The sequence below is a fragment of the Mycobacterium sp. SMC-18 genome (genome assembly GCF_045310895.1).
Classification (GTDB): domain Bacteria; phylum Actinomycetota; class Actinomycetes; order Mycobacteriales; family Mycobacteriaceae; genus Mycobacterium.
This window is the reverse complement of sequence record NZ_JBJIAL010000033.1, coordinates 1-57,120: the sequence shown is the minus strand read 5'-3', so window position 1 is coordinate 57,120 and position 57,120 is coordinate 1. Positions and strand designations below refer to the sequence as shown.

Below are 57,120 nucleotides of genomic sequence, written 5' to 3'. Positions count from 1 at the left end.
GGAACCAGGACCCTTACGAAGACTCTCGTTTGACCATATCGAGCACCGCCAGGTGGGAGAACACCATGCTGGTGCCGATCGGGTTGCCACCGCCCGGGTAGGCGTAGCCGCTCGGCGCGGCCATGGTGTTGCCCGCCGCGTACAGCCCGGGAATCAGGTTGCCGGCGGTGTCGAGCACCTGACCGGTGGTGTCGGTGCGCAGGCCGCCCTTGGTGCCCAGGTCGGAGATGCCGAACTTGGCAGCGTGGAACGGCGCCTTGTCGATCCGGACCATCGGGCAGGCGCCGCCAGAGAAGGCACGGTCGTAGGCCTCGTCGCCGCGGCTGAAGTCGGGGTCGGAGCCCGCGTCGGCGTATTCGTTGAACTGTTTGACGGTCGCGGCGAGCTGCTCGGCCGGGACACCGATCTTGACGGCCAGCTCGTCCAGGGTGTCCGCGGTGTGCCACAGCCCGGCATCGACGTACTTCTCGGTCTCGACCATCGACACGTTGGTCGCCTTGATCGGCGGCACCCCACCATCGGTGTCGTCGTAGATCATCCAGAACGGCAACGTCATCTCGCCCTTGGCCAGCCGGTCCACGACGACGCGGCCGATGCGGTCGTACGCCGCGGATTCGTTGACGAACCGCTTGCCGTCCTGGTCGACGAAAATGCCGCCGGTGAACCACAGCGCGAACGCGCTGCGACCGTCCGGATGGGTCAGGCCGGGTGACCACCACGCCTGCTCCATCAGATCGGTGTCGGCGCCCACGGCGATGCCCGCCTCATGCGCCTGACCCAGATTTCCCCAGGGCCCCATGGTGTCTCGCGCCTCGCCGGGCACGCCGTACTTGTGCCGCAGCTCGTCGTTGCCCTCGAAGCCGCCGGCCGCGAGCAGCACGCCCTTGCGTGCCCTGATCGCCTTGCGGACCCCGTCGGTCTCGACAACAGCTCCGACGACGGCGCCGTCCTCGGTGACCAGCTCGACCAGTGCGGTGTTGAGTTGTGTTGTCGCCGAAGGGTATTGCTTCAGCGCCACCAGGAAGCGGGCGATCAGCGCCCGGCCGCCGATGAAGTAGTCGTCGGGCTGCGGGACGCCGAGCCGGTCGTTGTCGAGCGGGCCGCGCACCAATTCCTTGAATTCAGGCGCCTTTTCGATCTTCAGCGGACGGGCCGCGACGTGCCGCTGACCGTCCAGCCGGGCCTTGGGCATCTTCCCGAAGTAGTCGGGCCAGGGCAGCATGTCGAACTTGATGTTGGGATCGGCTTCCAGGTACTCCATCAGCGGCGCGCCGCCGCGGACGTAGGTGTCCTGCAGCTCGCGCGGCGTCCGGTCGCCGACGACGGCGTGGTAGTACTCGAGCGCATCCTCGATGGTGTCGTCGGTGCCGGCCCGCTGCAGCACGGGGTTGCACGGGAACCACACGCCACCGCCACCGGAGTAGGCAGTGGTGCCGCCGAACTTGTCGGTGGCCTCGACCAGCAGCACCTCGAGTCCCTCACGCGCGGCGGTGTAGGCGCCGGTGACGCCACCGCCACCAGAGCCCGCCACCAGCACGTCAACCGTCGAGTCCCAGTCCGTCATGCCCAAACTCCCTATAGGTATCGCTGCCGTCCGTACTGCGTGAACTCATCGTCCAACGCGCGCTTGGCATCGTCCGACATCAGGCCGTAAACCGGTACGCCCCGACCCACCCAGCGGTACACCAGTTCGTCGGTGTGCCACTTGTCCGCCTGCAGTTCGCGCTTGAGCACCTTGTTGGAGCCGGTGACCGGCAACGAATCCGAGATCCGCAGGAACCGCGGCATGCCCTTCTTGCCGAGGTCGTCCTGGTCGTTCAGGTACTGCACGAACTTGTCGACGCCGAACAGGATGGGGTCAGCGACCTCGATCGCGGCCATCACCTGATCGCCCGAGCGGGGGTCCGGCACCGCGTATACCCCGGCGGCGATCACCTCGGGATGGCGCCGCAGCACACGCTCGATCGACAGGGCCGACGTGTTCTCGCCGTCGACCCGAATCCAGTCCCCGCGCCGGCCGGCGAAGTAGATGAAGCCGTTCTCGTCGAGGTAACCCAGGTCGCCGGTCCAGTACCAGCCGTTTCGGATGCGGTCGGCGTCGGCGGAGTCGTTCTTGTAGTAGCCCTCGAACTTCTTGGTGCCGAGCTTGTCGACGATCTCGCCGACGGCGTCGTCGGGGTTGAGGATGCGGCCGTGCCGGTCCAAAACCGCCGGGACACACTCGATCATCGTTTCGGGGTTGACGATCGCGACACCCGGATGGGCGGGACGGCCGAGTGCCCCCTCGGGCTGGTTCGGGTCGAGTACGACGGCGCCGCCGCCCTCGCTGGAGCCGTACCCCTCGTACAGCTCCGCGCCGAACCGGCGCTTGAAGTAGGCCTGGTCCTCCGGTGAGGCCTCGGTGCCGAACCCGCGGTTGAGCGGGTTGTCGGCGTCGTCGGGCAATTCGGGGGTGGCCAGCAGATAGCCGAGTGCCTTGCCGACGTAGGTGAAGAACGTCGCACCGAAATACCGCACGTCGGGCAGGAAGCCGGACGCCGAGAAGCTCGGGGTCAGGCAGACGGTCGCGCCGACAGCCAGCGCCGGCGCCCACAGCGCCATGATGGCGTTGCCGTGGAACAGCGGCATACAGCAGTAGTCGACGTCGTCGCGGACGTGGTTGAACTTGTCGACGGCCGAGTAGGCGATCCACGCCAGGCGGCCCTGGCTGCACTTGACGGCCTTCGACGCGCCCGTCGTGCCGGAGGTGAACAGCAGCAGCATCAGCGTTTCGGCGCCGACGCCGTCTGCCACAGCGATTTGTGCACGATTTTCCGCGCCGGCCGCGGATTTTCGTGCACAAATCGCTTCTTGGTAGGTGGGGTCGTCGACGACGAGGATGCGGTCGGGCGTCAGCCCGAGGTCGAGGCCCGTAAGCCGTTCCCGCCCAGCCGAATCCGTGACGATCAGCTGACAGTCCGCATGGCGGACCTCGCCGGCCAGTTCCGTGTTGCCGCGCGTCGGGTTGATGCCGACGATCGTGGCCCCGGACAGCGCGGCGCCGCCCAACCAGAAGATGAAGTCGGGCACGTTGTCCAGCAGGACGCCGATGTGAAACGGCCCGTCAGCCCGCAGTTCGGCGGCGTACGCGCCGCGGGCAGCGGACTCGCGGACCACCTCGTCCCAGGTCCAGTCCTGGTCCCGGGTCCGCAGCCCCAGCCGCTCATCGCCGAGGCGGTCGAGCAGCAGGGCTGCGATGTCCTCGCGGCGTTCAGGCATTGGCGGCGGCGGCCTTCTGGTCGATGTACGCCTGCGGCAGGTCTGCCACACCGAGCTTGGTGACGCTGACCGGGCCGGTCTGATACGCGTCCTCGCCGATGATCAGGCCGTCGGCGTCGATCGGCCAGTTGATCAGCTGACGGAACACCAGCAGGTAGTCGCCGTTCGGGTCGTCGACGTCCACACCGATGGCCTGCGCGGACGCGCCCGGGTAGATCATCTTCATCCAGCCTTCGGTCATCACCAGATCATCGTCGACGGCGAGGCGATCGACCTCGAAGACGAGATGATTCGCGCCGCTGGCCACGAACGCCTCGTAATAGGCGCGCACGCCTTCGGTGGTCTTCGGGCCCATGTCGGTGTTGGCGTACCAGAAGTGGTAATCCGGGTTCGGGGACAACGTGGCCATCAGACGATCCATGTCCGGCACGGCCTCCGCCTTCATGTGTTCGAGCACGATGCCCAGCACCTGGCGGTGGCGCTCGTTCGTGGTGCGCGACAGGCGTTCCTCCACCAGTTCCCAGGTCTTGGTGGGGTCGATGACGGCCATGTGGGTACTCCTCGGGTCTGTGACTGAGCGTGGGCTGTTCACGCTTGTGTGGCCATCATCACGAACCCGGACGCGCGCGGTCATCCGACATACGTCGCGTCTTACCGGGATATTTCCCGACGATCGTCGGATACGGCTAATCAGTGCCGGCCGTTGCTGAGGGCGATAACATGCGGATCTCCCGCGCGACAGGAGGTGCCCGGCCATGGCGCACGCGTTCCGCGATCCGCTCGAAGCGACCCAAGATCTGCGGCGGTCTCCCGTTCACCGACACCTGCAGCTCAGCGTGGTCTGGCAGGAGCAGGGTGTCGCGATCCTGTCGATGCCGCTCGCGCCGGACCTCGAAGGGATCACGCCCGGCGGCATCCACGGCGGGATGCTGGCGACGCTCGCAGACGCCGCGTCCGGCTTTTGCCTCGAAGGACTCTTCGACCTCGGATCAGAAATCCCCGTCACCACCGACATGCATGTCCGGTACTACCGGCAGCCGCACGGCGGCCCGCTGGTCGCCGAAGCCCAGGTGGTGAATGTCGGACGCCGGCTGCTGAGCTGCGAATGCTCGATTGTCGACGCCGCGGAGCGGGTGTTGGCCCGGTCCACTGCCACGTTCATGATCGTTCCGCTTGCGGGCTGACCGGGCTCAGTCCGTCAGCTCCGCCGACGACAGCGCGATCCGGCGGATCATCAGCACGAGGGTCGCCGAGAACCGGTCCAGCGGATCGTCCATATCCCAGCCCAACTGGGATTCGATGTGCGCGAGCCGCGCGGCCACGGTGCTGTGGTGCACGTGCAGCTCCTCGGCCGTCCGCCGCAGCGAACCGAACACGCAGAACGCCTCGGCCGTCTCGACCTGCAGCCGGCCGGTGGGTGTCGCCGCGATCTCGTTGATGCGGGCCAGCGCGTGACTGCCGCGCGTGGCCTCGGGCGGCAGCTCGGCCAGCAGCTCGAGCGCGCTCAACCGCTCGTAGGCGACGGCACGCCGCCCGAAACCGGTCGACGACGCGAAGCGCAGCGCCCGCAGCGCCTGGGACCACGAGGTCGGCGCCGCGAACACGCCGCCAGCCGCCCCGAGACCGACCCACGGCCCCCGGTCGGCGCCGACCGGTAACGGCGCCGGGAATGCCGTGACGATCGCCTGGTCCAGTTCGTCGGACAGCGCACGCGTGTCGGTCCGGCCCTGGCACACCACCGCCGTCGCGGTGCCCAGGTCCGCGGTCCGCACCGACACCGCGGTCAGGGCCGACGTGATGACTCGCAGGGCTTCCGGCGACGACTGTGCCGACACCGCCAGCACCCTGACCTCGCGGGACTCGTCGAGCCCCAGCAGCCTGATCGCCCGCGCCCGGTCCTCCGGGCGCTCCCGGCTCGACAGCACCACCTCGACCAGCGCCGGGTCACCGAAGCTCGGCGGCACCCGGGCGCCGATGTCACCCAGCGTGTGCCGCACCCGGTCGAGCAGGACGCCGTCCAACGGGTGGGCCGGGGCGTCGCGCTCCAGCCAGACCTCTGGTGCCGAGCCGTCCCACCGCACGTGGACGGGACACCCGGCGACGACCTGCGCCGCCTCCAGCACCCCGTCGACACCCGAGGCATCGAGGTCGTCGAAAAACCGGACCAGCCGCAGCACCGACTCCGGGTCACTGCCCAGATCGGACAACCGCAACGCGCTCACGCCGCCATTCTGACAATGCTCAGAACTGCAGGACGCTGAACCGCCAGTCCAGTACCTGCCGGTCGGGTCCGTCGGCGTCGACCGCGAACACCACGGACCGCAGATCGAGTGTCCCGCCGCGGCCCGGCGTCTCGTGCGCGGCCTCGACGTGCAACTCGCTGTAGAGAGTGTCGCCCTCGTGCACGGGGCCGGTGTGGTCGCAGGACTCCCAGCCCAGGACGGTGACGATGTTCGGCAGGAGCCGGGTGGCCTGGGCAAGCGCCAGGCCGATGGTGTGCCCGCCGTACACCAGCCGAGTGCCGGCCACGCGCGAATCATGATGCGTGGCAGCGACGTTGAGGGTCAGGCGGGCCAGTTCCGGGGCGCTGCTGACGACGTCGGCCGTGCTGGTGAACACCTGGCCGGCGAGCTCCGGATCGAAATTCTCGCCGGGCGCCCCCGAGCGCCACGCGTCGGCATTCCACTCCGAAGTCGGGTCCGGGAGCCCGGGCGTGGCACTGCCGATGGTGCTGAGGTCGTCGGCGTGGCCGGTGTCGTCGGCGTCGTCGCGCAGGGGCAGCATGGCGCACCGGTGGAAGTCGAGCACCGTGCGGCCGTCCTGGTCGATGGTGATCATGCGCAGCGCCGCCAGCCCCGTACGCGGCCGGCCCGGCTTGACTGAATTCTGTTTGAGCCCAACGACTTCGGTGCGGGTGGTGATGGTGTCGCCGATGTGCGGGAAGCGGTGGAACCGCAGCCCGCGGTAGAACAGATTCGCCTTGACTCGTCGGGTCACCAGCGTCGACTGACCGATCGCGATGTCGCACACCAGCGCGGGGTGCGCCAGCGCCCGCGGTGATCCGGTGACCGCGGCGGCCAGAGCGGCGTCCAACGGCAGCCGCATCCGGTCACCGACGATGGCCTGGTGTACCGCCGCCGCACCGTCGGTGAGCGTCATGCCGGGCGCCCAGTCGAAGACCTGACCTATGCTGAGGTCCTCGAAAAACGGTCCGCCAGTGGGCACGTCACACAGAGTACTTCTCGATCAGCGATTGCTTGTACAGCTTGCCCGTGTCGGTCCGCGGTAATTGCGCTTCGAAGGAGATGGACCGCGGGCACTTGTAGTGCGTCAGCCGGTCCCGCAACCAGGTCAGCAGCTCCGCACCGAACTCCTCGGTGCCGTCGGCCGGATCCACGGTCTGCACAACCGCTTTCACGCTCTGGCCCATCTCGGCATCCGGAATACCGAACACCGCGGCGTCCATCACCTTGGGATGCGTGACGAGGACGTTCTCCGCTTCCTGCGGATAGATGTTCACACCGCCACTGATGATCATGTGATGCCGGCGGTCGGTGAGGTAGAGGTAGCCGTCCTCGTCGAGGTAGCCGATGTCGCCGACGGTCGCCCAGCCGTGCGCATCCCTTGAAGCCGCGGTCTTTTCGGCGTCGTCCAGGTACTCGAAGGTGTTCCCGCCCTCGAAATAGATCTCGCCCGGTACGCCCTGCGGCTGCTCGTTGCCGTCCTCGTCGAGGATGTGCAGGACGCCCAGCATGGGCTTGCCGACCGACCCGGGGTGGATCAGCCAGTCCTCGGCCGTGATCAGCGTGGAGCCGATGGCCTCGGACGACGCGTAGTACTCGTCGACGATCGGGCCCCACCAGTCGATCATCTGCTTCTTGATCTCCACCGGGCACGGGGCAGCGGCGTGCATGACGCGCTTGAGCGACGACAGGTCGTACGAATCCCGCACGGACTGCGGCAGTTTCAGCATCCGGGTGAACATCACGGGCACGAACTGGCCGTGCGTGATGCCGTAGCGCGCGATGGCGTCCAGACAGCCCTCGGCGTCGAACTTCTCCATCACGACCGTGGTGACGCCCTCGGCCTGAATCTGCATCGACCACACCGAGGGCGCGGTGTGGTACAGCGGCGCCGGGCTCAGGTAGACGGCATCCTTGGGGAGCCAGAAGCTCATCAGCATCTTCATGAGCCCGGGCACCTCGGCCGGCGGCAGATGCGTCAGCTCGCGCTTGATGCCCTTCGGGCGCCCCGTCGTGCCCGACGAGTACTGCAGCAGGTCGCCTTCGATCTCGTCGTCGATCGGCGTATCGGGATAGGCCGCAACGCATTCCGGGTAGCGATCCCAGCCTGGCAGCTCACCGTCGGCGATCATGAGCAGCTTGGGCAGCCCACCCTTCAGGTGCTCGGCCAAGCCGGCACACGTGTCACTGAGGGCCGCGGAACCGATCACCGCGGCGGCGCCACTGTTCTCGATGATGTAGGCGGCTTCAGCGGGTGTCAGGTGAATGTTGATCGGCACGTAGTACAGGCCACTGCGCCGCGCGCCCCACATCGCCGCATGCATGTGCTCGTTGTTTTCCATCAGGATGGCAACGACGTCACCCTCGGCGAGCCCGTTGGCCCGGAAGTGATGCGCCAGCCGGTTGGCTCGGGCCTCCAACTCGTCGAACGTCACCACCGTGCCGGACGGGTGCAAGATCACGGCCGGTTTCCCGCTGCCCACGTGCTGGCGAATCTGCATGACGGCACTCTACGACAGGTGACTTGACACCTGTCAAGAAGGTGGGTGTGCCGAATTCTGCGGCGTCGACAACCACCTGACGGCGGTCGGCAACGCTCGGCAGACGGCCGATATTCTGCCATCCCTGCAATTTTGGCAAACTCTCAGCTAATCGCCAGAAGTAGATTGAATCGACATATTTTGCAGATCTATGCGACTATCTGTCGATGTCGTGAGCATGCGACTGTAGTTTTGGCAAAGTTTTGATGACGCCGACCGGAGGTCGCGATGGCCACATTCGATTACCTCGTGGTGGGCGCCGGGACGGCGGGGTGCGTGCTGGCCAATCGCCTGTCCGCCGATCCCCGCAACCGGGTACTCCTCATCGAGGCCGGCGGCCGTGCGCGTAGCCCCTACCTTCGCGTCCCCAAACTCGGCAGCCGCTTGTTCGGCGACCCGCGGTACATCTGGCAGCACCAGACCATTCCCCTCGGACCGCACGGCACCACCGAACTGTGGCCACGCGGCAAGGTCCTCGGCGGGTCCAGCTCGGTCAACGGCATGGTCTACAACCGCGGCCAGAAAGCCGACTTCGACGAGCTCGAACAGCTGGGCAATCCCGGCTGGGGCTGGGACCACATCCTCGCCGCGTACCGAAGCTTCGAACACAACACCATCGGTCAGTCGTCCACGCGCGGGTTCGGCGGCGAACTGGCGATCAGCGTCGTCCGCGACCCCGACCCGCTCGCGCTGACGACGATCGCCGCCGGTACCCGCCTGGGCCTGCGGCCCCTCTGCGACCTGAACGAAACAGACGAGCCGCGCATCGGGCTTTCGCCCGCAACCATTTACAACGGCAGACGGGTCAGCGCCGCCACCGCATTCCTGGACCCGGTGCGCGCCCGCCCCAACCTGCAGGTGCTCACCGGCGCCACGGCAGAGCGACTGGAGTTCACCCGGGGCCGCGCCACGGGGGTGAGGCTCCGGATGGACGGACTCACGACGGTGGTGCGGGCGAATCGCGAAGTGATCCTCACGCTGGGCGCGCTCGGATCACCAAAACTGTTGCAGCTCTCCGGAATCGGGCCCAGCGAAGTACTCGCGGCCGCCGGCGTGCCGCGCTACCTGGAACGCTCGAACGTCGGGCGGCGCATGCGCGACCACCGGACCCTGGTGAACACCTACCGGCTCAATCGGAACATCGGGCACAACCGCCACCTGTCGACGACGTGCGGCAAGGTCCGGTCCACCGTCAGATACGCCGCCACCGGCCGGGGACCACTGGCCGCACCGACCGGCGACGTGCTCGCGTTCTTCAAGACCGCCCCCGACCAGCCCCGCGTCGACGGTCAGATGCTCGTGACCGCGCTGACACTGGCCGGCGCCGGCGGCACCGTCGAGCGTCTGCCCGGCGTGTCCTGTATGGGTGAGATTCTGCGCCCGACGTCGGAGGGCAGCGTCTGGATCAGCTCACCCGACCCCGGCGACCCTTTGATGATCGACCCCAACTATCTGGCCACCGCCCACGACCGGACCGCCGCCATCGGGGTCCTGCGCGCCATGCGCGAGGTGTTCCAGCAGTCGCCCATTGCCGACCTCATCGCCACGGAGCTGACGCCCGGCCCCGACACCCAATCCGACGATGAACTCCTGCACGCCGCGATGACGCAGGGGCTGACGGGTTTCCACGCGATCGGCACCTGCGGCATGGGACCGGACGACGACGACATCGTCGATGACCAGTTGCGGGTCCGCGGCATCGACGGCCTACGGGTCGGCGACCTGTCGATCATGCCGATCATGTTGTCCGGCAACACAAATGCGCCTGCCATGGCGATGGCCGCGCGCGCCGCGGACCTCATCCTGGACTCGCCGGTTCGCGCCGCTCGTCACCGCGGTCAGCGACCGACGATCGACAACTCCCGGCCGTCGAACCGCACCCCGTCGACGTCGTTGTCGCCGGCGCTGAACGGCGCCCGCAGCGTCGCGACGATGTGACGACGGTTGATGATCAGGCCCACCACCGTCAGCGCGCCGTAGACGCCGCACAGCACCAGGCGGCCGGTGGTCGAGGTGATCGGGAACTGCACCACGAACAGCGCCAGCAGCAGCCACGCCGTCGCCCGGTGGAACCGCAGCGACAGGATCAGCGCGACGCCCATCATGGTCTGGGTGGCCGTCAGCAGCACCTCCTCGACCTGCCGGCCGTCGAGAACCAGCTCGGTGCCGCCACCGCCGGCGAGGTAGGCGATGGGCAGCGAGCCCATCAGCAGCGTCCACTGATTGACCTTGGATGAGATGAGGGTCGCGATGGCCGCGGTGCTCTTCCCTCGCGCGGCGAAGATGGTCGCGATGATGAACTCCGGGGCCTCCGAGGCCAGCGGCGCGAGCCACTGCACCAGCAGGAAGCGGTCGACACCCAGCTCGGTGCCCGCGTCGACCAGGCTGTTCGCGAACGGCTCCGCACACATCAGGATGACCGCACCCGATACCGCGAACAACGTCACGACGGTGATGCGGCGAGCCCGGTCGGGCAGCGCGCCGATGGCCGCGGCAGTACCGACGAGCTCGGGCTCCTCCGGCTCCCCGCGCGTCAGTTTGTAGAGGTAGAAGCCGAACCAGGCCAGCAGTGCCACGCCGAGCACCAGGTGGATGCGGCCGGTCGTCGGGATGATGAACGCGACGAGTCCGGCGATGAGCAGGAAGCCCAGCTCGACGCGGTTGCCGGGTTCCAGCGACAACATCGGTTTGCTGCTCTTGCCGGCCGACATCCGCTGCGCGACGTACAGACCGACGATCACCACGACCGGCCAGCCGATACCCATGAGCAGCCGGTTGGAGCCGGTCATGTTGGCGGCGGCGTATTGCACGTACTCGGCGTTGTGGCCGGCGACGTAGGCGTAGTAGAGGTCGACGGCGTATTCGGGCAGCACCGCGATCAGGGCCAGAACGGCGATGGCGAGGCCACCGGACACGTCGACCTGCGCTGCTTCGGCCGCCCAGGCCAGCACGAAGCTGGCGGCGACGACAGCCGCGCCGAATGCCAACAGCGAGACGACGGGGTTCGGGTGGACGCCCGCGAGACGCAGCGCCACCGCCGGGAGAACGAACGCAGCGGCCAGCAGCAGGGATCGCGCAAGCGGCCGACGCGTGGTCGGGCCGGCGGATCGGGTGCTGGTCACGCCGCTGACGCTAGCCGCCCAAAACCGTTCCAGCAACTTAGCGTTGCTACGAATTGGTTCGGCTTGTGACGCTGAATTTGCTGGTCAGCGTGCTGGACGTTTTGAGTTCGGTTACCCTAACTCGATTGTGTGGCTAATCAAGATCATTTGTGGCGGGAAGCCGTCGAGTCCTCAACGAGCCATTCACGGCGCCGAACCTGACAGTCATCGACCCAGCCTGGACCCCTGGTTGCCTTCAGGACCGGCGTCAGTGCCGGGTCCCGAGGCAAAGTACGTGGCTTCAATCATGACCGCCATTGCCGGTGTCGATTGAACTAAGGGACCGCTAGCGCCCGGAGAAAGTACTTGGCTTCAATCACCGGCAGTTCTGCAGGCCATGATTGACGCTAGGTACTTCGCTGCTGCGCCCCGGACCGGATTCGACCTCGCGGACGAGCGGGAAAGCCGTCGCGTCGCAGGCAGATATTCGCCTGTTACGCCGCGAGTGTGCACGTAGCGCGTCTCCGCCACCCGATCCGCGATCTGGACGCACATTCGCGGTGGATCGCCCCAAAACCCACGACCCCCGATCTCCTGGGAGACCGGGGGTCGTGTGTTTGTGCGAGGGAGCTCTTAGGCCTCTTCAGCCAAGCGGTGCTTGAGGGCGTCGAACTCGTCCTTGATGCCGGTCGGCAGCTTCTCGCCGACGAACTCGAACCACTCTTCGATCAGCGGCAGCTCGTTCTGCCACTCGTCGACACGCACGGCCAGCGCCTCGTCGACGTCGGCAGCCGACACGTCCAGACCCTCCAGGTCCAGGTCAGCGGCGGTCGGCACGATGCCGATCGGGGTGCTCTTGCCCTCGGCCTGGTGCTCGATGCGCTCGATGGCCCACTTCAGCACGCGGCTGTTCTCACCGAAGCCCGGCCACAGGAAGCGGCCGTCGTCGCCGCGGCGGAACCAGTTGACGAAGAAGATCTTCGGCATCTTGGACTCGTCGGCGTTCTTGCCGATGTTGATCCAGTGCTGGAAGTAGTCACCGACGTGGTAGCCGAGGAACGGCAGCATGGCCATCGGGTCGCGGCGCACGGTGCCGACCTTGCCCTCGGCGGCGGCGGTCTGCTCGGAGCCCAGGGTGGCGCCGATGAAGACGCCGTGCTGCCAGTCGCGGGCCTGCGTGATCAGCGGCACCGTCGTCTTGCGGCGGCCGCCGAACAGGATCGCCGAGATCGGCACACCCTGCGGGTCGTCCCACTCGGGGGCGACCGACGGGCACTGCGAGATCGGGGTGCAGTAGCGCGAGTTCGGGTGCGCCGCCTTGGTCTCCGTTTCCCGCAGGATCCAGTCCTGGCCCTTCCAGTCGATGAGGTGCTCCGGCTCGCCCTCGAGGCCTTCCCACCAGACGTCACCGTCGTCGGTCTTGGCGACGTTGGTGAAGACGGTGTTGCCGGCGGCGATGGTCTTCATGGCGTTCGGGTTCGACGACCAGTTGGTGCCCGGCGCGACGCCGAAGAAGCCGAACTCGGGGTTGACGGCGTACAGCCGGCCGTCCTTGCCGAAACGCATCCAGGCGATGTCGTCGCCGACGGTCTCGGCGCGCCAGCCCGGAATGGTGGGCTGCAACATCGCGAGGTTGGTCTTGCCGCAGGCCGACGGGAACGCCGCGGCAATGTAGTACGCCTTGTTCTCCGGCGAGATGAGCTTGAGGATCAGCATGTGCTCGGCGAGCCAACCCTCGTCGTGCGCCATGGCCGAGGCGATACGCAGCGAGTAGCACTTCTTGCCCAGCAGCGCGTTGCCGCCATAGCCCGAGCCGTAGCTCCAGATCTCGCGGGTCTCGGGGAAGTGGGTGATGTACTTGGTGTCATTGCACGGCCACGGCACGTCCTTCTGGCCGGGCTCCAGCGGTGCACCGAGCGAGTGCAGCGCCTTGACGAAGAAGCCGTCGTCGCCGAGCTTGGCCAGCGCCTTGGCACCCATGCGCGTCATGGTGCGCATCGAGACGACGACGTACTCCGAGTCGGTGATCTCGACGCCGAGCTTGGGATCCTCGGCGTCCAGCGGGCCCATGCAGAAGGGCACGACCCACATGGTGCGGCCGCGCATGCAGCCGCGGTAGAGGTCGGTCATGATGCCGCGCATCTCGGCGGGATCCATCCAGTTGTTGGTGGGCCCGGCGTCCTCTTCGCGCTGCGAGCAGATGAAGGTCCGCGACTCGACGCGAGCAACGTCCGACGGATCCGACAGTGCGAGATAGGAATTCGGCTGCTTCTCCGGGTTCAGCTTCTGGAAGGTGCCGGCCTCGACGAGCTGAGCGGCGAGACGGTCGTACTCCTCGGCCGAGCCGTCGGCGAACATCACCCGGTCGGGCTGAGTCAGCTCCGCAACTTCACGAACCCAGGCGAGTAGCCCGGCGTGATTGGTCGGTGCGGCGTCGAGACCGGGAATGGTCGCTGAGGTCATCAAATTCTCCTGCTCGCAAATCGCAGCTATACCTCTTTAGAGGTTAACGTGAGTGACATACAAGTGGACAATCGGGCTGCTGTCCGATCTCTCACAAGAACGATTCAGAAAGCCCAATCACGGGTCCCGAACCCGCAGGTAACGCGTTTGAGGGCGCCAACTGCCGGTTACCCGTCAGTAGCGCGAGCGCTTCGGTGGGCACAATTCGTAAAGCGGTCAATTTTTCGTTTTGTGATGTGCGGACGCCATCACCGCCTGCGCCTCCAGTAACCGGTACGCCAGTTCCTCTTCACTCGCCTGCCGTGCCGCCGCGACGGCCGTCCCGACCCACCGGTCCAGCACCGCCCGCCGATGCAGCCGGGCGCGGCCCGCGATGACCGCCGCCGTCAGCGCGAGACCGAGCACCAGCCCCACGCCGCCGCCGATGCCGTCGGGCACGCCGGCCAGCCCAGTCATCACCCTGGCCAGCCCCAATGCCGCGCCCAGGCCGAAACCCGCGCCCAGCACGAGGCCCAACCACACCTCGTCCGGGCGCTGGGCCAGCACCGGCCCCGGGATGCCGGGTGCCGGCCACCGGCCGTCGGCCTTGGGAGCGCCGAGCGCGAACGTGGTCTCGTCGCGAATCCGCGCAGCTTGCTCCACCAGCCGCTCGCGGACGCGGGCTTCGAAATTCCCGGTCGCGAGCCGCCGGGACGGCACCCGAGTGAGCAGTTCGGCGTGCAGGTCGCCGTACTGCCGGCGGGACTCGCGAAGCAGCTCCAGCCGGATGCGCTGAAGTTCCAGTCGAGACGTCACGCGTCGCACTCCCGCACGTGCGAGTAGCCGCAATGACCCGCGCGTGAGGTCCGCGGCGCAGCGTCGGTGCAGGTCGGTGGTGGTGCGACGGCCGTGACGGCGCCAGTGCAGCGCCCGCCGCAGCTGGGCGTCGGGGTCCATGGCGGCCTCGACAACCAGGCCGTCGGCTGTCAGCGCTGCCGTCGCCGCGGCCGTACGCAGGGCCGCCATCGCATCGGAGGCCAACCACCGGTGCACCCGATCGTCATCCAATTCGTTTGCCGTCCAGGCGATTTCACTCAGCACTGCACATATCGACCGGTACCGGCCGGCGGCGTCGTCCGGTTCGGGGCCCGCGACAACATGCGCCAGGCCCGGCACGTCGTTCGTCAACCGCTGCAGCTCCGCGGTGAACCGCTGCCAAAGATCCCCTGACACCACCTACCCCCGGATGCCATCGTCGCACCTCGGCGCGGGTCCGGCCGACGCCGTTTTCCAGGCAACTGTTGGGTATCAATCTGCACCACGATGCGGGCTCTCACAGCCGGATGAGAGACGATGGACGAATGTATGCCCAGCGCGAGGACGACGCTGCCTCGTCGGCCGGCGCCTCGGCGGCCGAAAACGAGCCGGCCACCGAAACCACCGCCGCACCCACCCACCAGCATCGCCGCGTGACCAGCTTCCGGTCCCGCCGGTCGACCCTGTCCACCGGACAGCAGAGCACGTGGGACCGGCGCTGGCCTGAGCTGGGCAAAGTCGCCCGCTCCGAAGATGGCACCGCGGCGGGCCTCATCGACACCGCCGCCTGGTTCGGCCGCACCGCGCCGGTGGTGTTGGAAATCGGCAGCGGCACCGGCATCTCGACCCTGGCCATGGCGCAGGAGGAACCACACCTCGACGTCATCGCGGTCGAGGTCTACCGCAAGGGCCTGGCGCAGCTGCTCGGCGGCGTCGACCGGGCCGGCCTGACGAATGTGAGATTCGTCCGCGGCGACGGCGTCGATGTGCTGGAACACATGATCGCGCCGGGCACCCTGACCGCCGTGCGCGTGTTCTTCCCGGATCCCTGGCCCAAGGCCCGCCACCACAAGCGCCGGCTCCTGCAGGCCGAGACGGTGGCGCTGATCTCCAGCCGCCTCAAGCCCGGCGGCATCCTGCACGCGGCCACCGACCACGCCGACTACGCCGTGCAGATCGCCGAAGTCGGCGACGCCGAGCCGACCCTGAAGCGCACGTCGGCCGATGCCGACCTGCCGATCTCGGTGCGACGCCCCACGACCAAATATGAGGCGCGCGGCATGCGGATGGGCAGCCCCATCACCGAACTCATCTGGGAGAAGCCCGAGTGACGATCACCGAGGCCATTCCACAGGTGAAGCCCTACCCGCCCACCCCGCCGCCGGGACCCCGGCCGCACCGGGTGCTGCTGGTCTGGGACGCACCGAACCTCGACATGGGCCTCGGGTCGATCCTCGGCGGCCGGCCGACGGCCGCCCACCGGCCCCGCTTCGACGCGCTGGGCCGCTGGCTACTGGCCCGCACCAACGAGATCGCGAACGGCCGGCGACCGGACCAGCCGCCGGTGTCCCTGGAGCCCGAGGCGACCGTCTTCACCAACATCGCACCCGGTAGCGCCGACGTCGTGCGCCCCTGGGTGGAGGCCCTGCGGAACGTCGGTTTCGCGGTGTTCGCCAAGCCGAAGACCGACGAGGACAGCGACGTCGACAGCGACATGCTGGCCCACATCGCGCTGCGCCGCAGCGAGGGTCTGGCCGGCATTTATGTGGCCTCGGCCGACGGCCAGGCGTTCCGCCAACCGCTCGAGGACATCGCCCACGACGGCACTCCCGCGACCGTGGTCGGATTTCGCGAACATGCCAGTTGGGCGTTAGCGTCGGATACCTTGGACTTCGTCGACCTGGAAGACATCCCTGGTGTCTTCCGGGAGCCGCTGCCGCGAATCGGCCTGGATTCGCTGCCTGAACAGGGCGCCTGGCTGCAGCCCTTCCGGCCGTTGTCCGCGCTGCTGAGCTCGCGCGTTTAGGAAAAACTACAGATGACGTGTGCGGTGGCTGAAAATGGCAACCTCTTAGAGGGTGCCTTTGAGCTCAAATTTATGCAGATAATCGTGAGGAGCTGACGTGTTCGCCTGGTGGGGTCGAACGGTGTACCGATTCCGATACATAGTGATCGGTGTCATGGTCGCACTGTGCCTTGGTGGCGCCGTGTACGGGTCCAGTCTCGGCGAGCATGTCACGCAGAGTGGCTTCTACAACGAAGGCAGCGAGTCCGTCGCCGCCTCGGTGCTCGGTGACGAGGTCTACGGCCGCGACCGGACCAGCCTCGTGGTGGCCATCCTGACGCCACCCGACGACAAGAAGATCACCGACCCGGCCTGGCAGAAGAAGGTCAGCGGCGAGCTGGACACCTTCGTCAACGACCACAAGGACAAGGTGGTCGCCTGGGTCGGCTGGCTGAAAGCGCCCAGCGACGGGCTGAAGAAGATGACGACGCAGGACCTGCGCCACACCTTCATCACCGTTCCGCTCAAGGGCGACAACGACGACGCGATCCTGAAGAACTACCAGTCCGTCGCCCCTGACCTGTACAAGGTCAACGGCGGCAACATCAAGCTGGCCGGTCTGGAGCCGCTCGCGAGCGAGCTGACCGGCACCATCGGCACCGACCAGAAACGCGCCGAGATCGCGATCGTGCCGCTCGTCGCGGTCGTCCTGTTCTTCGTGTTCGGTGGCGCGGTCGCCGCCGCGCTGCCCGCCATCATCGGTGGCCTGACCATCGGTGGCGCGCTCGGCATCCTGCGGTTCACCGCCGAGTTCGGGCCCGTGCACTTCTTCGCCCAGCCGGTCGTGACCATGATGGGCTTCGGTATCGCGATCGACTACGGCCTGTTCATCGTGAGCCGGTTCCGAGAAGAACTGGCCGAGGGCTACGACGTCGAAGCGGCCGTCCGAAGATCCGTCATGACCTCGGGCCGGACCGTCGCGTTCTCCGCGGTGATCATCGTCGCGTCGTCGCTGCCCCTGCTGCTGATCCCGCTGGGCTTCCTGCGGTCCATCACCTACGCGATCATCGCGTCGGTGCTGCTGGCCGCGTTCCTGTCGAACACCGTGCTGCCCGCAGTGCTGGGCATCCTGGGTTCCAACGTCGACGCGCTCGGTGTGCGCACCCTGTTGAAGGTGCCGTTCCTGGCCAACTGGCCGTTCTCGCGCAAGATCATCGACTGGTTCGCCGAGAAGACGCAGAAGACCAAGACCCGCGAAGAGGTCGAGAAGGGCTTCTGGGGCAAGTTGGTCAACGTCGTGATGAAACGGCCACTGGCATTCGCCGTGCCGATCACCATCGGCATGATCCTGCTGGTCATCCCACTGGGACAGCTGGCCCTCGCCGGTATGAGCGAGAAGTACCTGCCGCCGGACAACTCGGTCCGTACCGCGCAGGAGGAGTTCGACCAGCTCTTCCCCGGCTTCCGCACCAACGCCCTGACCCTCGTCATCAAGAGCGACAACGGCCAGCCCGTCACCGATCAGCAGATCGCCCAGGTGCGGGCCAACGCCGGCACCATCAGCGGCTTCGTGACGCCGGACGGCAACGACAAGTCGAAGATGTGGGCCGAGCGGACGTACCAGGAGGGCGGCAGCAAGGACCCGTCCGTCCGGGTGCTGTCCAACGGCCTCATCAACAGCGGTGACGCCGGCGAGAAGATCAACGAACTGCGCGCCCTGCAGGAACCGCACGGCGTCCAGGTGATGGTCGGCGGCACCCCAGCGCTCGAACAGGACAGCATCAGCACGCTGTTCGAGAAACTGCCGCTGATGGTGGCGATCCTGGTGATCACCACGACCGTCCTGATGTTCCTGGCGTTCGGCTCACTGGTGCTGCCCATCAAGGCCGCCCTGATGAGCGCCCTCACCCTCGGCTCGACCATGGGCATCCTGACCTGGATGTTCGTCGAGAACGGGCACGGCTCCGGGTTGATGAACTACACCGCGCAGCCGCTGATGGCGCCGATGATCGGCCTGATCATCGCGGTCATCTGGGGTCTGTCGACCGACTACGAGGTGTTCCTGGTGTCCCGCATGGTGGAGGCCCGCGAGCGCGGCATGTCCACCGCCGAGGCCATCCGGATCGGTACCGCCACCACGGGCCGCCTGATCACCGGCGCCGCGCTGGTGCTGGCCGTCGTCGTCGGCGCCTTCGCGTTCTCCGACCTGGTGATGATGAAGTACCTGGCATTCGGTCTGCTGATGGCGCTGCTGCTCGACGCCACCGTCATCCGCATGTTCCTGGTGCCGGCCGTCATGAAGCTGCTGGGCGACGACTGCTGGTGGGCGCCGCTGTGGATGAAGCGCGTTCAGCAGAAGCTGGGTCTCGGCGAGACCGAGCTGCCCGACGAGCGCAAGCGTCCCGCGGTCCGCGAACCCGAGGATCCCCGTGCGCTGGTCGGTTCCGGTGCCCCGGTCCGCCCGCCGCACGATCCCACGCATCCGGCCCCCGGCCAGCGCGCCGTCCCGACCCGGATCACCCCGGGGCAGCCGCAGCCGCCGAGCCAGGCACCCACCAACCGGATGCCGAGCGCTCCGCCGCAGCCCCCGGCACCGCAGGCCCCGCCCGCACCCTCGTCTGCTGAACCCGCGACCACGCGGTTCAGCGCCGCCAAGGGCGCCTTCCGCAACGTGGTGTCGAACGTGACCCGCGCCGTCACCCCGCAGAACGGGGACCCGACGCCGCCGACCACCGCGATCGGCGACCCGGCGACCACCGCCTTCGGTCCGGCCTCCGAGCCCGCCACCACGGCGTTCCGCGCGCCGGGAGCGGGCCGTCCCGCCGAGCCGGGCCAGGGTCAGGGCGGTCCGGGCAACCGGGAGATCGAGTCGTGGCTCGGGCAGCTGCGCGGCAACATCAGCGCCTCCGGGCCGCAGATTCAGACGCCGTCAGACGCACCCGGCGACCAGGGCAACGAGCCGACCACGGCGTTCCGCGCCCAGCCGGCCGACACCCCTGACGCCACCGAGAAGATCGATACCGCCGAAACTCAGCGTCGCGGCACCGGCGGCGGGGTCAGCGCTGCGGATCTGCTGCGCCGGGAGGGCCGTCTGTAGCTGGCGGCGTGTCCCCCGGCGACACCGCCGCGGCCGCGACCGAACCGGCCTCGGCGAGTACCTCGGCCTCGGTGGCGCGTGGATTGTCAGCGGTCAGCACCCGGATGGCGCTGTTGAGGAATGCGACGATGGGCACGGCGATCAACGCGCCGATGACGCCTGCGGTGACGCTGCCGCCGGCGATCGCCAGCACGACGGCGAGCGGGTGGACCGACACCGCACGGCCCATGACGATCGGCTGCAGCACGTGCGCCTCCAGCTGCTGCACGGCGATGATCAGGCCGAGCGCGATCAGCGCGTAGATCCAGCCCTTGGCGATCAGTGCCACCACCACGGCCACGAAACCGGTCACGACCGCACCGACCAGCGGGACGAACGCGCCGAGGAACACCAGCGACGCCAGCGGCAGCGCGAGCGGCACCCCCATGATCGCCAAACCGGTGCCGATACCGACGGCGTCGACCATCGCCACCACGAACGTGGCGCGGACGTATCCGATCAGGGAGCCGAATCCGGCCCGGCCGGCCTCGCGCACCCGGTCCCGCACGGACGACGGGATGATCTTGGTGACGAACGCATAGATGTCCCGCCCGCCGTGCAGCAGGAAGATCAGGGTGAAGAGGGTCAGCAGCAGGCCGGTGACGATCTCGGTCAGCGCGCCGGCGGTGGAGAAGACCCCGCTGGTGAGCTTGGACTGGTTGTTCTTGAGGGCATCGATGGCGGTCTGGCCGACGCTGTTGATCTGGTCGGCGCTCAGGTGCAGGATCGGGCCCTCGGTCAGCCACTTGCGGGCGCCGTCGATGCTCTTGGTGACCTGCTCCACCAAAGCCGGTGCGCCGTCGATGAATTGGAAGACGACGAACGTCAGGATGCCGCCCATCACCACGATGGAACTCAGCAGCATCACCGCGACGGCCGCGCCGCGCGGCAGACCGCGCCGGGTCAGCAGGTCCACGGCCGGCAGCAGGAAGGCCGTGGCCAACATGGCCAGCAGCACGGGCACCACGATGACCTCGAGCTTGATGACGATCCACAGCACGGCGAGCACCGCGCCGAAGATCGCCAAGAACCGCCACGACCAGGCTGCGGCCTTGCGTACCACCGGATCTACCGCTTCGTCGGCTTGTGACATGGGCGCCAGCGTAGCGCCGCCCGATGACACCGCGGGGTCGTTGCGCCATGCGGGCCGCGTACGGCGAGCCGCCCGCGACACGCCGGATACGCTGTAGCGGTGTCACACGAGGCTGCCCCCGGGTCTTTGACGGCCCGCCGTCGCGGCCTCTGGGCGGCGTGCCGGCGCGCCGATGCCCGTTCGGCACCGGCCCGGCCCCGCGGCAAGTACTGGTGGTTGCGCTGGGTTCTGATCGGTATCGCCGTCGTCGTGCTGACCGTCGAGGTCGTGATGGTCTGGGAGCAGCTCGCCAAGGCGTGGCGCAGCCTGTTGTCGGCGACGTGGTGGTGGGTCGCCGCCGCGGCCGTCGCGGCCCTGGCCTCGATGCACAGCTTCGCGCAGATTCAGCGCACCCTGCTCCGGTCCGCCGGTGTCCAGGTCAAGCAGTGGCGGTCCGAGGCCGCGTTCTACGCGGGCAACGCGCTGTCCACCACCCTGCCGGGCGGCCCAGTGCTCTCGGCCACCTTCGTCTACCGCCAGCAGCGGCTGTGGGGCGCCTCGCCATTGGTGGCCTCGTGGCAGCTGGTGATGTCCGGGGCCCTGCAGGTGGTCGGGTTGGCCCTGCTGGGCCTGGGCGGCGCGTTCCTGCTCGGCGCGAGCAAGAACCCGCTGTCGCTGATCTTCACGATCGGCGGTTTCGTGGCGCTGCTGCTACTGGCCCAGACCGTCGCCGCCAATCCGCAGCAGATCGACGGCATCGGCGTGCGGCTGCTGTCGTGGTTCAACTCGCTGCGCGGTAAGCCCGCCGACACCGGGCTGGAAGGCTGGCGCCGCACCCTGAACCAGCTGGAGTCGGTGAGCCTGAGCCGCCGGACCCTGACCGTCGCATTCAGCTGGTCGCTGTTCAACTGGATCGCCGACGTCGCGTGCCTGGCCTGCGCGGCGTACGCCACCGGCGGGCATCCGTCGCTGGCCGGCCTGACTGTCGCGTATGCCGCGGCCCGCGCCGTCGGCGCGATTCCCCTGATGCCCGGCGGGCTGCTCGTGGTCGAGGCGGTGCTGGTGCCCGGCCTGGTGTCCAGCGGCATGACGCTCGCGGCGGCCATCTCGACGATGCTGATCTATCGACTGGTCAGCTGGATCTTCATCTCGGCCATCGGCTGGGTGGTGTTCTTCTTCCTGTTCCGCACGGAGAAGGACTTCGACCCGGATGCGCCCGAAACCCCTTCCCCCGCACCGGGTGTGCCGCCCGCCGACCCCGAGACCTCGCATGATCCCGGGTAGCCGGCCGGCGGCGGCACTGCTGCTCGCCGCCGCGCTGACGTCCTGCACGACGGCACCGAAATCGGTCCAGTCTTCTACTCCCGCAACGACTTCCATAGGCGCCGAGCCGATCGTCACGCCCGTCCTCGTCGACGTCGTGGCCGAACCCGTGCCCGTTCCGGCGACCGACGGGAAGGTGCATCTCGCATACGAGCTGCTGCTGACCAACACCTCCCCCGAACCCGTGACCGTGGATTCGATCGCCGTCCTGGGACCCGCCGGGCCCCTGCTGCAACTGTCCGGCGCCGGCCTCGCCTACTGGACGCGGACCATGGGCACCCGCATCAGCAGCAACGATCTGGCGCCCGGACAACGGTCGATCGTCTGGCTGGACGTCAAACTGGACGCGGGTGGCGCTGCGCCCCAGCAACTTTCACACCGGGTGGTGGTCAAGGTACCCAAGCCGATGCCGCCGCTCGTGCCACCGGTGGTGACCGAGAACGTCGCACCCGTGACGGTGTCCGACCACAAGCCCGTCGTACTCGACCCGCCGCTGCGCGGCTCCGGCTGGCTCGACGCCAACGGCTGTTGCGACATGACGCCGCACCGCATGGCCCTCAACCCGATCGATGGAAAACTCTGGGCCGCAGAGCGATTCGCCATCGACTACGAGCAGCTACGGGCCGACGGGCAGCTGTTCAGCGGGGACCGCGCGAAAACGGACAGCTACCTCTACTTCGGCTCGGACGTGCACGCGGTCGCCGACGGCCCGGTGGTGGCGGTTCTCGACGGCCTGCCCGAGCAGGTGCCGGGTGTCGACCCGACCGGCCTCACGCTGGCGCAGTACGGCGGCAATCACGTCGTCCAGGACATCGGGAACGGAAACTTCGCCTTCTACGCGCATCTGAAGACCGGCAGCGTCAAGGTCAAGCCGGGTGACCGGCTGACCACCGGGCAGGTGCTGGGCAACGTCGGCAACACCGGCAATTCCAGTGCGCCGCACCTGCATTTCCACGTGATGAGCGCACCCGATCCACTGCGCGCGGACGGCCTGCCGTTCGTGTTCCGCTCGTTCCGGCTCACCGACCGACTGGCCAACATGGCAGCCGTCGACGCGCTGGAGGCCGGCGGTCCCGCGCGTCCGGAACCCGGCTTCACCGCCCGCGCCGAAAACAATGTCAGCCCACTGAATCTGGACGTGATGACCTATGACAACTGAGCAGACCACCGGAAATCGCAGTGCCGCACTGGCTTTCCTCACCGACGTGGTGTTGGTGGTGATCTTCTGCTCCATCGGCCGGCGCAGCCACGCCGAGGGCATCACGCTGGCCGGTGTGGCGCACACCAGCTGGCCGTTCCTGACCGGAACCGTGGCGGGCTGGGCGCTGGCGCGGGGCTGGCGCCGCCCAACCGCGCTGAACCCGACCGGGTTGGTGGTCTGGGTCAGCACCATCGTGATCGGCATGCTGCTGCGCAAGGCCTCGGCTCAGGGCGTCGCGGTGAGTTTCGTGATCGTCGCCTCGACCGTCACCGCCGTCTTCCTGCTCGGCTGGCGCGGCCTGGCTCGCCTCCGCAAGTGATTTGTGCACGAAAATCCGCGCCTACCGCGGATTTTCGTGCACAAATCCCGGGTTAGCGGGCGGCGGGGCCGGGGATGCCGCAGCGGTCGCGGATGTCCTTGAGCGGCTGCCGGATGCCCTGCAGCTCCGCCTTGGTCTGCGGGTTGGCGGCCAGGTACTGCTTGACCTTGGCGTGCGCCTGGTCCTTCGACAGGCCCCGGAGGCTGGTGAAGAAGTCGTTCACGTCGGGGTGGGTGAACAGGTAGGCGGAGGTCGAGGCCTCGACGCCCGACTTGACGCCGGCGATGTCCGCAGAGGTGCAGTTGGGCGGCAGGTCGTCGGCGAGGGCCGACGGCACGGCACCGAACAACATGCTGCCGGCGACCGCGCCGGCACCGATGAAACCGGCAACAACGCGTCGCTTGGCCAGAGCGGAAAGCATCATGTGGTCAAACCCCTTCGTCGAGAGCTCCGATGTCGGCGACCAGTACCGATGCCGACACTGGAAGCTAATCAGAAAGTGCGACGACTTTCGCGGGGTGCCGGATAAGGAGCTCCGGGCGCGGCCGGAACTACCGCGCGGCGGGCGCCGACACCGCCTGAGCCGCGGGCACAGACCCCGTCGCCGTCGTCACGCCAGGCAGGGTGGGCGTGAACGGCACGGCGCCGGGCACGCTCGGCATCGCGGGCAACGTGGCGGGCAGTCCGCCACCCTGCTGCGCCGACTGCATCAGGCCCATCAGCTGCGGCAGGGTCAGCGGCAGCTTGCACTGCGACGACAACGTCACCAGCGGCGCCTGCAGGTTCTGCAGCGCGGCGCCCTCCTGCGGGTTGGCATCGAAGTAGGTCTTCAGCGCTGCCAGCGACTGCGGGCCGGGCTGCTGCTGCGAGATGTTCGTCAGCGTCTGGTTCGCGGTGGGGTGCGCATCCAGGTAGGTGCCCGTCGAGGTGGCCACCATGCCGATGGTCTTGGCGACCTGGCTGGCCGCGCACGGATCCTGGCCCGCACCGGCCGACGGAGCCCCGAACGACGTCACCATCACGCCGCCGACTGCAGTTACAGCGAACGCCCCGGCAAGTCCGCGGCGAACCGCCACACTGGTCGTCTTCATGGCAAATCTCCTCACCGGTTTACGGACCAGAGACGGCCATGTAAACACTCGGCAAACACTGTTTTCCCGGGGTGGCGTCAATGGCAGCGCCGGCCTCATCCGGGATTCGGCTCCCGCCATCTTGCCATCGCGGCGCGGCCGGTGACCAATCCACACAGCAAACATCCAGGTCACTGCGGTGTTCAAACCTGGCGTCGCAGCCCGCCATCGGCCTCCGACACCGTTGCCGGCGGGGCCGGCAGTGGCCCGGTTGCAGTTGGATCAAGGTTCCCGTCAGGCGCCTCATCGCCGCTCGCGAGCCGGTCACCCTACCCCATACTGGGGTAGGGTCGGCGGCACGAAACGCCGATCAAAACACTCCGGTGGCAACCGGGACGACCGCAGGAAGAGGGTTCGCCATCCAGCAGTTGATGATGCGGCTGAGCGGTCTGCTGCGGCGCTGGCGCTGGGTGGTCTTCGCCACCTGGCTGTTGCTCATGGTGCCGTCCCTGTATCTCGCGGCGACCCAGTCCAGCAACCTCAGCGGCGGCGGCTTCGAGGTCGCCGGCTCCCAATCGCTGCACGTCCAGCGCGAACTCGAGGACCATTTCCCCGACGAGGGCGCCTCGCCGCTGGCCCTGGTCGCGGCCCCCAACGCCAACGCCACGCAGGAAGACATGACGGCCGCCGTCGACGAGCTCAAACGCATCGCGGCCGGCGTCTCCAGCGTCAAGGTCGTCCCCGACCCCACGCAGGCCGAGCCGCAGGCCGGCAAACCCTACGTCGTGACGTTGCGCCTCGACTTCAACAACAGCGGCGCCGTCGACATCGCCAAGAAGCTCCGCACCGCGATCGGCATCAAGGACGGCAAGCCCGGCCAGACCGCCGACGGCAAGGTCCGGCTGTACGTCATCGGGCAGGGCGCACTCGGCGCAGCCGCCAGTGAGACCACCAAGCACGACGTCGCCGAGGCCGAGAAGTGGAACCTGCCGATCGTGCTGATCGTGCTGCTGGCGGTGTTCGGCTCCCTGGCCGCCGCGGCCATGCCGATGCTGCTCGGCGCCTGCACGGTGATCGTGACGATGGGAGTGGTCTACCTCCTGTCCATCTGGGTCACCATGAGCGTCTTCGCGACGACGACGCTGTCGATGTTCGGTATCGCGCTGGCCGTCGACTATTCGTTGTTCATCCTCATGCGTTTCCGCGAGGAACTGCGCGCCGGCCGCGACCCGGAACAGGCCGTCGACGCGTCGATGGCGACGTCGGGCCTGGCGGTCGTGCTGTCCGGGCTCACCGTGATCGCCTCGATCACCGGCATCTATCTCATCGGCACGCCGGTGCTGTCGTCGATGGCCACCGGCGCCATCCTGGCTGTCGCCATCGCGGTGCTGACGTCGACCACCCTGATCCCGGCGGTGCTGGCCACGTTCGGCAAGCGGGTCGCCAAGCGCTCGTCGTGGCTGCACGTCTCGCGCCGCTCCGACGCCGCGCAGTCGCCGTTCTGGACCCAGTGGACCGAACGCACCATGCGCTGTCCGTGGCTGTCGGCGCTGCTGGCCACCGTCTTCCTGGTCCTGCTGGCGGCGCCGTCGTTCGGCATGCAACTGGGCAACAGCATGCTGCGCCAGTTCTCCCCGACCCACGAGATCCGCAGCGGCGTGGCCGCCGCGGCGGAAGCGCTGGGCCCCGGTGCGCTCGGCCCCCTCCGGGTGCTGGCGACGTTCCCCGATGCGACGGCCTCCGACGCCCAGAACACCGCCACGCTCGACGCGCTGCACCAGACCATGACGCAGGCGCCGGACGTGGCCCAGGTGGCGCCGCCGGTGTTCAGCAACGACAACCGCAGCGCCCTGTTCACGGTCGTGCTGTCGGTCGACCCCGAAGATCTCGTCGCGCGGGACTCGATCACGTGGCTGCGACAACATCTGCCGGGGGTCGCCGGCCCGAACGTCGCCATCGCGGTGGGCGGGCCGACGGCGCTGATCATGGACTTCGACCATCGCGTCGCGAACACCGAGGTGCTGGTGTTCGTCTTCGTGTCGCTCATCGCGTTCGTGATGCTGCTGATCTCGATCCGCTCGGTGGTGCTGGCGCTCAAGGGCGTCCTGATGACGGTGCTGTCGGTGGCCGCGGCCTACGGCAGCCTCGTGATCGTCTTCGAATGGGGCTGGTTCAAGGCGCTCGGGTTCAAGCCCCTGGAGTCGCTGGACACCACCATTCCGCCGCTGGTCCTGGCGATGACGTTCGGCCTGTCCATGGACTACGAGATCTTCCTGCTGACGCGTATCCGGGAACGCTTCCTGCAGACCGGCAACACCCGCGACGCCGTCGCATACGGCGTCAGCACCAGCGCCCGCACCATCACGAGCGCCGCGCTGATCATGATCGCGGTGTTCATCGGGTTCGCGTTCGCCGGCATGCCGCTGGTGGCCCAGATGGGTGTGGCCTGCGCCGTGGCCATCGCGGTCGACGCCACGGTGGTGCGGCTGGTCCTGGTGCCGGCGCTGATGGCGATGTTCGACCAGTGGAACTGGTGGCTGCCCAAGTGGCTGGACCGCCTGCTGCCGTCGGTGGATTTCGAGAAGCCGTTGCCCGCCACCGATACCGGCAGCCTCGTCATCATCCCCGACGACATCTCCGCACTGGGCCCGTCCGGCGCCGAACTGCGCAGCGTCGTCAAGTCGGCGGCCAAGCTGAAAAACCTTGCCGCACAGACGGTCACCGTCGCCGATCCGCTGGCGTTCAGCGGCTGCGAGCCCGGCGAGCAGCAGTACGTGCCACGCGCCGTGCCCCGCCGGATCGCGGCGGCGCCCCCACGCACGGACCGCTCGCGCACCGGGCTGGCGCTGCTGCGGCGGCGCGCGCACGGCCAGTCCCGGTCCGCGTCGGACAACCCCGACGTGCACCCCGTCACCATGTGGGGCGGCCGGCTGTCGGTCGCGCTCGACGCCCTGTCGCTCGACGAGACCGACGGCCCCGCCATCGAGCGCCGCAGCCCCGTGGAGACGACGACGGTGCTGTTGCCCACCGGCGACCGGCTCGAGATCCCGACGGGCGCCGAGACGCTGCGACTGAAGGGCTACCTGATCATGTCGCGCAACAGCGTCCAGGACTACACCGACTTCGTCGATTTGGTCTCCTGCATGGATATCCGGACCGCAGCCGCGGTTCTGGCCGGAATTGACGGGTATTACTGTGGAGAACGGTCGAAGAACCAGTGGGTGGCCACCCAGTTGGTCCGCAGGTTGGCCGACCCGCACCCGTTCGACGACCACGAATCGGCAGATTGGCCCGACGTCAAACAGCGTTGTCTGGCGGTGGCGGTGGCCATGTTGGAGGAGGCGAGGTGACGTTGACATCCGAAGTGAGGGACACCCCTTCTGGTGCCGACGGTCCCGGTAAGTCCACCGCCGCCGGCACCAACGGGGCGCCCACCGTCGCGTTCCCGGCACAGGCCCCCGGCGAGAAGCCCGTCGAGTTCTGGTCGACGTCCGCCATCCGCGCCGCGCTGGAGAACGACGACCTCGCGGTGTGGCAGCGCATCGTCGTCGCCATCAAGCGCGACCCCTTCGGCCGCACCGCCCGTCAGGTCGAAGAGATTCTGGCCACGAGCAACCCGTACGGCATCTCCAAGGCGCTGGCCGAGGTGCTGGCCCGCGCCCGCACGCAGCTCGAAGCCAACGAATGCGCCGAGGTGGCCCGCCAGATCCGGCTGCTGATGGAGCGTTCCGGTCTCAGCGAGACCGAGTTCGCGTCCCGCATCGGCGTTGGCGCACAAGAACTTTCGGCCTACACCGCCGGCACCACCAGCCCGTCGGCCGCGCTGCTGGTGCGCATGCGCCGGCTCTCCGACCGGTTCGCCCGGATGCGTTCCGCCCGCTCGTAGCCACCCGCCGAGAAGGACCAAATGGTCGCTTCTCGCGCGCCGAGACGACCATTTGGTCCCTCTCGAGCGGCCCTACCACCCCTACCGCGACGCGATCGGGGTGACGTCCATGACCAGCCAGCGTCCGTCCTGCTTCGTCAGCGTGACCCGCAGCCCCAACACCGTCGCCCGCGCGGGTTTGTTCGGGGTGTTCTGCGTGGCGCGCATGACCACGGCGACACTGGCGAAATTGGGGCCGATGGTCTCGATACCGGCCGAGATGGTGCTGGCCTGCCCGGCCACCCCACGGCTGGTCAGATCCTTGGCGACCGCGTTGAACTCGTTGCGGTAGGCCTCCGCGCGCTGCGGCGCCATCAACGCCGTGGCGCGGTCGATCGACACGTTCGGCGCGCCGGGCGTGAAGGTCGCCGACGCCTCCGCGACGCTGCTGGCGATGCCGACCACCATGGACATGTCGGCGCTCGTGGTGCGATCCGGCACCGTCCACTTGGTGTAGCCGACGATGGCGGCCGCGACCACGGCGACCGTCGTCAGCCCGACGACCGCGAGCCGCAACCTGGGCGCGTCGTCATCGGTGCCCATGGTGACGCCGTCACGGCGGAACAGCACGAAGTTGACGATCGACGCCTGCAGCACCAGCAGCCCGATGATGGTGCCCACCACGACCCACCACAGCGGCCGCTCCAGGGCCAGCCCGATGTAGACGAGGCTCGCCAGCACCGCGAGCGGCGCCAGGATGTCGAAGACCAGTACCCGCCACGCGTTCCTCATCGCAGCGTCTCCAATCGCGAGATCAGCAACTTGCCGCCGATGTCGGACACTCCGAGGCGCAACCGCCAGCGCACGGTCTGCGGCTTGGCGCCGGCGTTCTGGCTCACGGACGTCGCGATCACGAGCACCGTCGTCGTATCCGAGGAGATGGCCGCCAGCTCGGGCTGGACGGCCGGTTTGCCCTGCTCGCCCGGCGGTGCGTGGTGCAGCGTCTCCAGCGCGACGGACTCGATCTGCCCCGTGGTCTGGCTCTGCAGCTTCTGCACCAGCTGGGTGAACGGCGCGACGGTGGCATCGAAATCGGCGTTGAGCTGGCCGACGGTGCCCTCGTGCAGCTTCGGCACGTTGACGGCGACGTTGTCCTTGGTCATGTTGATCAGCAGGCCGGCCCACTCGGCGGCGGCCTTCATGGCCTGCGCCTCGTGCACGCGTTCCTTGTCGTCGGCCCGGTGCCCCAGGTAGACCCACGTCGCGACGACGACGGCGACGGCCGCGACGACACCCAGCACCGCGGAGACGATGCCGTAGCGGCTGAAGATTCCCTCAGCCTGATCGCTCGGCGCGGCAGCCTTGGCGGCGGGCTTGGCGGCGGTGGCCGCGCCGGCTGATCCGGTGTCTTTCGCTGTGTCTTTCGCAGCGTCTTTTTCGGCGGAGTCTCCGCTGCGCTCGTCGGGCATGGGCGTGAGGCTACCCGCAGCGCCCACCGGCACTGCAGCGGCGATGGCAGGATGGCGAGGTGACTCTCGAAGCTACCTCGCCCCGATCCGGTATCGACCTGAGCTACCTCGACCCCGACGCCCGCCCGCAGGACGACCTGTTCGGTCACGTCAACGGCCGCTGGCTCACCGACTACGACATCCCGGCCGACCGCGCCACCGACGGCGCCTTCCGCCTGCTGGCCGACCGTGCCGAGGAGCAGGTGCGCGACATCATCACCAACGCATCCGGCGCGCCGAACACCGATGCACAGCGCATCGGCGACCTCTACGCGAGCTTCATGGACACCGAGCGGGTGGCCGCCGTGGGCCTGGCGCCGCTGCGGGCCGAGCTGGCTCTCATCGCCGACGCTGCTACCCCAGAAGCGCTGGCCACCGTGCTCGGCGGGCTGCAGCGCACCGGCGTCGGCGGGGGCGCCGGCGCGTACGTCGACACCGACTCCAAGGATTCGACGCGGTACCTGCTGCACTTCACGCAGTCCGGGCTCGGCCTGCCCGACGAGTCCTACTACCGCGAGCCGGCACACGCGGCGGTGCTGGCGGCCTACCCGCAGCACATCGCCCGCATGCTGAGCCTGGTCTTCGGCGGCGACCAGACCGAGACCGCGGCCCGCATCGTCGCGCTGGAGACCAAGCTGGCCGCGGCGCACTGGGATGTGGTCAAGCGCCGCGACGCGGACCTGAGCTACAACCTGCGGCGGTTCGCCGATCTGGCCGACGAAGCGCCCGGTTTCGACTGGGACGGCTGGCTGGCGGCGGTCGGCGCGTCGGCCGATGTGGTCACCGAAGTCGTGGTGCGGCAACCCGATTTCCTCGTCGCCTTCGCGGCGCTGTGGGCGTCCGAGCCGCTCGAGGACTGGAAGGCGTGGTTGAGCTGGCGCGTGATCAGCGGCCGCGCCCCGATCCTGACCGACGACCTGGTGGCGGAGAACTTCGACTTCTACGGCCGCACCCTGTCGGGCACCGAGGCGATCCGGGACCGCTGGAAGCGCGGCGTCGGCCTGGTCGAGAGCCTGATGGGTGACGCCGTCGGCAAGCTCTACGTGGACCGGCACTTCCCGCCGTCCCACAAGGCGCGGATGGATGAGCTGGTGGCCAATCTGCGCGAGGCCTACCGCGTCAGCATCACCAACCTCGAGTGGATGACGCCCGAGACCCGGCAGCGCGCGCTGGCCAAGCTGGACAAGTTCACCCCGAAGATCGGCTACCCGGCACGCTGGCGGGACTACTCGAATCTGGTGATCGACGCCGGCGACCTGTACGGCAACTACCTGCGGGGCCAGGCCGTCGAGCACGATCGCGAGCTGGCCAAGCTGGGCAGCGAAGTGGACCGCGACGAGTGGTTCATGACGCCGCAGACGGTGAACGCCTACTACAACCCGGGCATGAACGAGATCGTCTTCCCCGCGGCCATTCTGCAGCCGCCGTTCTTCGACGCCGAGGCCGACGACGCCGCCAACTACGGCGGTATCGGCGCGGTGATCGGGCACGAGATCGGGCACGGCTTCGACGACCAGGGCGCCAAGTACGACGGCGACGGCAACCTCGTCGACTGGTGGACCGACTCCGACCGCGCCGAATTCGGTTTGCGGACAAAGGCTCTCATCGAGCAGTACGAGGCCTTCACGCCGCGGGCGCTGGACGCGGGCCACCACGTCAACGGTGCCTTCACCGTCGGCGAGAACATCGGCGATCTGGGTGGGCTGTCCATCGCGCTGCTGGCCTACGAGCTGTCACTGGGCGGCAAGGAGGCGCCCGTCATCGACGGGCTGACCGGTGTCCAGCGCGTCTACTTCGGCTGGGCCCAGGTGTGGCGCACCAAATCCCTTGACGCCGAAGCCATTCGGCGCCTCGCCGTCGACCCGCACTCGCCGCCGGAGTTCCGGTGCAACGGCGTGATCCGGAACATCGACTCGTTCTACGAGGCGTTCGATGTCAGCACGTCCGACGAGCTGTACCTGGATCCCGCCGAGCGCGTGCGCATCTGGAATTAGCCATACCACGCGAAAACCCCCTATTTCGTTGGAAATAGGGGGTTTTCGCGTTGTCGACGGATCAGCGCGTGCCGGCGCCCGAACCCGAGCCGCTGCCCGTGGACGGCGTCGCGGCCGGCGTCTGCATGCCCCACTGCCAGTCGCCCGCACCGTCGGAGTAGTTGTACAGGCCGACCGAGTTCTTCACGACGATCGGGTCACCACTGCCGAACTGGTCGTAGAACCACTTCGCGTTGTCGGGCGAGAGGTTGATGCAGCCGTGGCTGACGTTGCGCTTGCCCTGGTCGGAGACCGACCACGGGGCGCTGTGCACGAACGCGCCGCTGTTGTCGATACGGACCGCCCAGTTGACCTTCAGCTTGTAACCCTGCGGCGAGTCGACGGGGACGCCGTAGGTCGACGAGTCCATCACGATGTCCGGGAACTTCTCCAGCACGTAGTAGGTGCCGTTCTTGGTCTCGTCGCCGGTCTTGCCCATCGACATCGGGAAGGTCTTCTCCACGACGCCGTTGCGGCTGATGGTCATCTGGTGCGTCGCGTTGTCCGCGGTGGCGACCAGCGAGTCACCGGTGCGGAAGCTGGACTTGGTGCCTGCGGCGTCGATGTTCACGACGGTGTTGGCCGGCCAGAAGGCGATGGGCCGCCAGCGCAGCTGCGTGTCGGTCACCCAATAGAACATGCCGGGCACCGGCGGGTTGGACGAGATGTGCACCGCATCCTGCGCCATCTGCTTGTTGGCGATGGGCCGCGGGAAGTTGATGTAGATCGGCTTGGCCACCCCCACCATGGACCCGTTCACCGGGTTGAAGGTCGGCGGGTTGAACGGCGGCTGGCCGACGAACGGGGTCGGGTTCTGACCGGCCGGGGTACCTGGCGGGATCGGCTGGGGTTCGCCGGGGATCGGGGCGCCCGGGATGACGGGTGCAGGCGCCGGCGCCGGTTCAGCAGCCGGCGGGATCGGCGGTGGCAGGGGTGCCTCGGTGGGAAGACCCGGGTCGATGGGCGCTGCCGCCACATCGGGGTCCGGCGCATCCGGGTCGGCCAGTGCCGACGGGGTTGCGACGGTCATTCCGGCGACCAGTCCGGCCGCCACAACCGCGGTCAGAAGCTTGCTCTTGTACCACTGCGGCATCCGCCACCTCCAGTTCACAACGTCCCCAGTCTCTCATAGCGCGCTGACCGGCCCCTGCCGCGAAAGGCCGTCATACCCCGATTTCGGCCCTGTCGAAGGCCGCTGAACTGCACAGTTGATCGCCCCAGATGTGTGAGGTGTTACTTCGGCTGACCGCCCTGGAGACCTCGGAAGCGCCATCAACGGGTGTCCAAGCCCCCGGGATCCGCGCACAATCGACCCTGTGATTGTTGCTTTCAGCGTCAGCCCGATGGGTGGTGACGAGTCCGGCGGCGTCGGCGCGGCCGTCGCCGCGGCCGTGCGGGTGGTGCGCGAGTCGGGTCTGCCCAACGAGACCAATGCGATGTTCACGAACGTCGAGGGCGAGTGGGACGAGGTGATGGCCGTGGTCAAACGGGCCGTGGACGCGGTGGCGGCGGCGTCCCCGCGGGTCAGCCTGGTCCTCAAGGCCGACATCCGCCCCGGTTACACCGGCCAGCTGACCGCGAAGGTGCAGCGCATCGAGGACGAACTCGGCACCTAGCGCGATCGTGGGCGGCGGGAACCGCTAACACGATCGACACACAGCCGTGACTGCCGGCGACATCATCGTGCCGACAATCGTCAGGCATGGGTCCAGATGCGAGCGGCGGGATTGACCAGGCATTCGGTACCGGTCCGACGATCGGCCCGTCGGTGGCCGAGATCCTCGAATCCCACGCCGGGGGCACCGGCTCCCCGGTCAAGACCGCGGCCCGCGTCGCTGATGCCATCGCCGCCCGTGGGGACGACGGCACCTGGCTGTCCGTCGTGCCGCGCGAGGAGCTGCTGGCGGCCGCGGCGGAGATCGAGAACCGGCCCGGCGCCCGCACCCTGCCGCTGTACGGCGTGCCGTTCGGGGTGAAGGACAGCATCGACGTCGCCGGGGTGCCCACCACCCTGTCGTGCCCCGACTACGCGTACATCGCCGAGCGGACCGCACCGGCAGTGCAACGCCTGCTCGACGCGGGTGCGCTCTACGTCGGCAAGACCAACCTCGACCAGTTCGCGACCGGCCTCAACGGCACGCGTACGCCCTACACCGTGCCGCGCAGCGTCTTCGGTGGTGGCCTCATCTCGGGCGGGTCCAGTTCGGGTTCCGCGCTGGCGGTCGCGCTGGGCCAGGTGCCGTTCGCGGTCGCCACCGATACCGCCGGGTCCGGGCGGGTGCCCGCAGCTCTCAACGGCGTGGTGGGTTTCAAACCGTCCCGCGGGCTGATCAGCACCGTCGGACTGGTACCGGCGTGCAAGTCGCTGGACTGCCTCAGCGTGATGGCGGGCTGCGTCGACGATGTGGACCGGGTGTTCGACGTGATGGCCGGCCGCGACGACGCCGACGCCTGGTCCCGAAACCGAGGACCGCGTCACGACGGCGGGCCGATCCGGGTCGGATTGCCTCCGATCGACGATCTCGAATTCTTCGGCGACGATGCCATGCGCGCAGCGCATCTGAGTTTCCGCGAACACCTCGAGCGCCTGGCCGTCATCGTCGAGGTGTCACTGGCGCCGTTCCTCGCCGCGGGAGCCCTGCTCTATCAGGGCCCGTGGGTGGCCGAGCGGCTCGTCGAGTTCGGTGATTTCCTTGCCCGACAACCTGATTCGATCCACCCCGTGGTGCGCGACATCTTCCGCAGCGGCCTGAACTACACCGCGGTGGACGCGTTCGCCGCCCTGCAGAAGCTGCAGGAGCTCAAGGCCGAGGTGGGCCGACTCTGGCAGACCATGGACGTCCTCGTGGTGCCGACCATCGGGACCACCTTCACCGTCGAGCAGGTGCAGGCCAACCCGATCGAGTGCAACACGATGCTGGGCCACTACACGCACTTCGGCAATCTGCTCGATCTCCTGGGCGTCGCGGTCCCGCTCGGCGTGACCGGTGACGGCCGTCCGTACAGCGCGATGCTGCTGGGCAACGCCCTGTCGGACGACACCGCGCTGACGCTGGCCGCGCGCATCCTCGACGAACCCCGCACGACAACCGAGGTCGCCGCGGCGCCCGTCGAGGAGCTCGCATGACGTCCGTCGAGGTCCCGGCCGAACCGACCCCGTTCACCCTCACCGCCGGGCGGACCGCGCTGATCGTCATCGACATGCAACGCGATTTCCTGCTGCCCGGCGGCTTCGGCGAGAGCCTCGGCAACGACGTCGACCAGCTGCTCAAGGTGGTGCCACCGCTGGCGGCGTTGCTCGCCGCGGCCCGTGCCGCCGGGGTCATGGTCGTCCACACCCGCGAGGGCCACGAACCAGACCTGTCGGACTGCCCGCCCGCCAAGCTCAATCGCGGTGCGCCGTCGAAACGGATCGGGGATCCCGGCAAGTACGGCCGCATCCTGATCCGCGGTGAGTACGGCCACGACATCGTCGACGAGCTGGCCCCGATCGACGGGGAGCTGGTGATCGACAAGCCGGGCAAGGGCGCGTTCTACGCCACCGGGCTGCAGGACGCGCTGACCGCTGCGGGCATCACGCAGCTGCTCGTCACCGGCGTCACCACCGAGGTGTGCGTGCACACCACCACCCGCGAAGCCAATGACCGTGGCTACGAGTGCCTGGTCGTATCCGATTGCGTCGGTTCATATTTCCCGGAGTTCCAGCAGGTGGGCCTGGAGATGATCGCAGCGCAGGGCGGCATTTTCGGCTGGGTTGCGGACACCGCGGCGGTCATTCCCGCGCTGCAACAACTCGGCGCCCCGTCACCTTCTGCGGTCTAGAGAGGACCTGCCCATGTCCACCGACGTCTCCGATCCCCCGGCCGCCGGCACCCCCAAACCGGCCCTGTCCCTACCGTGGTGGACGCGCGGCGACACCAACGCGTTCTTCGGGCTGGGGTTCAACATCCTGGTCAACGTCCTGACGCTGACGGGTCTCATGATCGGCGTCGTCAAGGTCCCCGCCGGTGACGTACTCGGCACCATCCTGCCCGCGCTCGGGGTGGCGCTGATCCTCGGCAACCTCTACTACACATTCCTGGCCCGCCGCCTCGCGCGGCGCGAAAACCGCACGGACGTCACGGCTTTGCCGTACGGCCCGAGCGTGCCGCACATGTTCATCGTGGTGTTCGTGGTGATGCTGCCGGTCTACCTGCACACCAAGGATGCGATGCAGGCCTGGCAGGCGGGGCTGGCGTGGGCCTTCATGATCGGCATCATCGTGATGATCGGCGCGTTCGTCGGCCCCTACATCCGCGAACTGACACCGCGGGCGGCCATGCTCGGGACGCTGGCCGGCATCTCCATCACCTTCATCTCGATGCGGCCGGCGGCCCAGATGTGGGAGGCGGCCTGGATCGGGCTGCCGGTGCTGGCGATCATCCTGATCGGGTTCTTCACCGACGTGAAGCTGCCGTTCGGCATCCCGACCGGACTGGCCGCACTGCTCGTCGGTACCGCCATCGGCTGGATCGGCGGGTTCATGTCCGCACCCGATGTCGCCAAGGCGGTGTCCGACATCGCGATCGGACTCCCCGATCTGCGGATCGGCATGCTGCTCTCGGGCCTGTCGCATCTGGCCCCGCTGCTGGGGACCGCCATACCGCTCGGCGTCTACAACTTCACCGAGGCGATGAGCAACGTGGAGAGCGCGGCCGCCGCCGGCGACAACTACAACCTGCGCAGCGTGCTGCTGGCCGACGGCGCGGGCGCGGTGATCGGCTCGGCCTTCGGCTCTCCGTTCCCGCCTGCCGTCTACATCGGCCACCCCGGCTGGAAGGACGCCGGCGGCCGCGCCGGGTATTCGCTGGCCAGTGGCGTGCTGATCGGGGCCTTCTGCTTCCTGGGCCTGTTCGGCGTGCTCGACGCGCTGTTGCCGGTGCCCGCGATCGTGCCGATCCTGCTCTACATCGGTCTGCTGATCGGCGCGCAGGCCTTCCAGGCCGTGCCGCGCCTGCATGCCGTCGCTGTCGTCGCGGCGCTGCTGCCCAACCTCGCGCAATGGGCCGGCGGCCTCGTCGACAACGCGCTCAACGCCGCCGGCACGTCGGCCGCGGCGGTGGGTCTGGACAAACTCAACGGCGCGGGCGTGGTCTACCAGGGGCTCCAGACGCTCGGCGAGGGCGCGGTGCTGGTCGGCCTGATCCTGGGCACCATGGTGACCTTCATCCTGGAGAAGAAGTTCCTCTACGCGGCCATTGCGTCGGTCGTCGGTGCGGCGTTGTCCTTCATCGGTCTGATCCACGCACCCGAGGTGGCGTGGGCGGCCAATCCACAGGTCGCCCTGGGCTATCTGTTCTTCGGCCTGGTGTGCGCCGCGTACTCGCGGTTACCCGGCGCCGATCAACCGGTCACGGTCGACGAGTCGGACGTCGTCGCCGGGCACTAGGAGACGGCGCGATCACAATGTGCCCCTGACAGCGGCGCCATCGCAAATGACTCCATGACAACGCTCGTGGAGTCACATTGCGTCAGGACCGGACGAGCCGCGCGATCGCCGCGGAGGCCTCGGCCAGCTTCTGCTCGGCCTCGTCGCCGCCGACAGCCACCGCGTGGCTCACGCAGTGCCCCAGGTGCTCATCGAGCAGCGCCAGCGCGACCGACTGCAGCGCGCTGTTCACCGCGCTGATCTGCGTCAACACATCGATGCAGTACTTGTCCTCGTCGATCATCTTGGCGATGCCGCGGACCTGTCCCTCGACGCGCCGCAGCCGCTTGGCGTAGTTGTCCTTGTTCGGCGAATAGCCGTGTTGGGCCTCAGGGTGACCCGCCACCGCAACGTCCGACTCGTCTGCCGTCATAACCCCAGCGTACCGCATACCCCTTAGGGGTATCCAATGCAATTTCGCTTGGTGGCGGCGGGCATACTTACCTGCATGTCTGCTGATCAGCCCGATATCAAGCCCCGCAGTCGCGACGTCACCGACGGTCTCGAGAAAACCGCAGCCCGCGGCATGCTGCGCGCGGTAGGCATGGGTGACGACGACTGGGGCAAGCCGCAGATCGGCGTCGGGTCGTCGTGGAACGAGATCACCCCCTGCAACATGTCGCTGCAGCGGCTGGCGCAGTCGGTCAAGGAGGGCGTGCACGCCGCCGGCGGTTACCCGCTGGAGTTCGGCACCATCTCCGTCTCCGACGGCATCTCGATGGGCCATGAGGGCATGCACTTCTCGCTGGTGTCGCGCGAGGTCATCGCCGACAGCGTCGAGACGGTCATGCAGGCCGAGCGCCTGGACGGCTCGGTGCTGCTCGCCGGTTGCGACAAGTCGATCCCCGGCATGCTGATGGCGGCCGCCCGGCTGAATCTCGCGAGCGTCTTCTTCTACAACGGCTCGATCATGCCGGGCGTCGCGAAGCTGACCGACGGCACCGAGAAGGAAGTCACCATCATCGACGCCTTCGAGGCGGTCGGTGCGTGCGCCCGCGGGCTGATGTCCCGCGAGGACGTCGACATCATCGAACGCGCCATCTGTCCGGGCGAGGGCGCCTGTGGCGGTATGTACACCGCCAACACCATGGCGTCGGCGGCCGAGGCCCTCGGTATGTCGTTGCCGGGCAGCGCTTCTCCCGTCGCCATCGACAAGCGCCGCGACGAGTTCGCCCGCAAGTCCGGCGAGGCCGTCGTCGAGATGCTGCGCCGCGGCATCACCGCGCGCGACATCCTGACCAAGGAAGCGTTCGAGAACGCCATCGCCGTCGTCATGGCCTTCGGTGGTTCCACCAACGCGGTGCTGCATCTGCTGGCCATCGCCCGCGAGGCCGAGGTCGAGCTGACCCTTGCCGACTTCACCCGCATCGGCAACAAGGTGCCGCACCTGGCCGACGTGAAGCCCTTCGGCCGCCACGTGATGAAGGACGTCGACGAGATCGGCGGCGTGCCCGTCGTCATGCGCGCACTGCTGGATGCCGGTCTGCTGCACGGTGATTGCCTCACCGTGACCGGCAAGACCATGGCCGAGAACCTCGCCCACATCGCGCCGCCCGACCCGGACGGCAAGGTGCTGCGCGCGATGAACAACCCGATCCACCCGACGGGCGGCATCACCATCCTGCACGGCTCGCTGGCTCCCGAAGGCGCCGTCGTGAAGTCGGCCGGCTTCGAATCCGACGTCTTCGAAGGCACCGCAAGGGTTTTCGAGCGCGAGCGAGCCGCCCTCGACGCGCTGGAGGACGGCACCATCACGCACGGCGACGTCGTCGTCATCCGCTACGAGGGCCCCAAGGGCGGTCCGGGTATGCGCGAGATGCTGGCCATCACGGGCGCCATCAAGGGCGCCGGCCTGGGCAAGGACGTACTGCTGATGACCGACGGCCGCTTCTCGGGCGGCACGACGGGCCTGTGCGTCGGGCACATCGCGCCGGAGGCCGTCGACGGCGGGCCCATCGCGTTCGTGCGCGACGGTGACCGCATCCGCCTCGACGTCGCCAACGGCAAGCTGGACCTGCTCGTCGACGAGGCCGAATTGGCTTCGCGCCGTGAAGGTTTCGAGCCGCTGCCGCCGCGCTACAAGACTGGCGTGCTGGCCAAGTACACCAAGCTGGTCCAGTCCGCCGCCGTCGGCGCCGTCTGCACCTAGCCGGGATTTGTGCACGATTTTCCGCGGTAGGCGCGGAAAATCGTGCACAAAACACCCGGTGGGCGGGCTCGGTGATAGCGTGAGGTCGGGCGCGCAGGACCGCCCGACGTCCGCTCGAAGAGGCTCAGCCTCCCTGCTGATTGCTTCACCTTGTGACCGACCTCTTCTCGGCCCGATTCGCGGACGCGGGCGCATGAGAGGAGGCCGTCATGGCCAGCACACTGCCCACCAATCCGTCCCTGGACAAACTGCGCGTCGAAGCACGCACGCTGCAGCGGGCGAACGGCATCGCGCTACACGCCGCCCAGCTCGCCGTCGCCCGTCGGTATGGCTTCACCGGCTGGCCCGCACTGGTGCACTACCTGCGGCTGGCCGCGGATCTGAGCGTCGACCCGGGCGCCGTCGACGAAAACGCCCTCGACCCCGCTGACCGGTTCTGTTCGTGGGCGGTGTTGCGGTACGACGAATCCGACGCCCCGCCGCGCCGGCAGTCCGCTGTCGAGCTGCTCGCCGCCGAACCTGATGTGGTTTCCCGCAGTGTCTGGGCCGCGGCCGCGGCCAGTGATCCGGTCGCGCTCGCGGAGCATCTCGCCCGTCGCCCGACACTGGCCGGCACCGGCGGCGGTCCGTTCGGCTGGGTGCCCATGATGTACCTCTGCTACTCGCGGATTCCCTTGGGCCGCAGCATAAATGACGTCCTGGCCGCCGCGACGCTCCTGCTCGACGCCGGAGCCGATCCGAACGGCGGTTACCTGTGGTGCGGCATGTCGACGCCGTTCACGCTGTTGACAGGGGTGTTCGGCGAAGGCGAGCAAGGGCCGCGACGGCAGCCCCGGCATCCGCATGCCACCGAGCTCGCGACGCTGCTCCTGCGCCGCGGGGCCCATCCGCTTGATCAGCAGACGCTCTACAACCGGATGTTCCGCCCGGACGATTCGCACCTGGAGCTGCTGTTCGCCCACGGTCTCGCCGACGCCGGGCCCAGCCCGTGGGAGCGACGGCTGGGCGAGGCGATGGAGACCCGAGAGCAGCTGTGGCAGCGGCAGATTCGCTGGGCCGCCGAGCACGGGTTCCGTGATCGTCTCGACCTGCTCGCCCGGCACGGCATCGACGTGTCGGGCGTCGAACTCGTCGCGCCGACCTTTCCGGATGATCCCAACGCCCGTGACGATGAGGGCGCGACGCCGCTGCACCACGCCGCGTGGGAGGGCGATCTGTCGCTGATCCGGCGGCTGCTGGAGGCGGGCGCCGAACCGTCCATCACCGACGGACGGTTCGGCTCGACGCCGTTGCAGTGGGCCGAGCACGCCTATCAGACGGAGGCGGCGGAACTGCTGCGCGCCGCGACTTCGGACACCACTTCCGAGTACCACTGAAACAGCTTGATGCGTTGCGGGGCATCGCTTTTGAGCAGTTCTGCCCAGCATTCCGCGACCTTCGCGCGGGCTGCGACGCCGATCCACGGCTGTGGCAACAACTCTGGCGGCAGCAGCGGGTCGGGCTCGAGCGCGCGACTGAATTCGGCGGCCAGCTCGATGGCAGTGGTGAGCTGCGCGGTCGGGGCGGCGCCCGGCAAGGCGGACAGTGCGCGTTCGGCGACGGAGAGCAGTCGCCGGTGACGTTCGGCGATGTCGTCCAGGGGCCACAGGAGGCCCGCGACGGCTCGCGGCTCATCGGTGCCTCCGACGGCCAAATCCGCGGTCGTGAGCGTGGTGACGTGATCGGTGATCGCCAATTGTTCTGCCGCGGCAGCTATCTCGCTGTCCCAGTCGTTCGGGGAGACGTACAGACCACCTTGAATCGCGGCGCCACCGAGGCGCACGATCGCGTCACGCATGGCGTCACGCGCCGACCGGATCGACTCCGGAACGGCGAACGCCACGACGTGCCAGCGCCCGTCCCACGGGGCGTCGCCCCGGTCCTGGGCGTACATGAGCCGGAGGTAGTCGAGGTCCGGGGTGATGCTGCTGCGCAGCTCATCGGTCGCCCGCAGCACCGCTTTCCGCCCGCGTCCGTCTTGGACGAACTGCCCGTCGGCGACCAGTCGCTTGATGCACAACCGCACCTGCTGGTCCGTCATCCCGAGTTCGCCCGCGACGTCGTACAGCGCACCGGCGTCGATGGTGGCGTCGTCCCGCAGCATGCTCTCGACGAGAGTGCGGGTCGGCACTTCGATGGGTGCGTCCAACGGTCAGCTCCTTGTGCCGGCGGTACGACGCGCGGGGCACCCAAGTCTAGGCACGCTCGTCCTGTTCGACGATGACGAGCGGCCGGCCGTCGGGCTGATCGAGTTGGTTAGCCAGGTCGGCGAAGAATCGCGGCGCGTCGATGACGGCGTCGGGCGGGTGCACTCCCGGGCGCCGCGCGGTGCCGTCGACGATCTGCGCCAGCCCCAACACCAGCGGGATGCCCGTGGCCCGGGCCATGTCCCCGAACAATCCAGCCGCGCTCCCGGACAGGTCGAGGTGGGTCAGCACCGTGCGGTCGCGTCCGGCGCGGGTGCCGGACACCGCGGCGAAGAACGGCGGTAGCGTGCCCGGACCTTTGCTTCGCCACGACAACGGCACAGATCGTAAGTAGTGCAACAGGTTCGGTTTCGCGAACTGCAGTGCTGCCGTCTCGTGGGTCAGTCGGCGCCGGTCGGTGTCGCGACGCAGCACATCGAGGTAGGCCAGGGTCTGCGGCCGCATCACCATGAGGTTGACGGCCTCGCCGGTGAGTCCGAGCGTGCGCCGCAACGTGATGGGCTCGGGATGCCCGACCGTGTACGCGGTGCCGCGACGGCCACCCGGCAGGGTCAACCCGACCGCGCGCAGCGGACGCTCGAACGTCAGCTGTCCACCCCGGACGGTGCAGATTTTGCCGCTGCTCTGCAGCATCCAGTGCACGGCCGCGGCCGACGGCCGGCCGTCTGGGCCCAACAGCACCTCGCCCCCATCGCCGCCCGTCCCGGACACGTCGACCGGCCATGCGGTGTAGGCGTCGCGCACCGTGTCGAGTTCGGCGGCCGCCGTGGCGACGAGCAGGTTGCTCACACCCGGGCTGGCCCCCATTCCGATGACAGCGCAAACGTCTGCGGCACGGGCGGTTTCGTCGAGTTCGAGCATCTGCACCGTCGGTTCCCAGTCGTCGCAGATGTCGACGTAGTGCGTGCCCGTCGCGATCGCGGCGCGCAGCACCGGGACTCCGAAGCGGTAGTACGGCCCGACGGTGTTGACGACGAGATCCGCCTGGTCCAGGAGCCGGCACAGGGCCACCTCATCCGTGACGTCAACCTGGGCGGCACTGACCCGCACCGGCGCCTCGGCGAGTTGTCCGCACAGGCGGTGTGCGGCGGCACCGTCCCGGTCGGCGATGACGATCTCGTCGACCCCGGGCAGCCGCGCGGCGAGCCGGACAGCTACGGCACCCATCGCGCCGGGGCCACCCAACGCGAGGATCCTCATCGGGCCTCCTTGGCGGCGGGCAGTTCCTGAACGTAGCGCCGCAGATTGTCGAGGTAGCTGGGCGCATAGATCTGCCGGGGCGCGAAAGTTCCTATCACATAGGCTTTTACGCTGTCAGGATTGCTTTCCAGGTCCTCCTTGGCGAGGCTGTGCGAGGCGTGGGGATAGGTCTGGACCGTGAGCAGATCGGGTCGCACCAGCGCGCGATAGACGCGTTCGGTTTCGGCCACGTCGACGTTCCGGTCGTCCTCGCCGAGCTCCAGCAGCACCGGGACCGCGAGACGCGGCAACGTCGCGCTGACGTCCGCACGGTAGTTTCGCGCGACGAATCCCCAGCGGTCCGCGGACATCGGCGACGCGTCGATGTCCGCCATGCGGTACTCGTGATAGGTCGCGCCATTGCGCAGCAGCTGATTCGTCCGCTCCCGTCGGGCCAGGGCCGCTGCCAGTTCCGACTGCGGCGCCGCGCGTGCCCGCAGCTCGGCCCGCAGGTTGTACTCACCCTGCCGCATCCAATTGATCGCCGGCCCAACGAGAATCATGAACTGCAGGTCGGGTTTGCGCACTGCCACCTCGGGCGCCACCCAGCCGCCCTGACTGATGGCCCAGATGCCGATGCGGTGCGGATCGATGTCGGCCCGGGTGCGGGCCCAGTCGATCGCGGCGCTCGTCTCGTCGGCCCGGTCGGCCAGGCTCTGGTTCAGCCAGTTGCCGGGCGCGCCGTCGACGCCGGGCTTGTTCCACGACAACGACGCATAGCCGGCCTCGGCGAAGGACTCCCAGATGGGCCGGTAGAACGCGTCGCGGCTGGCATCGGCGGGCCCGTCGCCGTGCACGAACACCACCAGGCCGAACGGTCCCTTCCCCGTCTTGGGCAGGGCCAGCACACCGTCAAGGGGCTGCGCCGGCGCAGGGATGGTGACGCGCTGCTCGCGAATGGCGAAGTCGTTGGCGTACAGCACCCAGCCGCCCGCCGGAACCACGACCGCGACGACACAACCCCATGCGATCAGCGTGCGACGCACCCAGGCAGGACGGTGACGACCGATGGCAGAACTATCATTCATTCCACGATCGTAGCCTAAGTGATAGTTAATCGAGAGTGGCGTCAGCCACTCGGACTGCGGAGACTCCTCGCTCGCGGGCTAACCGAACTGCGCGTGGAGCTCCGGCAAGAAGCCGGCCAGGTGGTTCATCTCCTGCGCGCAGTGCACCAGCAGATCCTGCGGGTGCGGCAGCTGACGCGCGGCAAGAACCCGAAAAGCATGGTCCGCCAACGACTTACCGGCACGGAAGCTGACGTGCTGCCCGCCCATCCAGAATCGGGAGCGCATCTCGGCGCCGTCGGGTGTCGGCCGCACCTGATGAACAAGCCAACCGATGTCGACCGGGATGTCCGGCGAGCCGAGGCGGGCGACGATGGCCAGCCCCGCGTGCCCTTGTGACTCGGGGTCGACGAACTGGATCGCCACCGAACTGAGCGCCGAGCCGAGATACTCCTCGACCAGCGAGGTCCGACCGACATAGGCCACGTCGTCACGGCCGTCGCGCCACTGCGCCGATACATGCGCCCGCGGATGCCACAGCTTGTAGCGGCGCGCGTCGCAGCCGTGCCAGCCGAACCACCAGTCCCACATCTGCGGCGTCACGCCCGGCATGTCGGTGCGCACGGCAACGGTGTACCCGCCGTCCGACAGGGTGCCGTAGCCGTTCTCGGTCTGCTGATAACCGTCGGCGGCGAGCGGTTCGTCGAAGTCCGGCAGCACCGGGCCGGCCTGCGGCCCGTGCTCGAGCGCCTCCACCACATGGCGTGGCAGCGCCGCCATCTCCGGATTGAAGAACCTGCCGAACGGTGTGTCCGCGTCGTCACCGCGGTAACCCAGGTAGCTCATGTCCGTCCCATCCAGGCGTAGAAGCGACCCTCCGGGTCATATTGTGCGCGCACCGCATCCAGTCGCGCCATGGCCGCGTCGGTGGCGAACCGGGCCGGCCGGGCACCGAGGTTCTCGTCGGCCAGCTGTATCCCGGTGGCCAGGTGGGACATCGCCGCCATGTTCGATCGGGCCCAATCGCCGTATTTTTCGTCATCGGCTGCGTCCTGCCAGCCGGCGTAGAGCGCCAGGTACACCTCGTCTTCCAGGCTGTAGGCCATGTCCTGACGGGCGGGCGACGGCCCCCAGTTCAGCCACAGGAAATGCGACGGATGCGGTGGCATGGTCTCGAGGATGTTGCGCACGCCCGGCAACAACTCGGCCGTCGACGCCGACGTCCACATGTTGTCCGCGGCGTAGCGGTGGTCGCTGAGATAGTTGCTCATCACCGCGTCGTACCAGGTGGGCAGGTTCGTCGGTGCGTACGGCACGGCCATCAGGGCATGCGGGCGCGCCGGGCACGTATCCAACAGTGCCACTGCATCTTTCGCTTCATCGTCGCTGTCGGCGAACACCGGTGAGGCCAGCACGATGCCCGGCGTATCCAGCCCCGAACTCGGCATGGCCCGGGAGGCGACGATCTGCAACTCCACCCGGCGGTCCACGTCGGCGCTGATGGCGCGGGCCCACGCGTAGATCTCGTCGGCGGCCGCGAAAGGGTAGACGTACAGGCTGCTGCCGCACACCGCCGGCTTCGGATGGAGACGCACGTGGAACGCAGTCACGACGCCGAAGAAGCCGGGACCGGATCCCCTTGCTGCCCAATATAAGTCGGGGTGATGCTCGGCGTCGCAGCGAATCTGCTCACCGGCTGCGGTGACCACGTCGAGCGCCAGCACGCTTTCACACGCCGGCCCCAGCACGCGGTTGTTCCACCCGTAGCCGCCCTGCAGCAGATAGCCACCGAGTCGGACACCCCGGCAGTGTCCGGATGGGAAGAACAGGCCCTGCTGCTCCAGTTCGGTGGCCAGCACGCTGCCACCTTTTCCGGGACCCACCACGGCGATCATCGCGTCGCGATCCACCCGGCACGTGTCCAGCCGGCTCACGTCGAGCAGCATGCCGCCATCGCGCAGGTGGTTGGCCGACCAGCTGTGTCCGCCCGATCGGATGCCGACCGCCAATTTGTTCGCTTGGGCGTAGCGGACCGCCGCCACCACATCAGCCGTGCACGACGCCTGCACGATGACATCCGGAAAGCGCTGCGGCACACGGGCATTCCACACCGTCGCGCAACGCGCATCCTCATATCCCGCGTCGCCGCGGCGGAAATGTCGGACCTCGGCCAAAGCTGTCACCGCAACTCCTCACGCCTCGACGCCCCACCGAAACGTAACACCGGGAATCAGCGACTGCGTCAAATTCGCGCTGCGGATCTACGCGGCCGTGAGCACCGCCCGACTGCCGACAGGATTGGCGAGCGGCACGACGATCGTGCCGGGCATGATCATCATGGTGCAGACCATGTGTTCGCGATCCGACCGCCGGCCGGCCGTCAACGTGACCACCACGGTCTGGCCGGTCTCCGCCGCGGTGGCGTGTACCCCGTAACAGTCGGGCGATCCGAGCGAAATGTTCAGCGCCACGGCGGGTTCCGGGTCCAGCCGGCTCCAGGACTCTGCGGCCAGCGGATGGGGGTCGACGATCGCCGGATCGTCGACGAACGTCGTGCCCGGCGAGACGGGCACCTCCGGTAGCGCCGGCGCGTCAGCCGACGCCGTCGGCGCGAGGCCGACGGCCAACACGAGTCCCGCGGCGGCGACCCTGAGCACTACTTACCCACCCGGGCCACGGCGAAGCCGTCCCAGCCCTTGGCGCCGACCGTCTGGATGGCGGCAGCCTCGAGACGCGGGTGGTTACCCAACAGCTCGAGCATGTTGCGCACGCCTTGCGCCTGCAGATCATCGGCGGCCGGATCGAGCACCCGGCCCATGCGCGTGACATTGTCGACGACGATCACCGCGCCGGGCGCCGCCAGTCGCACCGCCCAGTCGACGTAGGCAGTGTTGTTCTCCTTGTCGGCGTCGATGAAGAAGAAGTCGAACTGCTCGCCGCGCTCCGCCAGCTGCGGCAGGGTGTCCAGCGCCGCTCCGACCAGCACCTCCACCTGATCCGCGACGCCGGCCCGCTCGAAGTTGGCGCGCGCGACGGCGGCGTGTTCCGGGGAGTACTCCAACGTCGTCACGCGGCCCTCGGCGCCGATACCGCGCGCGAGGTTGATGGTGCTGTAGCCCGCGAGTGTGCCGATCTCCAGCACCCGGGTTGCGCCACTGATGGTCGCCAACAGCGACAACAACTTTCCGTGCTGGGCAGACACCTCGATGGCCGGCATACCGGCCGTCACGGCCGACTGACGCGCCGCGGCGAGTACGTCATCCTCGGTGTGCAGCACCCGGTTGAACATCTCGTCGACAGCCTGCGGTTCGGGTTGCGTCATGGCCCCAGGTTAGCGCGGGAGAATCAGGTCCCCAGATTGGCCGATTCCCCGTCGGCGGGGCCCGCCGACCACTTGAATGACGGCTATGTCAAATCATTTCACGGGCCTCAGCCTCGGCCCGCCGCTGGGCGACCAGCGCCTGGACCTCTGCGATCTGTACGCGTTCCAATCGCCGGCCGACCCGGCGCGCACGGTGCTGATCCTCAACGCCAACCCCAACGCCGACACGCTGCATCCCGATGCGATCTACCGTCTCGCCATCGACAACGACGGCGACCTGCGCAACGACATCGCATTCAGCTATGTCTTCTCGGAGCCGGACTCGGGACGGCAGACCGTCGATGTCTACCTGGCAACCGGAGAGGCCGCTGAGTCACCGGAAGCGGTGGGCGACAAGATCTTCGAGGGCGTCGAGGTGGCGTTCGGCAAGGAGCCGGCGATCGCGGAGTCCGGCGACTACACGTTCTTCGCCGGCGCCCGCAGCGACGCCTTCTTCTTCGACTTCGACGGCATCAAGAACCTGTTCGACATCAGGGGTGGCCGCAACTTCACCGCCCTGCACCTCAGCGGCGAATTCCCTTGGACCGGAGTGGATTCCAACACCCAGGCCAACGTGTGCTCGATGGTCCTGGAACTGCCGACCGCGCAGCTGCTGGGCACCACGCCCGACATCCGGATCTGGGGCCGCTGCAGCGTCCGCCGCGACGGCACGCTGCTGCACGTCGACCGGGCCGGGCACCCGTCGGTCAGTAGTTTCTTCAACACCGATGACACCAAAGAGGAGTACAACGCCAGCGAGCCGGAGCACGACCGGGACCGCTGGATGCCGATGTTCGTGCACCTCCTGGGGCACACGGGTGGTTACACCGATGAGGAGGCCGTCGCCGCGGTCGACGCCGAGGGCATCCTGCCCGACATGCTGACGTTCAACCCAGCACTGCTGGCCAAGTACCCGAACGGGCGGGTGTTCACCGATGACGTCATCGATTACCGGCTGGCCTCGCTGACCAAAGGCGACTGCCCGCCGTCGGGCTTGAGCCCGCACACCGACACCCTGCAGGTCTTCCCGTATCTGGGGCCGCCGCATTAGGACGGCACTGGAAACGCACGCTCGCCGGCCGCGAGCGTGCGCGGACTACACACCGAACGCGGCGTGTCCACGTACAAACACGGACGCTCGCGGGAAAGGGGTCAGCGCACGCCCTCTTTGGCGTACACCACCCGCAGGATGTGCCCGACCTCCGGGCCCATCACCATGTCAGCGAGCTCGCAGAATGCCGCGGTGAACACCGGCCCGTGCGGCGGCACCGCGGCGGACAGGTGGTGCGCCACCTCGTGCAGGACGACCAATTCCCGCAGCGCCCAGGTGGATTGGCGTTCGGGGACGGCGATGACCGCGCCACCGGCACCGGATTCGTAGTGCGCGGCCGTCACTCCCCGGCGCGCCCGCACCGCCACCGCACCGGCGTCGGGCCACCGTGCCGCCACCGCCGGCATGGCCAACACTTGGTCGACATAGCGCCGCACCGCGTCGAGGGATCCGAACCGCGCCTCGGGCGGCAACGTCAACTGCGTCCCGAAGAACTCGACCGCCCGGTTGCCGCGTTCCCCGGCGCGGTCGAACAACGTGCGCACGAACTGCTCAGCGGCATACACCGCGGACCGTTGTACGTCGCGGGTCATCGCTCCAGAGCCGTACGCGCCCCGGACAATTCGGGACTCGGCCCCAGCCGCGCCCGGCGCCCAGCCCGGTCCCCGGCCCGCCGCGCTGCCGACGAGTAGCCCGCCGAAGCACTCGTCGCCCGCCAGCTCCCCCGCGCCTGCGACGTCTTCTTGTAGAACGACACCAGTTCAAGATCCTTGTTGCGCAACGCAAGCGCCGTCCCGGGCTGGTCGGCGCGCTCGGCCGTCGCCGCCTGCCTGGCCTCCTCCCGCGCATCGACCAGCCGCTGCCCGACCCGGGCGCCGAACGCCAGCTGGAAGTTGAGCCGGGCGGTGATCGTCGGCGTCGGCCGGTGCGCACCCGTCGAGATGTACGCGTCCGACGACTTGACCATCTGCACCACCACGCTGGCGTACAGCGCGTGGGTGGCGTCGATGTCCTCTGCGAATCCGTAGGCGTAGACGAACGTCGAGTTTGACGCGATGTCGCATTTCACGTCGTTGGCCCGGGCGATCAGCACGAACAACTGCACGAACGTCCGCAGCCCCCGGGTGCCCGCCTCGCCGATGGTGACGGTGCGCTGCACCGGCTCCTGCGCCGCGGTCCGGGTCGCCGAATGCGCCCGCGCCACCGCCAGGTCGATCGACGTCGTGGTGGCCAGGCGCTGCGCGGCCGCCATGAACGCCTCGGCCTCGTGCGCATTGTCGGTGTTCTCGGCCTGCCGCAGCAGCGCCGCGATCCGTGCCAACATCCTGTCGTCACTCATGGCGCCAACCACCTTGTCCGACAAGAACTTTCAGATTCATAACGCTTGATTTATCCCCCATGGCGGCAGTGTACGGCTACCGTCCGACAAATCCGTCCAGCGCGGTGATCAGCTGCGGAGACAGCGGCGCCTTGTTCGCGTAGTTGGCGACGTTGTCGGTGGGATCGTCACGCAGCACATGACTGACGCCCTTCAGCGGGACCACGGTCAGCGCGGTGTGCGCCAGCGCCTTGATCAGCGGCTGCTCCGCCTCACAGAACGCCTGCACGTCCGAGTCGGAGCAGGTCAGCAGCACCGGGGTGCCATTCGGGACCTCCGCCGCCAGCGCCAGCGGGTCGATGGCGTCGGCCTCCAACACCACCTTGGCGTTGCCGGGGTTGAGGATCGCGCCGAGGCCTTCGGGCAGCTTGGCCGGAGGGACCCCGGTGGCGCGCGTCGTCGCGACGGCCGCGGCCCAGTCCGCCAGCACCTGGTCGGCCTGCTCCCGGGTCTTGGCCCCGGCCTTCACGTCGGCATCGACCGACGCCCGCACCCGGTTGGTGATGACGTCCAGATACCGTCCGGCCAGCGGCTGCAGCAGCGCTAGCGACCGGATCTTGGGTGCGCCCGCGCCGGTGTCGGTGGCGAGCGCCAGCGCATGCACGGTGCCTTCGCCCAAGCCGTACACCGAGATTCGCGACGTGTCGGTGCCCTTCTGGGCGGCCAGGAACCGCACGGCCGCCTTGGCGCCGGCGGTGTAGACGGCGCTGCCCACGTCGCGCAGGTTCTGTGCGTGCGGCCCGACGCCCGTCTTGCCGGTGCCCACCTTGTCGTAGCGCAGGCTGTCGACGTTCTTGCCGGACAGGTACTCGGCGAGCTGCCGCATGTTGCCGACCTTGCCCGCGACGGCGTTGTCGCCGTTGCGGTCGGTCTGACCGCTCTCGGAGATCAGCAACACCGACGGCGCCGCGGCGGCACCGGGCACGTGCCGGTAGCTGCCGTGGATGGTCAGACCGTCGGCGACGAAGGTGACATCCTCATCGACCCAGTCGGTCCGGGCGTCCGACCCGCAGGCCGCCACCGCCAGCACCGCCAGCCAAACCACCAGGCGGACAGCCCATTTCACAGGCGCACTTCGATCCAGCTCACGACGTCGTCGAGCACCACTGCCTTCTCGGGCTCGTTGAACACCTCGTGGTACAGCTCCGGGTAGACCTTCAGCGCCACGTCGGACGAGCCGACGCACTCCACCAGCTTGCGGCTGCCGGCCACCGGGACGAGCTTGTCCTCCTCGCCGTGCACCACCAGCAGCGGTGCGGTGAGCGCGGCGGCGCGCTGCGGCATGGTCTCGCCGACCCCGATCAGCACCTTGCCCACCCCGGCGGGCACCTTGCCGTGGTAGACGAGCGGGTCGGCGTTGTAGGCCGCGACCACCTCGGGATCACGCGACACCGCGTCGAACGGCAGGCTCTGCGCGGGCAGCCCGGGCAGGATGGAGCCCAGCAGCTTGGCCGCCAGCGCCAACGGCAGGCCGACCTGGGACCGGGCGTCGACCGCGGGACCGGACAGCACCATGAGGTGATAGTCGTCGGGGTGCTCGACGCCGTACGCGAACACGATGCCGCCGCCCATGCTGTGGCCGAGTACGACGCGCTTCAGTTCGGGGTATTCGGCGGTCGCGATGCCGACCAGGTGGTGAAAGTCGCCGGTGTACTCGGAGATGTCTCGGACCAGCACGCGCTTGCCGCCCGAGCGGCCATGGCCGCGGTGGTCGAGCGCGAAGGTGATCAGACCGGCCTCACCGAACCGTTGCGCGACATGGTCGTAACGACGCGCGTGCTCACCGAAACCGTGGGATAGCACCACCACGCCCGTCGGGTCGGTCTCGGGCACCCAGACGTCGTAGACGATCTTGGTGCCGCCGATACCGTCGAAGCTACGTTCGCTGCGGGTCGTGGCCATGGAGAGACAATATCCGGGGTCCGGCCCGGGCGCGTCCGTCGCCGCCGTGACGCCCGCCGGATGTCACACCCCCTGCGTACCCTGGGTCACGTGAGTGTCCTCAGAGAAGACGCGGCAGCCGCACCGGCACTGTCCAGGGATGCGTTCCTGGCCGACGCCCAACGGCACCGGCGCGAGCTGCTGGCCCACTGTTACCGGATGACCGGTTCTCTGCACGACGCCGAGGACCTGGTGCAGGAGACCTACCTGCGGGCCTGGAAGGCCTACGACAACTTCGAGGGCAAGTCGTCGGTGCGGACGTGGCTGTACCGCATCGCCACCAACACCTGCCTGACTTCATTGGAGGGCCGTCAACGCCGGCCGTTGCCGTCCGGGCTCGGCCAGCCGGCGGCCGACCCGCAGGCCGAGATCACCGAGCGCACCGACACCGCCTGGCTCGAGCCGCTGCCCGACGTGCATGACGCACCGGGTGATCCGCAGACCATCGTCGGCTCCCGCGAGTCGGTGCGGCTGGCGTTCATCGCTGCGCTGCAACATCTTTCGCCGCGGCAACGCGCGGTCCTAGTGCTGCGCGACGTGCTGCAGTGGAAGGCCGCCGAGGTCGGCGAGGCCGTCGGCACGTCCACCGCCGCCGTCAACAGCCTGCTGCAACGGGCGCGCGCCCAGCTCGACGCCGTCGGCCCCAGCCAGGACGACGTCCTCGTCGCACCGGAGTCCGACGAAGCCAAGGACCTGCTGGCCAAGTACGTCAATGCCTTCGAGTCGTACGACATGGATGCGCTGGTCAAGCTGTTCACCGCCGATTCGGTGTGGGAGATGCCGCCGTTCGACACCTGGTACTCCGGCCCGCGGGACATCGTCGAGCTGTCCCGGTTCAAATGCCCTGCCGAGCACCCGGGCGACATGCGGTTCGTCGTCACCACCGCCAACGGGCAGTCCGCCGCGGGCATGTACATGCGCAACCCCGAGACCGGCCGGCACGAGGCGTTCCAGCTGCACGTACTGGACATCAAGGCCGACGGTATCTCGCACGTCGTCGCGTTCATGGACCCGACGCTGTTCGAGAAGTTCGGGCTCGCGCCCAGCCTCTGACCGCTACCCGAACGGTAGGGATCTCCCTTATATCTCCACGTGTCGATCGCCGATACGTTCAGTGGCACAGCCTCGTGACCCGCTGACGAAAGGGATCGATCATGAAGATCGTGTTGCTCGGTGCCGCCGTGATCACCGCAGCCACTGCCGTTTTGGCGGCGCCGGCAGCGACCGCGAGCCCCGGCTCGTTCCTGGAGGAAATCAGCATCAACGGGGCCACCCTGCCGGGCAAGACGCCCGACCAGATGGTGGCGGCCGGCCAGGGCGTCTGCAAAGACCTGCGCGGCGGCGTCACGGTTCTCGACGAGATGACAGTGGTCGAGAAGGCGTACGCCTTCAACCAGGGCGCGCTGTTCGTCAGCGCCTCGACGACGCACCTGTGCCCCGACTTCGCGGCCGGGTAGTTCAGCCCGGGCGCGGCGTCGACGTCGGCCGGGCGACGAGCGCCGCGGGACACTAGCCACCCTAGTCTGCAGGTGACTGGCGAGTAGGTTCTTAGTTACCATCTACGCAGGTCAGAGCGCCTCTATACCATCATTCTGGAACGTGTTCTTACTTTGTGGCTATGATCTTCGTCATGAAGACCAAAGGTGCTCTGCTGTGGGAAGTGAACTCCCCGTTCAAGGTCGAGGAGATCGACCTCGGTGACCCCGTTGCCGACGAAGTCCAGATTCAGATGCATGCCGCGGGCATGTGCCACTCCGACTACCACCTGACCACGGGCGCGACCCCGATGCCGCTGCCCTGTCTCGGTGGGCACGAGGGCGCGGGCGTCGTCACCAAGGTCGGCAAGAACGTCACCGGCATCGAAGAGGGCGACCACGTCATCCTCGCGTTCATCCCGGCCTGTGGCTCCTGCCCGCCGTGCATGAAGGGCTTCCGCTCGCTGTGCGACCGCGGCGCCGTCCTGCTGGGTGGCAAGTCGATCGCCGACGGCACCAACCGCATCCACACCGCCGGCGGCAAAGAGGTCGCGGCGATGAACCTGCTGGGCACCTTCGCGCCGTACATGACGGTCCACAAGGATTCCGTCGTCAAGATCGACAACGACATCCCGTTCGAGTCCGCGGCCATCATGGGTTGCGCCGTGCCGACCGGCTTCGGCTCGGCCACCAACGTGGCGCAGGTCCAGCCCGGTGAAACCGTCGCCATCGTCGGTGTCGGCGGCATCGGCATGAGCGCGCTGCAGGGTGCGGTGATCTCCGGCGCCAAGCACGTCATCGCCATCGACCCGAATCCGTGGAAGCGCGACCAGGCGATGAAGTTCGGTGCGACGCATGTCTACCCGTCGATGGCCGAGGCCATCGCGCCGATGATCGACCTGACCTGGGGCCTGATGGCCGACAAGGTCATCATCGCCGTCGGCGAGATGAAGGGCGAGTACATCGAAGAGGCCATGATCCTGACGGCCAAGACGGGCACCTGCGTCGTGACCGGCATGGGCTCGATGATGGACGCCGACGTCAAGCTGAACCTGTTCCTGTTCACCATGCTGCAGAAGACGTTGAAGGGCAACATCTTCGGTGGCGGCAGCTCGCACATCGAGACCCCGCGCCTGGCCGCGCTGTACAAGTCCGGTCTGCTGAACATCGACGACATGATCACGCGGACCTACAAGCTCGAGGACATCAACCAGGGCTACCAGGACATGTTGGACGGCAACAACATTCGCGGTGTCGTCACCTTCGACGAGTCCGACTGGTAATTGTTCTCGCGAACAGCCGAAGCTGCCCCTTTTCCGCGGAGAAGGGGCAGTTTTGTGTCCTGGTCACGATCACCGGGCGTTCCGATACGCACTGGGCGATACGCCGACGCGCTTCCGGAACGCGGTGGCGAAGTGGTTCGGCGTCGAAAAGCCAACTGATGAGGCAATTTCGGCGATACTCCTCGCGCTGGACATCAACAGCATCTTGCCACGGTCGATCCTCAAGTCCAGGAGGAACTGGTACGGCGTGGTGTGAAAGGCCCGCCGAAACGCGCCGATGAAAGCGTGCACCGGCATTCCCGCCAACTGCGCCAGTGCATCCAGATGAATCTCGGAATCCATTTCTTCGCTGAGGAAGTCGACGAGCCTGGAACGAGTCTGGGCGTCGAGGTGCCGATGCCCTGGTTTCCTCGGTGCCGTCGCGGTGTACTTCTCGCAGATCAGCAGGCGGGTGGTTTCAGCCAACGAGTGGGTGAGTAATCGCGCCATGGCGTCGTCACGGTCGGCAACGCTGTAAATTTCCTCGACCAAATGGTGAATGAGCCTGTCCCGGTACTTGATTCGGGGCAACAGTGCCGTGTCGTCGATCACCCCGCGCGGGACGGCAATCTCACAAATGCCGGCGACATCGCCTTGGACCAGCGCCGCACATTGAACGCCCGCCGGCTTCCACCAGACGTCTCCCGCCGTCGGCGGCACCTGGCCCGATGGTCCCCAGTCCAGCGCGGTCTGGATGGAATGCATGGCGCCACCGCGATATACGTACACCAGATGATGCGTGTCACTGAAGCTGCACCAATCCGTTGGCGCCGAGATGCGCTCCGTGGAGAAGGCGAACGACAGCCCGCGCGCCGCAACATCCTCGCGCTCCAACACTATTCGCGGCGTAAGCGGGCGGTCGCCGTCCCACGGCTTCATCCCCATCGGAAACCCCACTGGCACATCAGTTTCGATCACACGGTCGGCGGAATGCTAGGCCTTCCGAGAGAAACCGTGGCCGGTTTTGCAAACCTACCTTCTAGTAACTTCGCCCGGCTTGAATATTTGAAAAGCCCCACAGAATGTGAATGCACATCTGCGGTTCAGTCCGTACTTTTCGGGCCGGTCAGTGACAGCTGACCTCCTCGACTGAACCAAAGGAAACCGAGTTGAGTCTCGCTCTACGTCCGTATATGAACGCCGGCGTCGCGCTCGTCGGCGCCGGCGTCATTGCCCTCTCCCCCGTCACGGCTTCCCCAGCGGCCGTTCATGTTCCGGCCCTGCCCTCTGCCGCAACGGTCGAACTCACGGCATTCACCAACCCGCTGGAGACCTGGGCGTCGGTTGGGCAGGCGACTGTGGGCAATCTGCTGGACATCGGTCATTACCTCGTGGCACACCCTGCGCCGATCCTCCAGCAACTCATCGCAAACCGCATGACGGACGCCAACACGTTGGGCACTATTCTTCAGACCGTCGCGACAGGGCTTCAGGGATGGCTCAGCCCCTGGAGCCCGGATGGTATCGCCCACTACGCGCGTGTTGCGACCGATCAAGCCCGCGCAGGCGACCTTCGAGGAGCGACCGACAGCTTGTACAACGGGATCGTCAATGGGTTCAAGTTCAAAGTAGGGCTGCCGTTGCTGGGCACGCTCGCCATCTGGCAGAGCGTGGCAAAGGACGTGTACACCATCGCCACCGAACTGCCGTACGCTCTCGCCATCGGGCCGTTCCAGTACTCTTTCACCGCCATCAAGACATTCCAGATGGCAGTTGGTGACACCCTGCAAGGGTTCGGCGACGCGCTCAAGGCGCGCGATCTCGTCACCGCGGCGAGCTTTCTCATCAATGCACCGGCAGTGATAACCGGCGCAGTCCTGAACGGCTATTCCTATTTCGACACCGCTGGGGTCCTGGGCGAGGACGGCGTGATCAATCAACTGATCAGATATACGCGCGAAAGGGTCGCACAGGCTCTCAAGCCCAAACCAACTGCAGCCGTGGCACCTCGATCAGATGTTGACTCGGCAATTTCAGACTCGACTGCCGCATCGGCGATCACTCCGTCCACCAATCCTGCAACCGCATCGTCAGGGACGGCGGTCCCGACGAAGCCCGGTTCAGCTCCCGCGCCGGCGAATTCGACGAAGAGCGAATCGACGTCAACAGCAATTGACACGACCGCAGCCGCATCGACAACAACCAGCCAGGAAGCTGCGGTTCCAGTCGCCAAGCCCGTCGCCGGCCCCACACCGACCCAAGCAGTCAAGGACGTCGAAAAAGCTGCGGCGAAGGCGATCTCGACTGCCGGTAAGCAGATCACATCTGCCACCAACAAGTTCGGCGAGGATCTGAAGAAGACTTTCACGAAGCCCCGCAAGCCCGCCAAGACGGATGCATCGACCAAGCCGACAAAGCCCGACTCAGACAGCAGTGGCGCGAACAAGGGCCAGAAGGCCAGTTCGGGGGCAGCCAAGTAGAGATCGCACCCGCGAACGCCCCCAATTCGGTTCGAGATTGGGGGTTTTCGCACGATGAACCATCCCGCGTTTGATGCGCACCTCCTTCCTTGGGAAGGTGCATGTCATGCCGAGCAAGTACGACCCGGAGAC

Annotated in this window: 50 protein-coding genes; 22 read left to right on the top strand and 28 right to left on the bottom strand. The window is 67.9% G+C overall.

The features are described 5' to 3' along the window. Positions 1-13: 13 nt before the first annotated feature. The 3 genes from ACJH6J_RS22860 to ACJH6J_RS22850 are packed head-to-tail and all read right to left on the bottom strand — an operon-like array spanning position 14 to position 3,808. Complete coding sequence (locus tag ACJH6J_RS22860) at positions 14-1,564, bottom strand: FAD-binding protein (protein WP_406783905.1); 1,551 nt, start codon at positions 1,562-1,564, stop codon at positions 14-16. A gap of 11 nt (positions 1,565-1,575) precedes the next feature. Further along, positions 1,576-3,258 (bottom strand): AMP-binding protein, encoded by a 1,683-nt coding sequence (locus ACJH6J_RS22855; RefSeq protein WP_406783906.1) that lies wholly within the window; start codon positions 3,256-3,258, stop codon positions 1,576-1,578. Continuing rightward, positions 3,251-3,808 (bottom strand): nuclear transport factor 2 family protein, encoded by a 558-nt coding sequence (locus ACJH6J_RS22850; protein WP_212807946.1) that lies wholly within the window; start codon positions 3,806-3,808, stop codon positions 3,251-3,253. The genes ACJH6J_RS22855 and ACJH6J_RS22850 overlap by 8 nt, the downstream gene beginning before the upstream one ends. 205 nt (positions 3,809-4,013) lie before the next feature. Between ACJH6J_RS22850 and ACJH6J_RS22845 the strand changes: the two genes are divergently transcribed. Beyond that, on the top strand, positions 4,014-4,442 hold the full coding sequence (locus tag ACJH6J_RS22845) for a PaaI family thioesterase (protein WP_212807945.1): 429 nt from the start codon (positions 4,014-4,016) through the stop codon (positions 4,440-4,442). A 6-nt stretch (positions 4,443-4,448) separates the two neighbouring features. On the opposite strand, the gene ACJH6J_RS22840 is transcribed toward ACJH6J_RS22845, so the two are convergent. Genes ACJH6J_RS22840 through fadD4 form a run of 3 tightly spaced genes read right to left on the bottom strand, consistent with a single transcriptional unit; the run spans position 4,449 to position 8,002 of the window. Then, the gene (locus ACJH6J_RS22840) at positions 4,449-5,480 is read right to left on the bottom strand and encodes a CdaR family transcriptional regulator (RefSeq protein ID WP_212807944.1); all 1,032 of its coding nucleotides are present in this window, start codon (positions 5,478-5,480) and stop codon (positions 4,449-4,451) included. A gap of 19 nt (positions 5,481-5,499) precedes the next feature. Then, a complete protein-coding gene (locus ACJH6J_RS22835; RefSeq protein ID WP_371824504.1) occupies positions 5,500-6,483 on the bottom strand; it encodes a MaoC family dehydratase in 984 nt (327 codons plus the stop codon). A 1-nt stretch (position 6,484) separates the two neighbouring features. Beyond that, positions 6,485-8,002 (bottom strand): fatty-acid--CoA ligase FadD4, encoded by a 1,518-nt coding sequence (gene fadD4 / locus ACJH6J_RS22830; RefSeq protein WP_212807943.1) that lies wholly within the window; start codon positions 8,000-8,002, stop codon positions 6,485-6,487. A gap of 267 nt (positions 8,003-8,269) precedes the next feature. On the opposite strand from fadD4, the gene ACJH6J_RS22825 reads away from it, so the two are divergent. Beyond that, positions 8,270-9,979 carry a GMC family oxidoreductase gene (locus ACJH6J_RS22825; RefSeq protein WP_212807942.1) on the top strand — a complete coding sequence of 570 codons (1,710 nt, stop codon included), beginning with the start codon at positions 8,270-8,272 and terminating at the stop codon, positions 9,977-9,979. Here the strand turns inward: ACJH6J_RS22825 and ACJH6J_RS22820 are convergent. The 3 genes from ACJH6J_RS22820 to ACJH6J_RS22810 all read right to left on the bottom strand — a co-directional run bounded on the left by ACJH6J_RS22820 (position 9,880) and on the right by ACJH6J_RS22810 (position 14,817). Beyond that, complete coding sequence (locus ACJH6J_RS22820) at positions 9,880-11,163, bottom strand: sodium:proton exchanger (protein ID WP_212807941.1); 1,284 nt, start codon at positions 11,161-11,163, stop codon at positions 9,880-9,882. The two genes, ACJH6J_RS22825 and ACJH6J_RS22820, sit on opposite strands and share 100 nt — an antisense overlap. Positions 11,164-11,775: 612 nt before the next feature. After that, entirely contained in the window at positions 11,776-13,605 is a 1,830-nt protein-coding gene (locus ACJH6J_RS22815; protein WP_212807940.1) for a phosphoenolpyruvate carboxykinase (GTP), read from the bottom strand. 216 nt (positions 13,606-13,821) lie between these two features. Further along, complete coding sequence (locus tag ACJH6J_RS22810; RefSeq protein WP_212807939.1) at positions 13,822-14,817, bottom strand: hypothetical protein; 996 nt, start codon at positions 14,815-14,817, stop codon at positions 13,822-13,824. 110 nt (positions 14,818-14,927) lie between these two features. Here ACJH6J_RS22810 and trmB point away from each other — a divergent pair, with 110 nt between their 5' ends. The 3 genes from trmB to ACJH6J_RS22795 all read left to right on the top strand — a co-directional run bounded on the left by trmB (position 14,928) and on the right by ACJH6J_RS22795 (position 19,502). Further along, entirely contained in the window at positions 14,928-15,731 is an 804-nt protein-coding gene (trmB, locus tag ACJH6J_RS22805; protein ID WP_371824503.1) for a tRNA (guanosine(46)-N7)-methyltransferase TrmB, read from the top strand. 14 nt (positions 15,732-15,745) lie between these two features. After that, entirely contained in the window at positions 15,746-16,426 is a 681-nt protein-coding gene (locus ACJH6J_RS22800; RefSeq protein ID WP_244872895.1) for an NYN domain-containing protein, read from the top strand. A 97-nt stretch (positions 16,427-16,523) separates the two neighbouring features. Then, positions 16,524-19,502: an MMPL family transporter gene (locus tag ACJH6J_RS22795; protein WP_212807936.1), complete on the top strand. Its 2,979-nt coding sequence runs from the start codon at positions 16,524-16,526 to the stop codon at positions 19,500-19,502. On the opposite strand, the gene ACJH6J_RS22790 is transcribed toward ACJH6J_RS22795, so the two are convergent. Then, positions 19,462-20,634, bottom strand: a complete 1,173-nt coding sequence (locus ACJH6J_RS22790) for an AI-2E family transporter (protein WP_212807935.1) — start codon at positions 20,632-20,634, stop codon at positions 19,462-19,464. The two genes, ACJH6J_RS22795 and ACJH6J_RS22790, sit on opposite strands and share 41 nt — an antisense overlap. 99 nt (positions 20,635-20,733) lie before the next feature. Here ACJH6J_RS22790 and ACJH6J_RS22785 point away from each other — a divergent pair, with 99 nt between their 5' ends. The 3 genes from ACJH6J_RS22785 to ACJH6J_RS22775 are packed head-to-tail and all read left to right on the top strand — an operon-like array spanning position 20,734 to position 23,456. After that, the gene (locus ACJH6J_RS22785; protein WP_244872709.1) at positions 20,734-21,897 is read left to right on the top strand and encodes a YbhN family protein; all 1,164 of its coding nucleotides are present in this window, start codon (positions 20,734-20,736) and stop codon (positions 21,895-21,897) included. Further along, positions 21,884-23,095, top strand: a complete 1,212-nt coding sequence (locus ACJH6J_RS22780; protein WP_212807934.1) for a M23 family metallopeptidase — start codon at positions 21,884-21,886, stop codon at positions 23,093-23,095. Before ACJH6J_RS22785 ends, ACJH6J_RS22780 begins: the two co-directional genes overlap by 14 nt. Further along, a complete protein-coding gene (locus tag ACJH6J_RS22775; RefSeq protein WP_212807933.1) occupies positions 23,085-23,456 on the top strand; it encodes a DUF3054 domain-containing protein in 372 nt (123 codons plus the stop codon). Before ACJH6J_RS22780 ends, ACJH6J_RS22775 begins: the two co-directional genes overlap by 11 nt. A 52-nt stretch (positions 23,457-23,508) precedes the next feature. Here the strand turns inward: ACJH6J_RS22775 and ACJH6J_RS22770 are convergent, their stop codons facing one another. Further along, entirely contained in the window at positions 23,509-23,880 is a 372-nt protein-coding gene (locus tag ACJH6J_RS22770; RefSeq protein ID WP_212807932.1) for a heme-binding protein, read from the bottom strand. A gap of 127 nt (positions 23,881-24,007) precedes the next feature. Continuing rightward, positions 24,008-24,547 (bottom strand): hemophore, encoded by a 540-nt coding sequence (locus ACJH6J_RS22765; RefSeq protein WP_212807931.1) that lies wholly within the window; start codon positions 24,545-24,547, stop codon positions 24,008-24,010. A 410-nt stretch (positions 24,548-24,957) separates the two neighbouring features. On the opposite strand from ACJH6J_RS22765, the gene ACJH6J_RS22760 reads away from it, so the two are divergent. Together ACJH6J_RS22760 and ACJH6J_RS22755 are read left to right on the top strand one after the other, a co-directional pair. After that, positions 24,958-27,876, top strand: coding sequence for an MMPL family transporter (locus tag ACJH6J_RS22760; RefSeq protein ID WP_135357940.1), 2,919 nt, complete (start codon positions 24,958-24,960; stop codon positions 27,874-27,876). Further along, positions 27,873-28,412 (top strand): helix-turn-helix transcriptional regulator, encoded by a 540-nt coding sequence (locus ACJH6J_RS22755; protein ID WP_135357928.1) that lies wholly within the window; start codon positions 27,873-27,875, stop codon positions 28,410-28,412. The genes ACJH6J_RS22760 and ACJH6J_RS22755 overlap by 4 nt, the downstream gene beginning before the upstream one ends. An 81-nt stretch (positions 28,413-28,493) precedes the next feature. Here ACJH6J_RS22755 and ACJH6J_RS22750 read toward each other — a convergent pair whose 3' ends face one another. Further along, positions 28,494-29,183, bottom strand: coding sequence for a hypothetical protein (locus tag ACJH6J_RS22750; RefSeq protein WP_212807930.1), 690 nt, complete (start codon positions 29,181-29,183; stop codon positions 28,494-28,496). Then, positions 29,180-29,860, bottom strand: coding sequence for a hypothetical protein (locus ACJH6J_RS22745; RefSeq protein WP_135357930.1), 681 nt, complete (start codon positions 29,858-29,860; stop codon positions 29,180-29,182). Before ACJH6J_RS22745 ends, ACJH6J_RS22750 begins: the two co-directional genes overlap by 4 nt. A gap of 59 nt (positions 29,861-29,919) precedes the next feature. Between ACJH6J_RS22745 and ACJH6J_RS22740 the strand changes: the two genes are divergently transcribed. Next, positions 29,920-31,893 carry a M13 family metallopeptidase gene (locus ACJH6J_RS22740; RefSeq protein WP_406804560.1) on the top strand — a complete coding sequence of 658 codons (1,974 nt, stop codon included), beginning with the start codon at positions 29,920-29,922 and terminating at the stop codon, positions 31,891-31,893. A 61-nt stretch (positions 31,894-31,954) separates the two neighbouring features. On the opposite strand, the gene ACJH6J_RS22735 is transcribed toward ACJH6J_RS22740, so the two are convergent. Next, positions 31,955-33,025: a L,D-transpeptidase family protein gene (locus ACJH6J_RS22735; protein ID WP_406804559.1), complete on the bottom strand. Its 1,071-nt coding sequence runs from the start codon at positions 33,023-33,025 to the stop codon at positions 31,955-31,957. A 223-nt stretch (positions 33,026-33,248) separates the two neighbouring features. On the opposite strand from ACJH6J_RS22735, the gene ACJH6J_RS22730 reads away from it, so the two are divergent. The 4 genes from ACJH6J_RS22730 (at position 33,249) to ACJH6J_RS22715 (ending at position 37,360) form a co-directional block, all read left to right on the top strand. Continuing rightward, positions 33,249-33,548 (top strand): MTH1187 family thiamine-binding protein, encoded by a 300-nt coding sequence (locus ACJH6J_RS22730; RefSeq protein WP_406804558.1) that lies wholly within the window; start codon positions 33,249-33,251, stop codon positions 33,546-33,548. Positions 33,549-33,634: 86 nt separating this feature from the next. Beyond that, positions 33,635-35,059: an allophanate hydrolase gene (locus ACJH6J_RS22725; RefSeq protein WP_406804557.1), complete on the top strand. Its 1,425-nt coding sequence runs from the start codon at positions 33,635-33,637 to the stop codon at positions 35,057-35,059. Next, entirely contained in the window at positions 35,056-35,754 is a 699-nt protein-coding gene (locus ACJH6J_RS22720) for a cysteine hydrolase (protein WP_318984818.1), read from the top strand. Before ACJH6J_RS22725 ends, ACJH6J_RS22720 begins: the two co-directional genes overlap by 4 nt. A gap of 13 nt (positions 35,755-35,767) precedes the next feature. Then, positions 35,768-37,360 carry a regulator gene (locus ACJH6J_RS22715; RefSeq protein ID WP_318984819.1) on the top strand — a complete coding sequence of 531 codons (1,593 nt, stop codon included), beginning with the start codon at positions 35,768-35,770 and terminating at the stop codon, positions 37,358-37,360. Between the two features lie 82 nt (positions 37,361-37,442). On the opposite strand, the gene ACJH6J_RS22710 is transcribed toward ACJH6J_RS22715, so the two are convergent. Further along, positions 37,443-37,772, bottom strand: coding sequence for a metal-sensitive transcriptional regulator (locus ACJH6J_RS22710; RefSeq protein WP_212807925.1), 330 nt, complete (start codon positions 37,770-37,772; stop codon positions 37,443-37,445). A gap of 75 nt (positions 37,773-37,847) precedes the next feature. Between ACJH6J_RS22710 and ilvD the strand changes: the two genes are divergently transcribed. Together ilvD and ACJH6J_RS22700 are read left to right on the top strand one after the other, a co-directional pair. Further along, positions 37,848-39,548, top strand: coding sequence for a dihydroxy-acid dehydratase (gene ilvD, locus ACJH6J_RS22705; protein WP_212807924.1), 1,701 nt, complete (start codon positions 37,848-37,850; stop codon positions 39,546-39,548). 209 nt (positions 39,549-39,757) lie between these two features. Then, positions 39,758-40,924, top strand: a complete 1,167-nt coding sequence (locus tag ACJH6J_RS22700; protein WP_318984820.1) for an ankyrin repeat domain-containing protein — start codon at positions 39,758-39,760, stop codon at positions 40,922-40,924. Here ACJH6J_RS22700 and ACJH6J_RS22695 read toward each other — a convergent pair. From ACJH6J_RS22695 to ACJH6J_RS22665, 7 genes are all read right to left on the bottom strand, one after another. Continuing rightward, positions 40,861-41,691 carry a PaaX family transcriptional regulator C-terminal domain-containing protein gene (locus ACJH6J_RS22695; protein ID WP_212814464.1) on the bottom strand — a complete coding sequence of 277 codons (831 nt, stop codon included), beginning with the start codon at positions 41,689-41,691 and terminating at the stop codon, positions 40,861-40,863. The genes ACJH6J_RS22700 and ACJH6J_RS22695 overlap by 64 nt on opposite strands. Before the next feature lie 91 nt (positions 41,692-41,782). After that, the gene (locus ACJH6J_RS22690) at positions 41,783-42,994 is read right to left on the bottom strand and encodes a saccharopine dehydrogenase family protein (RefSeq protein WP_212807923.1); all 1,212 of its coding nucleotides are present in this window, start codon (positions 42,992-42,994) and stop codon (positions 41,783-41,785) included. Beyond that, complete coding sequence (locus ACJH6J_RS22685; protein WP_212807922.1) at positions 42,991-44,061, bottom strand: S9 family peptidase; 1,071 nt, start codon at positions 44,059-44,061, stop codon at positions 42,991-42,993. Before ACJH6J_RS22685 ends, ACJH6J_RS22690 begins: the two co-directional genes overlap by 4 nt. Before the next feature lie 78 nt (positions 44,062-44,139). Continuing rightward, positions 44,140-44,886, bottom strand: a complete 747-nt coding sequence (locus ACJH6J_RS22680) for a DAPG hydrolase family protein (protein WP_212807921.1) — start codon at positions 44,884-44,886, stop codon at positions 44,140-44,142. Further along, a complete protein-coding gene (locus tag ACJH6J_RS22675) occupies positions 44,883-46,223 on the bottom strand; it encodes an FAD-binding oxidoreductase (RefSeq protein WP_406804556.1) in 1,341 nt (446 codons plus the stop codon). Before ACJH6J_RS22675 ends, ACJH6J_RS22680 begins: the two co-directional genes overlap by 4 nt. Positions 46,224-46,301: 78 nt before the next feature. Further along, a complete protein-coding gene (locus ACJH6J_RS22670) occupies positions 46,302-46,697 on the bottom strand; it encodes a hypothetical protein (protein WP_138247598.1) in 396 nt (131 codons plus the stop codon). After that, on the bottom strand, positions 46,697-47,362 hold the full coding sequence (locus ACJH6J_RS22665) for an O-methyltransferase (protein WP_267324441.1): 666 nt from the start codon (positions 47,360-47,362) through the stop codon (positions 46,697-46,699). The genes ACJH6J_RS22670 and ACJH6J_RS22665 overlap by 1 nt, the downstream gene beginning before the upstream one ends. 85 nt (positions 47,363-47,447) lie before the next feature. On the opposite strand from ACJH6J_RS22665, the gene ACJH6J_RS22660 reads away from it, so the two are divergent. Then, complete coding sequence (locus tag ACJH6J_RS22660; protein WP_406783912.1) at positions 47,448-48,452, top strand: DUF4331 family protein; 1,005 nt, start codon at positions 47,448-47,450, stop codon at positions 48,450-48,452. A 101-nt stretch (positions 48,453-48,553) separates the two neighbouring features. Here the strand turns inward: ACJH6J_RS22660 and ACJH6J_RS22655 are convergent, their stop codons facing one another. From ACJH6J_RS22655 to ACJH6J_RS22640, 4 genes are all read right to left on the bottom strand, one after another. Beyond that, positions 48,554-49,045 carry a TIGR04338 family metallohydrolase gene (locus ACJH6J_RS22655; protein WP_406783913.1) on the bottom strand — a complete coding sequence of 164 codons (492 nt, stop codon included), beginning with the start codon at positions 49,043-49,045 and terminating at the stop codon, positions 48,554-48,556. Then, the gene (locus ACJH6J_RS22650) at positions 49,042-49,791 is read right to left on the bottom strand and encodes a DUF2786 domain-containing protein (RefSeq protein WP_406783914.1); all 750 of its coding nucleotides are present in this window, start codon (positions 49,789-49,791) and stop codon (positions 49,042-49,044) included. Before ACJH6J_RS22650 ends, ACJH6J_RS22655 begins: the two co-directional genes overlap by 4 nt. Positions 49,792-49,867: 76 nt before the next feature. Continuing rightward, positions 49,868-50,896: an alpha/beta hydrolase family protein gene (locus tag ACJH6J_RS22645; RefSeq protein WP_406783915.1), complete on the bottom strand. Its 1,029-nt coding sequence runs from the start codon at positions 50,894-50,896 to the stop codon at positions 49,868-49,870. After that, positions 50,893-51,732 (bottom strand): alpha/beta hydrolase, encoded by an 840-nt coding sequence (locus tag ACJH6J_RS22640; RefSeq protein ID WP_406783916.1) that lies wholly within the window; start codon positions 51,730-51,732, stop codon positions 50,893-50,895. Before ACJH6J_RS22640 ends, ACJH6J_RS22645 begins: the two co-directional genes overlap by 4 nt. Before the next feature lie 60 nt (positions 51,733-51,792). Here ACJH6J_RS22640 and ACJH6J_RS22635 point away from each other — a divergent pair, with 60 nt between their 5' ends. The 3 genes from ACJH6J_RS22635 (at position 51,793) to ACJH6J_RS22625 (ending at position 54,529) form a co-directional block, all read left to right on the top strand. After that, a complete protein-coding gene (locus ACJH6J_RS22635) occupies positions 51,793-52,824 on the top strand; it encodes a sigma-70 family RNA polymerase sigma factor (RefSeq protein WP_060999196.1) in 1,032 nt (343 codons plus the stop codon). Between the two features lie 101 nt (positions 52,825-52,925). Beyond that, positions 52,926-53,228, top strand: a complete 303-nt coding sequence (locus ACJH6J_RS22630; RefSeq protein ID WP_406783917.1) for a DUF732 domain-containing protein — start codon at positions 52,926-52,928, stop codon at positions 53,226-53,228. A 173-nt stretch (positions 53,229-53,401) separates the two neighbouring features. After that, positions 53,402-54,529 carry an NDMA-dependent alcohol dehydrogenase gene (locus tag ACJH6J_RS22625; protein ID WP_406804555.1) on the top strand — a complete coding sequence of 376 codons (1,128 nt, stop codon included), beginning with the start codon at positions 53,402-53,404 and terminating at the stop codon, positions 54,527-54,529. 69 nt (positions 54,530-54,598) lie between these two features. On the opposite strand, the gene ACJH6J_RS22620 is transcribed toward ACJH6J_RS22625, so the two are convergent. After that, entirely contained in the window at positions 54,599-55,486 is an 888-nt protein-coding gene (locus ACJH6J_RS22620; RefSeq protein WP_406804554.1) for a helix-turn-helix transcriptional regulator, read from the bottom strand. A 215-nt stretch (positions 55,487-55,701) separates the two neighbouring features. Here ACJH6J_RS22620 and ACJH6J_RS22615 point away from each other — a divergent pair, with 215 nt between their 5' ends. Further along, a complete protein-coding gene (locus tag ACJH6J_RS22615; RefSeq protein ID WP_406804553.1) occupies positions 55,702-56,988 on the top strand; it encodes a hypothetical protein in 1,287 nt (428 codons plus the stop codon). Positions 56,989-57,120: the final 132 nt, after the last annotated feature.

Coding starts and splice junctions, on each gene's coding strand:
- ACJH6J_RS22640 (WP_406783916.1), bottom strand. CDS start 51,732: ATGGCCACGACCCGCAGCGAACGTAGCTTCGACGGTATCGGCGGCACC.
- ACJH6J_RS22680 (WP_212807921.1), bottom strand. CDS start 44,886: ATGAGCTACCTGGGTTACCGCGGTGACGACGCGGACACACCGTTCGGC.
- ACJH6J_RS22790 (WP_212807935.1), bottom strand. CDS start 20,634: ATGTCACAAGCCGACGAAGCGGTAGATCCGGTGGTACGCAAGGCCGCA.
- ACJH6J_RS22710 (WP_212807925.1), bottom strand. CDS start 37,772: ATGACGGCAGACGAGTCGGACGTTGCGGTGGCGGGTCACCCTGAGGCC.
- ACJH6J_RS22780 (WP_212807934.1), top strand. CDS start 21,884: ATGATCCCGGGTAGCCGGCCGGCGGCGGCACTGCTGCTCGCCGCCGCG.
- ACJH6J_RS22825 (WP_212807942.1), top strand. CDS start 8,270: ATGGCCACATTCGATTACCTCGTGGTGGGCGCCGGGACGGCGGGGTGC.
- fadD4 (WP_212807943.1), bottom strand. CDS start 8,002: ATGCAGATTCGCCAGCACGTGGGCAGCGGGAAACCGGCCGTGATCTTG.
- ACJH6J_RS22845 (WP_212807945.1), top strand. CDS start 4,014: ATGGCGCACGCGTTCCGCGATCCGCTCGAAGCGACCCAAGATCTGCGG.
- ACJH6J_RS22715 (WP_318984819.1), top strand. CDS start 35,768: ATGTCCACCGACGTCTCCGATCCCCCGGCCGCCGGCACCCCCAAACCG.
- ACJH6J_RS22765 (WP_212807931.1), bottom strand. CDS start 24,547: ATGAAGACGACCAGTGTGGCGGTTCGCCGCGGACTTGCCGGGGCGTTC.
- ACJH6J_RS22750 (WP_212807930.1), bottom strand. CDS start 29,183: ATGAGGAACGCGTGGCGGGTACTGGTCTTCGACATCCTGGCGCCGCTC.
- ACJH6J_RS22695 (WP_212814464.1), bottom strand. CDS start 41,691: ATGCTGCGGGACGACGCCACCATCGACGCCGGTGCGCTGTACGACGTC.
- ACJH6J_RS22650 (WP_406783914.1), bottom strand. CDS start 49,791: ATGAGTGACGACAGGATGTTGGCACGGATCGCGGCGCTGCTGCGGCAG.
- ACJH6J_RS22735 (WP_406804559.1), bottom strand. CDS start 33,025: ATGCCGCAGTGGTACAAGAGCAAGCTTCTGACCGCGGTTGTGGCGGCC.
- ACJH6J_RS22660 (WP_406783912.1), top strand. CDS start 47,448: ATGTCAAATCATTTCACGGGCCTCAGCCTCGGCCCGCCGCTGGGCGAC.
- ACJH6J_RS22815 (WP_212807940.1), bottom strand. CDS start 13,605: ATGACCTCAGCGACCATTCCCGGTCTCGACGCCGCACCGACCAATCAC.
- ACJH6J_RS22665 (WP_267324441.1), bottom strand. CDS start 47,362: ATGACGCAACCCGAACCGCAGGCTGTCGACGAGATGTTCAACCGGGTG.
- ACJH6J_RS22655 (WP_406783913.1), bottom strand. CDS start 49,045: ATGACCCGCGACGTACAACGGTCCGCGGTGTATGCCGCTGAGCAGTTC.
- ACJH6J_RS22860 (WP_406783905.1), bottom strand. CDS start 1,564: ATGACGGACTGGGACTCGACGGTTGACGTGCTGGTGGCGGGCTCTGGT.
- ACJH6J_RS22685 (WP_212807922.1), bottom strand. CDS start 44,061: ATGAATGATAGTTCTGCCATCGGTCGTCACCGTCCTGCCTGGGTGCGT.
- ACJH6J_RS22770 (WP_212807932.1), bottom strand. CDS start 23,880: ATGATGCTTTCCGCTCTGGCCAAGCGACGCGTTGTTGCCGGTTTCATC.
- ACJH6J_RS22745 (WP_135357930.1), bottom strand. CDS start 29,860: ATGCCCGACGAGCGCAGCGGAGACTCCGCCGAAAAAGACGCTGCGAAA.
- ACJH6J_RS22725 (WP_406804557.1), top strand. CDS start 33,635: ATGGGTCCAGATGCGAGCGGCGGGATTGACCAGGCATTCGGTACCGGT.
- trmB (WP_371824503.1), top strand. CDS start 14,928: ATGAGAGACGATGGACGAATGTATGCCCAGCGCGAGGACGACGCTGCC.
- ACJH6J_RS22625 (WP_406804555.1), top strand. CDS start 53,402: ATGAAGACCAAAGGTGCTCTGCTGTGGGAAGTGAACTCCCCGTTCAAG.
- ACJH6J_RS22615 (WP_406804553.1), top strand. CDS start 55,702: ATGAACGCCGGCGTCGCGCTCGTCGGCGCCGGCGTCATTGCCCTCTCC.
- ACJH6J_RS22760 (WP_135357940.1), top strand. CDS start 24,958: ATGATGCGGCTGAGCGGTCTGCTGCGGCGCTGGCGCTGGGTGGTCTTC.
- ACJH6J_RS22720 (WP_318984818.1), top strand. CDS start 35,056: ATGACGTCCGTCGAGGTCCCGGCCGAACCGACCCCGTTCACCCTCACC.
- ACJH6J_RS22630 (WP_406783917.1), top strand. CDS start 52,926: ATGAAGATCGTGTTGCTCGGTGCCGCCGTGATCACCGCAGCCACTGCC.
- ACJH6J_RS22775 (WP_212807933.1), top strand. CDS start 23,085: ATGACAACTGAGCAGACCACCGGAAATCGCAGTGCCGCACTGGCTTTC.
- ACJH6J_RS22635 (WP_060999196.1), top strand. CDS start 51,793: ATGTCACACCCCCTGCGTACCCTGGGTCACGTGAGTGTCCTCAGAGAA.
- ilvD (WP_212807924.1), top strand. CDS start 37,848: ATGTCTGCTGATCAGCCCGATATCAAGCCCCGCAGTCGCGACGTCACC.
- ACJH6J_RS22855 (WP_406783906.1), bottom strand. CDS start 3,258: ATGCCTGAACGCCGCGAGGACATCGCAGCCCTGCTGCTCGACCGCCTC.
- ACJH6J_RS22850 (WP_212807946.1), bottom strand. CDS start 3,808: ATGGCCGTCATCGACCCCACCAAGACCTGGGAACTGGTGGAGGAACGC.
- ACJH6J_RS22700 (WP_318984820.1), top strand. CDS start 39,758: ATGGCCAGCACACTGCCCACCAATCCGTCCCTGGACAAACTGCGCGTC.
- ACJH6J_RS22690 (WP_212807923.1), bottom strand. CDS start 42,994: ATGAGGATCCTCGCGTTGGGTGGCCCCGGCGCGATGGGTGCCGTAGCT.